The sequence below is a fragment of the Rhizobium sp. PvP014 genome (assembly GCF_017876855.1).
GTDB classification, from domain to species: Bacteria; Pseudomonadota; Alphaproteobacteria; order Rhizobiales; family Rhizobiaceae; genus Neorhizobium; species Neorhizobium soli.
In genome coordinates this window covers 2696517-2752611 of record NZ_JAGIOT010000002.1, presented here as the reverse complement: position 1 = coordinate 2752611, position 56095 = coordinate 2696517, and the positions used below count along the sequence as shown (strand labels likewise).

Below are 56095 nucleotides of genomic sequence, written 5' to 3'. Positions count from 1 at the left end.
CGCAGGTTGTCGGAGACGACCCAGATGTTGAGGCCGTTTTCGACGGTTGCGTCTTCGCGGATACGCGAAATGTAGGTCGCATCTTCACCGGCACATTCGAGAGGCGTGATGTAGCCACCGTCTTCGTGCTTGTCGATCACGAGGCAACCCGGCGCTTCGCGCAGGATATCGCGGGCCTGATCGGCCGTGATCTCGTTTTCGAACTCGATGTTGACGGATTCGGAGTGGCCGATGAAGACCGGAACGCGAACGGCCGTGCAGGTGACACGGATCTTCGGGTCGAGCATCTTCTTGGTCTCGGCCAGAACCTTCCACTCTTCCTTCGTGTAGCCGTCTTCCATGAAGCTATCGATATGCGGGATGACGTTGAAGGCAATACGCTTGGTGAACTTCTTCGATTCGACCGGATCGGCCACGAACACGGCGCGCGTCTGGGTGAAGAGTTCGTCCATGCCTTCCTTGCCGGCACCGGACACCGACTGGTAGGTGGAAACGACGACGCGCTTGATCTTGGCAAAGTCGTGAAGCGGCTTCAGCGCGACGACGAGCTGGGCCGTCGAGCAGTTCGGATTGGCAATGATGTTCTTCTTGGAGAAGCCGACGATGGCATCGGGGTTCACTTCCGGAACGATAAGCGGCACTTCGGAATCGTAGCGCCAGGCGGACGAGTTGTCGATAACGACGCAGCCCTGCGCACCGATCTTCGGCGACCACTTCTTGGAGGCATCGCCGCCGGCTGACATCAGGCAGATGTCGGTATCGGAGAAATCGTAGTTCTCGAGGTTGGACACCTTGAGCGTCTTGTCACCGAAGGAGACTTCCGTGCCCTGGCTGCGGGCGGAGGCGAGTGCGACGACTTCGTCAGCCGGAAAACCACGTTCGGCCAGAATGTTCAGCATTTCCCTGCCGACATTGCCGGTTGCTCCGGCGACTGCGATCTTGAAACCCATTTCTTTGCTCTCTTTCTGTCTCTCCTCGGTTTTCTGAGGGGGAAGCCCGTGTCGCGCGCGACGCGGTGTTCCTTGTCCCCGGCCGTACCGGGGAGAGAGCGGTGGCCAGAGACGTCAGACGATAATTTTCGTCGTCGTTTTGGCCGTGGTTTTGTCGGAAACCGAAAGGGCAACATCCAGCCGCCCGGCAGATACTGCCAGGTCATAGCACGCAGCAAAGCGAAAGTCGCGGCGAAGCATGGACACTCCTTTTCCAACGCTGCTCATAAAAGATTTTGCCACAGAGTCAAGGTTGATGCGATCGGACATCGGCGCCGTTATCACGTTTCTGTCATTGCACTGTCATCGCATGGGGCTATGCCCGAACCTCTATGCGACGCAACGACGGGGGTTTTCCATGCGTATGCTTCTTGCTGCCTTTGCAGCCACCACAATTCTTTCCGGCGGCGTGCAAGCTGCCCACGCCGCAAACGTTTTTCCGCTTGATCGGGCGACGATCCTGACCGGCTCTCCATTCGATTTCAAGGTCGAGTTCAGCTCGGTCGTGAAGCCTGAGGACGTCAAGATCACCGTCAACGGCCAGGACTACAAGTCTCTGTTCGGCAAGGATGTCGAGTTCGTTGCAGAAGAGAAGAACAAGGACAAGGTCCTCGGTTCCGCCGTCGTGCTGCGCGCACTGACGATCGCGAATGCCGGCGACTACAAGGTTGAGGTGTCTGCTGGTCCGGAAACCAAAAGCGTGACCTGGAACGTCTACGGCACCGCGGCGCAGCCAAAGGCCAAGAACGTGATCTTCCTGATCGGTGACGGTCTTTCCGTGGCGCATCGCACTGCTGCCCGCATCATGGCCAAGGGCATGACCGAGGGCAAGGCGAACGGTCGTCTCGCGATGGACGACATCCCGCCGGCAGCCTTTGTCGGTACGTCCGCGACGGACGCTGTCGCCACCGACAGCGCCAACACGATGTCGGCCTATATGACCGGCCACAAGACAGCCGTGAACGCAATCGGCGTCTATGCCGACCGCACGCCTGACTCGATGGACGATCCGAAGGTTGAAACATACGCGGAAGCGGTCCGCCGCCAGACGAAGAAGTCGATCGGCATCGTCACGACCGCAGAAGTTCAGGACGCAACACCCGCAGCCGTCGTCGCCCATACCCGCAAGCGTGGCGACAAGGCGGAGATCAACGGCATGCTGTTCGACGTCAAGCCGGACGTCCTGCTCGGCGGCGGTTCCGCCTACTTCCTGCCCCAGGCGACGCCTGGATCCAAGCGCAAGGACGACAAGGACTATATCGCCCTGTTCAAGGATGCAGGCTACATGCTTGCGACCAGCAAGGCTGAACTGGCGACGGCCGCCGGCACCAATACCAGCAAGATCCTCGGCCTGTTCCACACCGGCAACATGGACACGACGCTTGACCGCGAATTCCTGAAAAAGGGCACGACGGCGAAGTTCCCGGATCAGCCGGGCCTCGTCGACATGACCAAGGTCGCGCTCGACACGCTGTCGAAGAACCCGGACGGCTTCTTCCTGATGGTCGAAGCTGCAAACATCGACAAGATGTCCCATCCGCTGGACTGGGACCGTGCGGTCGTCGATACGATCGAATTCGACAAGGCGATCGCCGCAGCCCGCGAATTTGCCGACAAGAACCCCGACACGCTGATCATCGTCACCGGCGACCATACCCACGGTGTTTCGATCATCGGTACGGTCAACGATGAAAAGCCGGGCGACGACATGCGCGAAAAGGTCGGGACCTATGCCGAGGCAGGTTTCCCGAACTATATGGACGAGAACAAGGATGGTTATCCTGACAAGGTCGATGTTACCAAGCGCCTGTTCCTGAACGCCAATAACGGCCCTGATCATTACGAGACATTCCGTCCGAAGCTCGACAATCCCTTCGTTCCCGCCATCCAGAACGAAAAGAAGGAATATGTCGCCAACGAAGCCTACAAGGATATCCCGGGCGCTGTTCTCGTGACCGGCATCATTCCGAAAAGCGCCGACAGCGGCGTCCATGCGGTTGACGATGTCGTGCTTCAGGCTGCCGGCCCGGGTTCAGAAGGTTTTTGCGGCTACATGGAGCAGAGCGATGTCTACCGGGTTCTCGCAGAGACTTTCGCGCTTGGCGCAAAGCAGACCAACTGATCAGACCGACTGGGTCTGAACGACCAGGGTTAAAGAGGGGGCATGTCCTGTGGCGTGCCCCTATCTACTTTAGATATCGCGGGACTTGAAGATATGCCTCAGCTGCAGGATGATGACGGCGCTCGACAAGGGAGAGTGATCATGGGAGCGCTCGAGATGGTCGACCGTCGCCAGATGCTCAAGACCTCGCTTGGCATCATTGCCGGCCTGCCGCTGCTGATATCAGGCGCAACCGCCCGCGCAGAAAACGGCCTTTCCTTCGACGAACTCTATGGCAAGGTCAGCGTTCTCGGTCTGGAATTTTCCGACAAGGTCAGGCGGCTGAACGGCCAGGAGATCGCCATGCGCGGTTTCATGGCGCCACCGCTGAAGGCGGAAGCCTCGTTCTTTGTTCTGACCGAAGTGCCGATGTCGATCTGCCCGTTCTGCTCCACCGATGCGGACTGGCCAGACAATATCGTCGTTGTCTATCTCGATGAGAAGCAGACATTCACCCAGCCAAGCCAGACGATCGAGGTGCGCGGCACGCTCGAGATGGGCTCGTGGACCGATCCGGACACCGGCTTCGTGAGCCTGCTGCGGATCCGACAGGCGGAATACGGTACGGTCTGACGACATGATGCCTCTGAAGGTGCAATCCCTCGCCGTCTCGTTTCCCGGTCTGGCGACACCGGTTCTTTCCATCGCGAACCTTGAGATCGCCGCCGGTAGCCGCGTTGCGCTGACGGGCGGGTCGGGATCGGGCAAGAGCACGCTTCTCAATATCATTGCGGGGCTGGAGCGTGTCGGTAGGGGCCATGTGGTCTGGGGCGGGCAGGATATCGCCAGACTGTCGGAAGGCCGGCGAGACCGCTGGCGGGCCGAAAATGTGGGCCTCGTGATGCAGGATTTCCATCTGTTTGCGGGCCTCTCCGCGCTGGATAACGTGCTGCTGCCGGCAAGGCTTTCGCGGGTCTCGACCCCGGATTTGGTGAAAAGAGCACATGAGCTGATCGAGACCGTGGGGTTGAAGCGTACCGGCCAGCCCGTCGAGACCATGTCGCGCGGAGAGATGCAGCGGGTAGCGATCGCCCGGGCGTTGCTGCGCAAGCCGGGTATCATCATTGCCGACGAGCCGACGGCAAGCCTCGATGTCGAAAACGGCGAGGCGGTCGGGGATCTGCTTTTGTCGGTCGCGGCCGGTGCCGGCAGCACACTTGTTGTGGCGACGCACGACCAACGCATGATCGAACGCCTCGACCGGCGCATCGTGCTCAGGGGCGGGTGCATCGTCGGCGATGATGTTGTCGGGGAGGTGGCGGCATGATCCGTTTTATCATCGCCGACCTGCGGCGTCTCTGGCTGGGCTGCGCCGTCGTGGTGCTTCTGGTTGCCTTAGCTACGGCGCTCGGGGTTGCCGTGACCCTGCAGGAACGGTCGCTGCGTCTCGGCAGTGCCCGCGCCGCCGACAAGTTCGATCTGGTGATCGGCGCCTCCGGCAGCGAAACGCAGCTGATCCTCTCCTCGATCTTTCTCCAGCCCGCGCCGCTGCCGCTGGTCGATGGAGAGCTACTTTCGAAACTTGCCGCCGATCCGCGTGTCGCCTGGGCAGCTCCCGTCGGTTTCGGCGATTCCTTTGCCGGCTATCCGATCGTGGGAACGACGACGACGCTTGTGACCAGCACGACGCCGGGCTTTGGCGAGGGGCGTACGTTTGCCGCGGAAGGCGAAGCGGTTCTCGGCGCTTCCGTCATTCTTCCGGTCGGCGCCGTCGTCAAGCCGATACATGGAACAGCCGAAACCGGTGGTCCAACCCATACGGACATCGCATACAAGGTCGTGGGCAAGCTGAAACCGACCGGCACGCCATGGGACCGCGCCATTCTCGTGCCGATCCAGGCCGTATGGCACGTTCATGGTTTAGGCGCTGAGCATGAGCACGAGGACGCAAGCACGGAGCCTGCGGCAGCTGTCGCCTCTACCACCCATGACGAAGACCATCATCACGGCGGCATCGATCCGGATGCGCCGCTCGTCGAGGATTTCGGGGCTGATACCCCCGGCCTTCCAGCGATTCTGGTCAAACCGAAGTCGATTGCCGATGCCTATCGCCTGCGTCAGGCCTATCGCGGCAATGGCACGGTGGCGGTCTTTCCCGGCGAGGTGCTGACCGGCCTTTATGCGACGCTTGGCGATGCGAAAATGGTGTTGAGTGCGGTCGCTGCGGGATCGCAGGCTCTTGTCGCGGCGGCACTGGTGCTGGTGACGGTGATCCATGTGGGGCAACGGCGCCGGCAGATCGGCGCGCTGCGCGCGTTCGGGGCACCGCGCGGCGCCGTCTTCCTGATCGTGTGGCTGGAGCTTCTTCTCCTGGTTGCGCTCGGCATCGGGCTCGGCTTCGTCTTCGGGCTACTGGCAGCGCAGTTCGGCGCCCATCTGTTTACCGCGAAAAGCGGGGTCATCCTGCCGGTCAGGTTCACGAGAGACGACGTACGTCTGGCACTTTTTCTGCTGGGCTTTGCAGCGGTCCTTTCGGCCGTGCCGGCACTTCTTGCCTATCGGCAGTCGCCCGCCCAGGCGCTTCGCTCCTGACCACTCCGGGCTACGTCATTAGACGAAAGTCATAAGCCGAAAGCATGTCTCATCCGGCGTGCCAAATTCTGTCACTCTGCAACGATTGCGCTAACCTGTCTGGCCGAGGAGGAGAATGGCCGGACAGGAAGGCACGGAGTTCATCTTGTTGGGAGGACGACAATGGCACACGTCGCAACGGCAGCCCGGACGAAGGCTAGCCCCATGACGCGCGAGGAAAAGAAGGTCATCTTCGCCTCGTCGCTGGGTACCATTTTCGAATGGTATGATTTCTATCTCTACGGAACGCTTGCCGTCATCATCGGCCGGCAGTTCTTTTCGGCGTTTCCGCCCGCCACGCAGGCCATCTTTGCACTGCTGGCCTTTGCTGCAGGCTTTCTCGTCCGCCCCTTCGGCGCACTGGTCTTCGGACGGCTCGGCGATCTTGTCGGACGCAAATATACCTTCCTGGTCACGATCGTGATCATGGGCCTATCGACATTCTTTGTCGGTCTTCTGCCGAGCTACGAGCAGATTGGTGCAACGGCGCCCATCCTTCTCATCGCGCTGCGCATGTTGCAGGGCCTGGCGCTCGGTGGCGAATACGGTGGTGCTGCTGTCTATGTGGCGGAGCACGCCCCGCCCGGTCGCCGCGGATTTTACACGGCCTGGATTCAGACGACGGCGACGCTTGGCCTGTTGCTGTCGCTCGCCGTCATCGTGACGCTGCGCGTCAACATGGGTGAAGAAGCCTTCGCCACCAGCTATCCGGTCATATTCGGTCTGCTGGGCGGCTGGCGCATTCCGTTCCTCGGATCGGCACTGCTGCTTGCCGTCTCCATCTACATCCGCTTGCAGATGAACGAGTCTCCCGTCTTCCAGAAGATGAAGGAAGAAGGCACCCGTTCGAAGGCGCCTCTGACGGAAGCCTTCGGCACCTGGAAGAACGGCAAGATCGTGCTGATAGCACTGTTCGGCCTTGTCGTCGGCCAGGCCGTCGTCTGGTATACCGGCCAGTTCTACGCGCTGTTCTTCCTGCAGAGCATCCTGAAAGTCGACCTTCTGACGGCGAACGTACTGATTGCCTGGTCGCTTCTTCTCGGCACACCATTCTTCCTCGTCTTCGGTGCGCTGTCTGACCGCGTGGGCCGCAAATGGGTCATTCTGGCAGGCTGCGCGCTCGCAGCGGTCACGTACTTCCCGCTGTTCCACGCATTGACCAATACCGCCAATCCGACCTACGCGGCAGCGATCAAAAACGTCCAGATCCAGGTTTCGGCGGATCCGGCGACATGCGGATCCCTGTTCGACCCGGTTGGTATCAGAACCTTCACGCAGCCCTGCGACGTCGCGCGACGCACGCTGTCGCAGCAGGCGTTTACCTACACGCTGGTGCCAGCAGCCGCCGGTGCGCCAACCACGGTCAGCGTGGCGGGCACGGACGTTCCCGTTGCCAATGTGACGTTGCCGGACGGCAAGACCGAAACCTTCGCCCAGCGTCTCGGTCCGGCCAGCGTGGCAGCCGGCTACCCTGCCGCCAACGATGCTGCCAAGGTGCGTGTGGATGGCTTCTTCGCGGTGTTCGGCAATGCCCAGGCTTTGACGGTCATCGCCATTCTCTGGGTCATGGTCGTCTATGTGACGATCGTCTACGGCCCGATCGCCGCGGCGCTGGTGGAGTTTTTCCCGACACGCATCCGCTATACCGCCATGTCGCTGCCGTATCACATCGGCAACGGCTGGTTCGGCGGGCTGCTGCCGGCCACCTCCTTCGCGATCGTTGCCTCGACCGGGGATATCTATGCCGGCCTCTGGTACCCGGTCGGCTTTGCCGTTCTCACGATCATCATCGGCGCGGTCTTCGTGAAGGACCGGCGCAATATCGATCTTAACGACTGATCAGTCATCAAAAAGAAGGGCCCGGCGGAGACGTCGGGCCCTTCGTCGTTTCAGGGAAGTGGTCCCCTCGCGGGATGCCTCAGGCCGAAAGACCGGCAAATTCCTTGAGGATGGCGTCGCCCATGTCGCCGGTGCCGACCTGGCGGCAGCCGTCAGCCATGATGTCGCCGGTGCGGATGCCCTGGTCGAGTACCGTGGCGATCGCCTTTTCCAGGTTGTCGGCTTCGGTGATCATGTTGAACGAATAACGCAGGCACATGGCAAACGACGCGATCATGGCGATCGGGTTGGCAATGCCCTTGCCGGCAATATCCGGTGCCGAACCATGGACCGGCTCATAAAGCGCCTTGCGCTTGCCGGTCTTGCCATCGGGGGCGCCGAGGGACGCGGACGGCAGCATGCCGAGCGAACCCGTCAGCATGGCCGCAACGTCGGAGAGCATGTCGCCGAACAGGTTGTCGGTGACGATGACGTCAAACTGTTTAGGGGCGCGAACCAGCTGCATGCCGCCGGCATCGGCCAGCATGTGGTCCAGCTTCACATCGGAATACTTGGCCTTGTGGATCTCGGTGACGACCTGGTTCCACAGCACGCCGGATTTCATCACGTTGCGCTTTTCCATCGAGCACACGGCATTCTTGCGGGTGCGCGCCAGTTCGAAAGCAACGCCTGCGATGCGTTCGATCTCGTAGGTGTCGTAGATCTGGGTATCGATGCCGCGCTTCTGGCCGTTGCCGAGATCGATGATTTCCTTCGGCTCACCGAAATAGACGCCGCCGGTCAGTTCGCGGATGATCAGGATGTCGAGCCCGTCCACCAGTTCGGGTTTCAGCGAAGAGGCGGCGGCAAGCGCCGGATAGCAGATGGCCGGGCGCAGATTTGCGAAAAGCTCCATATCCTTGCGCAGACGCAGCAGGCCGGCTTCCGGGCGCACCTCATAGGGCACACTATCCCATTTCGGACCGCCGACGGCGCCGAACAGGACGGCATCGGCCGCCATCGCTTTTTCCATATCCGCGTCGGAAATGGCGGCGCCATGCGCATCATAGGCGCAGCCGCCGACCAGACCTTCGTCGGTGACGAAATCGGCACTCATGGCGTCGTTCATATGGGCGATGATCTTGCGCACTTCGCCCATGGCCTCTGGACCGATGCCATCACCGGGAAGCAGGAAAAGGTGTTTTGCCATTGTGCAGATGTCCTTGATTGTTCAGGCGGCGGTTGGGCAGCTGTTTCAGGAAGCGCCGGCACCGATGCGTGCGGTCACTTCGATCTCGATTTTCATTTCAGGGGTGGTGAGGCCGCAGACGATCATGGTCGCTGCCGGCCGAATCTGGGCAAATACCGATCCGACGACCTCGACCACGGCATCGTAGTCGGCCATGTCGACGAGATAATAGCGCACGCGGACCACGTCCTTCAGGCTGCTGCCGGCTTCGCCAAGCGCTTTTGCGATAGTGGCGAGCGCGTTGCGGGTCTGGTCAGCGACATCGTCAGGCATCACCATCAGGGCATAGTCATAGCCCGTCGTGCCCGAGACATAGACCATGTCACGGTCAACAACTGCGCGGGAATAGCCGATCCGCGCTTCGAAGGGTGATCCCGAGGAGATATGCGTGACCATCTGATGACCCTCAGAGCCAGGGGCGTTTCGTGCTGTTCTTGTCCTCGAAACTCGAGATCACGGCGTCGCTCTTTAATGTCGAAGCAATATCGTCGAGACCTTCCAAGAGGATCTGGCGTCGGCCGGGATCGATGTCAAAATGCAGCGAGCCGCCATCCGGACCTGTGATCTTCTGCGCTTCGAGATCGATCGAAATGACGGCATTGGAGCCGCGATCCGCATCGTCGAGCAGCTTTTCGAGATCTTCTGGAGACACGATGATCGGCAGGATGCCGTTCTTGAAACAGTTATTGTAGAAAATATCGGCAAAGCTGGTCGAGATCACGCAACGGATGCCGAAATCGAGAAGTGCCCAAGGCGCGTGCTCACGCGACGAGCCGCAGCCGAAATTGTCGCCAGCCACCAGGATCTTGGAATTGCGATAGGCCGGCTTGTTCAAGATGAAATCCGGGTTTTCTGACCCATCCTGATTGTAGCGGGATTCTGCAAACAGTCCCTTGCCGAGACCGGTTCGCTTGATCGTCTTCAGGTAGTCCTTGGGAATGATCATGTCGGTGTCGATGTTGACGACCGGAAGCGGCGCTGCGACGCCTGTGAGTTGCGTGAACTTGTCCATGATCTGCCTCCAAGGGAGTTGTCGTGAAGGCCAAATAAAGCAATTTGCCACCGATTTGAAGGGCATTATGCCTTCAACCGGTACTCCGCTGCGCCAGAGCGCGCAGGCGGAGCGAACATGATGACGCTAGAGGTCGATGATGGTACCGCGGCCGTCGTTCCACACACGGATATCACGGCTGGCCGGCTTTGGTCCGAACGATTTCGCTCGCACAGGTACAGGGTTCAACCTGGTCGAGATCGCCCTACCAATTGAAAGAAGGACGAGAATGCCGGCAAATGCGACGGTCAGAGACGCTGTAAAGAGCGCCGCCATGGCAAGCACCGCAATAGCTGAGGCGACGACGAAAAATGCACGAATGTTTTGCATGGATCATACCTTTCAACGTCTGAAATGTGGGACCGGCGGGCCTCGCTTACAAGTGGTTTCGCGACCTCCTGTCTTGCCGAGGGCCAAAAAGCTTGTCACAACCACGTTATGACTTTTCCCAATGATTACATGGTCCCGAAGCGATGGCCGCTTTGATCCGGCGCTCGCTCCTGAGCGTTCCCGCGAGCAACACCCGTGCGCTTTCGAAAATCCCGCAGCTCGACTGCGACGGCGTGATTTTCGATCTGGAGGATTCCGTGGCCTCCGGGCAGAAGGCGGAAGCGCGGGATAACCTCCGCAGAAGCTTTGCCAAGCTGAATTCCGATGGTCTCGAGACGGCTATCCGGATCAATCCGCTCACAAGCGAATTCGGTCCTGCGGATCTCGAGCTCATCGTCGAACTTCTGCCGGATGCGGTGGTCATTCCCAAGGTTGAGCATGCGGACGACGTCCGGGTGATCGCCGAGCGCCTTTCTCAGGCGGGCGTGCCGGAGAGGGTCTCTATCTGGGCGATGATCGAAACGCCGCTCGGCGTCCTCAACGCCGCCGAAATCTCGAGCGTGGGCGGACGGATCAAATGCCTCGTCGTGGGGCTCAACGATCTTCGCAAGGCAACGGGTGTTTTGCCGCAACCGGGGCGGGCCAATCTCATACCCTGGTTGATGCAGGTCGTGCTGGCGGGCAGGGCCTATGGTGTCGATGTGATCGACAGCGTGTTTAACGATTTCAAGGACGAAGCCGCGTTCGAAGCCGAGTGCGCCCAGGGCCGCGCCATGGGATTTTCAGGCAAGATGCTGATCCATCCGGCGCAGATCGACGCGGCCAACCGTCATTTCGGTCCTGATGATGATGCGCTTGAAGAGGCGCGCGCCATCATCGAGGCCTTCCGCCAGCCGGGAGCCGAAACGCTCAACGTCATCAACCTCGACGGCCGCATGGTCGAGCGTCTGCATCTCGAAGATGCGGAAAAGCTCGTCGCCAGCGCGGCGGTCATCGCCAACAGAAAGAGAAAGCCATGAAAGTATATCGTTTCATCACCGGTCCTGACGATGCCGCCTTTTGTCACCGGGTGACGGCGGCGCTGAACAAGGGCTGGGAACTCTCCGGTTCGCCAAGCTACGCCTTCAACGGCAAGACGGGCGAGATGCATTGCGGCCAGGCCGTGATGAAGACCGTAGAAGGCAAGGAATACAGCCCCGAGATGAAGCTCGGCGAGCAGTAAAAAGCTAGGCCGAGGTGTGTCTGCCAGCGTTGGATCAGCGCTGGCTTGCTTCCTCGGCGCTCGCCTCGATGCGCTCCATGTCGTCGTCACTCAGGCCGAAGTGATGGCCGATCTCGTGAATGAGGACGTGGGTGATGATATCGCCCAGCGTTTCCTCGTTCTCTGCCCAGTAATCGAGGATTGGCCGGCGATAAAGCCGGATGCGATTCGGCAGTTCGCCGGTTTCCACCGTAAACCGCTCGGAAATGCCACGTCCTTCGAACAGGCCCAAGAGGTCGAACGGCGTTTCGAGCGCCATGTCTTCAAAAACGTCGTCGTCCGGAAACTCCTCGACCTCAATGGTGAGGTTCGTCGTGAGTTTGCGGAATTCGTCCGGAAGGTGGCTGTAGGCTTCTAATGCCAGCGACTCGAACGTGCTGATCGTCGGCGCATGGCGATCCTGCCAATCATCGGTCTGGTCAATGCGGGCCATGGGATCTCCTTCCAACTCAGGCACATATAATACCTGAAGCAGCTATTTCGAGAAAAGAATCATTGCGATAGCTTTTAGAGGAAAAGATTCCTGATCGGGAGCTGTTGACTCTTTGCCACGTGTCTGGAATCCATAAGAACATAAAGCGAACATTATCGATGGAGTTAACGCCATGGCCAAAGGTGCCTGGGCGCGGGAGAGACTTTTGCCCTGCGCAAGCCGATCTCGGAGACGGAAAGCGGTTGGCGAGCTTGCTCGTGATGCTCGCGTCTGGTCTGGATTGGAACCCGCATGACCGCCTGTTTTCGATTCCCTCTGGCGCATGGACAGAGGCGTATTCTGACACTCGTGTTCCCGCGTCTGTCAACCGACAGAATCGCGCGCCGCCGCTGGGGTATGGACTGGCGGTCTTCCCGCCATCACGATCATCCACCGATCATCCACCGATCGTCTTTGCCGGGCGCCACGCCGACAGGATGTGCCTGACAGCGCTCGACGCCGCCGCCGAACGCCTTAACCTGAAGCTGGGACAGGGCGTTTCAGAAGCGCGAGCGATCTTTCCGGAGCTCGACGTGATGGACGAAGACGATGATGCCGACGCGGCGCTTCTGATGGCGCTCTCCGACTGGTGCGACCGATATACGCCACTGGTGACGCTAGAAGGGCGAAACGGGCTCTCTCTGGATATCACGGGCTGTGCGGATTACGGTGGCGGAGAGCAGGTCTTGCTCGGCAATGCCTCCCGCAGACTCCGTCAGATGGGTTTCGACGTCAAAGGGACACTCGCATCTTTGCCGGGCGTGTGGAGCGATTCTGCTTCTGCCGCGGACGGAAACTGTGGCGGCGCGTTGTTTCGATCGAGTGACGTCCGAGCCTTTTCAGAGATATCGCAGCGACACAGCAGCCGGTTAGGCATCACTGCCTCCGATCACGGATCGTTGATAAGGGGGTTATGATATGTCAATTACCGGGCTGGATTCTTTCTTGACATCGCTTGTCCTCTTTTGCAAAAAGTCTGTATCGAGGTCAATGTTCTCCAGGTCGATCCAAAATGCTGGTTTGCAGTTGCAATTACATCACCGAAAGGGAGATCAAGGATACGATCATCCAACTCCTCACTGAGGACTGTTGGCAGCTGATCGTTCCCGTCAAGGTCTACCATGCGATGGAAAAACGCGGCCGTTGCTGCGGTTGCTTTCCCAATGTCGTTGATCTGATCATCAAGACCACTGAGGAATATCACGCCCAGCGGCACTCGACGGAAGCTGACGTGATCGTCTATATGTCGCGCTTGAAACAACTCCACGAAGAAAACAGGAGAGCGGACATTGAAAGGCGACTTACAGGTCATCGAGCGGCTTAACGAGGCACTTTTCCTCGAACTTGGCGCTGTGAACCAATACTGGCTGCACTATCGTCTCCTGCATGATTGGGGTTTTACCAAGCTTGCCAAGAAGGAGCGGGCCGAATCCATCGAAGAGATGCAGCATGCCGATCGTCTGATCGACCGCATCATCTTTCTCGAGGGTCATCCGAACCTTCAGACGCTGGCACCGCTTCGCATCGGTCAGAACGTCAAGGAAGTTCTAGAGGCCGATCTGGCTGGTGAATACGATGCCCGCACCGCCTACAAGGCGTCGCGTGATATCTGTCACGCCGCCGGAGACTATGTCTCCATGAAGCTTTTCGAACAGCTGCTGATGGATGAAGAGGGTCATATCGACTTCCTGGAAACGCAGCTCGAACTTCTCTCGAAGATCGGCGAAGAGAGATACGGCCAGCTCAACGCGGAATCAGCCGACTCCGCTGAGTAAAGCTCAAATCATCGACACTCTATCGCTCGAGCCCGGTGGAAGTTGCTTTCACCGGGCTATGCTTTATCCGACCAGCGCTAATCGGACGTGCAATCAGCCCGCCGGCGAGAGGTGGGCAAATTCCGCGACGACCCGGTCATAGACCGAGCGCTTGAACGGCACGATCAGGCCGGGCAGATCCTGCATCGGCTTCCATTCCCAGGCATCGAATTCAGCCGTATGGCCGCCCGGCGGCGGGTTGATGGCGATCTCGCTTTCATCGCCGTCAAAGCGGAAGGCAAACCAGCGCTGCGTCTGGCCGCGATACTTTCCCTTCAGTCCGATACCGATCAGGTGTTCCGGAAGATCGTAATTGATCCACTCGCCGGCTTCGGCAAGCAGCGTGACGGAACGCATGCCCGTTTCTTCGTAGAGTTCACGATAGGCGGCGGGCAGGGGATCTTCGCCCTTGTCGATCCCGCCCTGCGGCATCTGCCACAGTTGCGGAGACCCGTCGAATTCGCTGTTGCCGGCAGCAATGCGGCGTCCGGCCCAAACGAGGCCCTCGCTGTTGAGCACCATGACCCCGACGCAGGGACGATAGGGAAGATCGTCCGCTTTCACCGGTTTCTTGTGATCCTTGGCCATATCATTCCCCTTGCTTCAAGGTGCCACGCTCTCGCGGGCAAGCGTCGATACACCGACGATTTCTACACCGCGTTGCGAGGCTTCGTCGGCCCATTTGCGGATCGCCGCGATGCTCTCGTCGAAGGCGGAGGCGATGCCGATTGCCGTTCCCTTGCGTTGGGCTATCCGCTCCAGTTCGTCAAGTTTCTTGAGGATCGCGTCGGATTGAAGCTGACCGTCCAGGGTCAGGTCACCGAAGGCGTGCGGCAGTTGCATCGCCTTTGCCAGCACCTCCGTCTTCGACTGGGCCGAGGTGCCGTCATCGAGGAACAGCAGGCCGCGGGAGGCCATGTCGCGCAGGACAGGCTCAAGCGCCTTGACGTCGGAGAGATAGCGGCCGCCCTGGTAGTTCATGATCCCCGTATAGTTGGTGATCTCGCCCATCGCCACATGCAGTCGCTCAAGGTTCTTTGCGGCAGGATCCTTGACGAGAAGCGTGCCTGGTCCGGGGTCGTTGGCCGGATAGTCGTAAGGCTCGAACGGGACCTGGATGAGGATTTCGTGGCCCGCGCGGCGCGCTTCCTGCATCCAGCGCTGCAGGCTGTTGCCGCTTGCAGCAAGGCCCAGCGTTACGCTTGGCGGCAGTTGCTGGATTGCGCGCTGGGTGCCCGTCTGGCTGAGGCCGAGGCCACCGACCACGATCGCGATCCTCGTGCCGCGGGCGCCGGACCAGGGTCGTGCATACTGGTCCATGGGTCGCATGCCATCCTCGCCGAGGATCGGCAGTTTGCCGTATTCCGTGTCTTCCAGAAGAGACGTATTCGGCTCTGCCGCAAATCGCGGGTCCTGGCCAATTCTCTGGGCATTGATAAGGACGGGACCGTTTCCATCCCTTGCGCGCGGCGTGTATTTTGTCACGACCGAGCCGTCCGCCATCCGGTTCTGCTCAATGGTCGCGCCGGAATTCGGATTGGACCGGGGCATGCCGTTGGGGTTGGCATTTTCGGGAGAAACTGCATCATCGGCAGGTGTCTTGGGGGCGATCGCCGTGGAGGAGGGGGGCTCGCTCGAGGCGATGCGCTCAAGCTGAGGGTCGTTTCGCATCGCATAGATCGACAAGCCGACGACGGCAATCACGCCGATGCTTCCTAAAACGGCAACGGCCGACAGGCGACGCGCCGTTCGTCGCTTCGGCGGCCGGTTTTGACCGAGCGGTGCATGGAGATCGCTGCCCAAGGGATATGCCCGCGTCTGCGCTGCCGAAATGAATGCGGTCAGGCGGCTGTGATGAAACAGCCGCCTGACCGGTTTGCCTGATTAGTTCTTGACGGCGGCCGCAGCCTTGTCCGGGCTAGCCGGGAAGGACGGGTCTGTCTTTGTCCCATGCAGCAGGTCCATGGCATAGTTCAGCTGCAGGTCGTCCTTGGTTTCCGGCGGCACATAGGCAGCCGAACCGGAACCTTCGTCTGTTTCGGCCGCACCCTGGATATGGCCCTTGAGGCTGGATTCGCCCTCGGCGCGGACCTTGCCCTGCAGTTCCGGCGGCAGCGGCTGTTCGACCTTGATGTCAGGCGTGATGCCCGTTCCCTGGATCGACTTGCCGGATGGCGTGTAATAGAGCGCCGTTGTCAGACGCAGCGCACCGGATTCGCCGAGCGGAATGATCGTCTGGACGGAGCCCTTACCGAACGAGCGGGTCCCGACAACAGTCGCGCGCTTAAGGTCCTGAAGGGCACCGGCGACGATTTCAGACGCCGAAGCCGAGCCGCCGTTGACGAGCACAACCACCGGCTTGCCGTCAGTCAGGTCGCCAGGGCCGGCATTGAAGCGGCGTGTCTCATCTGCATTGCGGCCGCGGGTGGAAACCACTTCGCCGCGTTCCAGGAAGGCGTCGGAGACGTTGATCGCCTGATCCAGCAGACCGCCCGGGTTGAGGCGCAGGTCAAGCACGAAGCCCTTCAGCTTGTCCGCAGGCACGTCGGCCTTGATCTTCTTGATCGCCTTTTCGAGATCGTCATAGGTCTTCTCGGTAAAGGAGATGACGCGCACATATCCGATGTCGCCGCCTTCGACGCGGGATTTCACGGCGCGCACGGCAATGATGTCGCGCATGACGGTGATGTCGAGTGGCTTGTCGGCACCCTGTCGGATGACCGTCAGCTTGATCGGCGTATTGACGGCGCCGCGCATCTTTTCGACGGCGTCCTCAAGTTTCAGGCCGCGAACAGCCTGGCCATCGATTTCAGTAATGAAGTCGCCGGCAAGAATGCCAGCCTTGGATGCCGGCGTGTCGTCGATCGGAGTGATGACCTTGACGAGCTCGTTCTCCATCGTCACTTCGATGCCAAGACCGCCGAATTCACCGCGCGTCTGGGTGCGCATGTCTTCGGCATCTTTGGAATTCATGAAGCTCGAATGCGGATCCAGCGAGCTCAGCATGCCATTGATGGCATTTTCGACCAGCTTGTTTTCATCCGGTGGCGTCACATACTGGGCGCGAACCCGCTCGAACACGTCGCCGAAGATCGACAGTTCCTTATAGGTGGAAGCCCCGGCGGCCTGAGCCGGGACACCGGCCGAATAAATGACGCTCATCGCGGTCGCACCCAACAGTGCTCCGACGATGACAAGAGAAGCCCTACGAATCATTTCGCGCCCTTCCAGTTTCTTTGCTGGCCCACCACGGTTTAGAATCAACCGGAGTGCCGTCTTTTCGGAATTCAATGTAAAGCGTCGGGCGATCCGTTTCCAGCGCCAACGCAGTCGCACTTGCTACTCTTTTCTCACCCATGGCAGCGATCGGTTCGCCAGCAAAGACAAACTTGCCCTGCCGCGCGTTGACCATGTCCATTCCTGCCAGAACAACATGATAGCCGTCGCCGGCGTTCAGGATGATCATCTGGCCATAGCTCCGGAATGCACCGGCAAACACGACCAGCCCATCGGCCGGTGCCGTCACCACTGCGCCGGGGTTGGAGGCCACGGTCATACCGCGTGCCGGGTGTCCCGTTCCGTCTGCATCGCCGAACGCACGCAATATTTCGCCGGCAACCGGAAGCTCCAGTTTTTGCCTGAGGCTTGAAAACGCGTATGCGGGCGCAATGCGGTTTTTGTCGGGCACACCGCTTTCGGCCAATTGCCGGGCTTTCTCCCGTTCCTCTTCGGACATCTGCCGACGGCGCTCTTCCTCGGCACGGGCCAGATCCATGCCTTCGCGCACGGATGCGATCTGTCCTTCAAGCCCCTGAATAAGATCCTGAAGCGAGGTGGCGCGGCCGACAAGTTCCTGAGAACGCGCGCGTTCTGCGGCCAGCTGTCTTTCGTTCTCGGCATTCAGCTTGGCGTTTTCGGCGAGCAGCAGGTTCATGCGCCGCTCTTCCTCGACGCCTGCCGTGATGGTTTGCGAGACGGTTTCCTTTTCCTTGGCCGCCTCTGCCTGAAAGCTCGCGAGATTTTGAAGATCTGTGACCAGCCTTTCGGCCTCCGCCCGCATGCCGGGCACGACGGCGCCGAGCAGGATCGCGCTTCTGACGGAGCCGAGCGCGTCATCGGGGGAGACGAGCAGCGCCGGCGGCGGGCTGCGGCCCATGCGCTCCAAAGCACCCAGCACTTCGGCGAGAATGGAGCGACGCCCCCTCAAGGCCACGCGGATCTTGTCTTCCTGCACTTTCAGCGAAGCGAGCTTGTCTTCGCTCACCTGGATCTTCGACTGCAGATCCTTGCGGCGTGCGGCTGAATCGATCAGGGCCTGGCGCATATCCGCAGACGTCTTCTTGATGCCGGAAATGCTGTGCTCGATCTGAGCGACCTTTTCCGACGAAAGGCTCATGCTTTTAGCCAGCACTTCCAGCTCGCCGCGGGTCTCATTGCGTCTCTTCTGAAGATCGGCGGTCGGATCCGCCAAGGCTTCGGTCGCGGGCGGGGAGGGCTGGGCCGCAGGCGGTGCCGCTTCCTGTGCTAAGGCAATCCAGTGAAAGGGCGGCAGACGGAGAGGCGCGAAGGCAAGCGCCGATGCCATCGCTGGCAGCGCAAGGCCCAGGGCTATGGCTCTCCTGATCGTCATTGCGTTCTCGAATCTGCAGCGGACCTGCGAAGGCTAGGCTGATTCGCCGGGGCCAGCCATAAACAACATCGTGTTTCGCAACATCGGCCCGGAAGGTAAACGAAGTCTAAACGCGGTGGTAGGGATGGCCTGAAAGGATGGTCACGGCGCGATAAAGCTGTTCGGCTATGAGAATGCGGACCAGCTGGTGCGGCCAGGTCATCGAGCCGAGATTGAGGACGACATCGGCGCGTGCGCGAAGATCGGGGTCGAGCCCATCGGCGCCGCCGATCGCAAGCATCATGTCGCGCTTGCCGCCGTCCTTGTATTTGTCGATCAGGCCGGCAAATGCCTCGCTGTCCAGCGCCTTGCCGCGTTCATCAAGCAGAACGAGGATGGCGCCATCGGGAAGGGCCTTTTCGAGAGCGGCCGCTTCCTCGCGCTTGCGCGTTTCAGCATTGGAGGCGCGGCTTTCCGGCACTTCGATCATCCTGGCAAGTTCGAGCCCGATCGCGGGCCCGGCCTTGGAGAAACGGTCGAGGTAACGGGACGCAAGATCCTTCTCCGGTCCGGCTTTGAGCCGTCCCACGGCGAAAAGGCTGATGCGCATGTCCTGATCCGTTGTTCTCAGAGCTCTCGGCTGCCACTGCGCCGGCACGTCGTCAACGCGCCGCCGTTAGCATGCAACCGTCGCCCCTTGTCGGCTCAGGAACGTCCCGGCCTGTTAGTGAAGCACTGTGCCTTCCTCGACATCCGGAGCGGCCCACATCTTTTCGATGTTGTAGAACTCGCGGATTTCGGGGCGGAACACATGGATGATGATATCACCAGTGTCAATCAGCACCCAATCACCCGTCTCCATGCCTTCGACACGGGCCCCGCCGAGGCCCTCTGCTTTCAGGTCGGTGATGAGGTGATCGCAGATCGCCATGACATGCCGGCTCGATCGTCCTGAGACGACGACCATGTAGTCTCCGAGAGCGGATTTTCCGGCAATATTGATGGTGACGATATCTTCTGCTTTGGAGTCCTCGAGGCTCGTGAGGACCTGATCGAGGGCATGGGCGGCGGCATCGTCGCCACGTTCCAGGCTCTGCGGAATGACGGAGGCCGTCCTTCCCTTGGCGTGTACTGTTGTCAGGGTCGTTCCTTTCGTCCGGTAACAGCAACATCCTCTTCGCGCGAATCCCGTCTGATGACCGGCCGCATAAGGAAGGTGGCATTGAATGCTTTATCTTTCAAGTGATCGGAATGTTCCAGTTTTAGGAATCGGAAGTCTTTCCCGATGCCCGGATTGCCGTTGAACTGAGGGCCGAACGCGGACCGTGGATGAAGGTCCAAGCGGGCGGACGGCGCTTCCACAGCGTACCGGCATCTGTCTCGTCGACACGGGCATGCTGGAATGTGCGGGCCATCTTTGATGACAGGAAGGAAAGGGTGGCACCCGGCCGGTCTATCACGGCGATCGGGAAGGTAGAGACGATCTCCTGCCACTTCTGCCAATGGTGAAAGGTCCTGAGGCTGTCTGCACCCATGATCCAGATGAAATGGATATGCGGATTGCGCGCCTTGACGAAGGAGAGCGTATCGGCGGTATAGGCGCCGCCGAGTGCTTTCTCGAATGCGGTGACCTTGATGCGTGGATCCTGAATCAGCCGCTCGCTCATGGCGATGCGGTCGGGGAGGGACGCGAGTTCCGACCGGCTTTTCAGCGGATTGCCAGGTGTCACCATCCACCACAGCTGATCGAGTCCGAGCCGGCGAAGGGCGATCTCGGCGACCAGAAGGTGGCCTTCATGCGGAGGGTTGAACGAACCGCCGAAAAGGCCGACGGCCATGCCCCGTTCCACATGCGGCATGGCGAGATGGCGTCTTTCGATCCGCTCTACCGTCACGTCAGGGCCGGATCTGGCCGGTGCCATGCACCCTGTATTTGAACGAGGTCAGCTGTTCGACGCCAACAGGGCCGCGCGCATGCATCTTGCCCGTGGAAATGCCGATCTCGCCGCCCATGCCGAATTCACCGCCATCGGCAAACTGGGTAGACGCGTTGTGGAGCAGGATCGCCGAATCGATCTCGTTGAAGAAGCGCGCGACCACGGCCGGATCTTGCGCAATCACCGCTTCGGTGTGGTTGGACGAATAGGTGTTGATGTGGCGGATCGCACCGGAAATGCCATCGACGATCGCCACCGAAATCACGGCATCGAGATATTCCGTATGCCAGTCATCCTCGTTCGCCGGCTTGAAGCCCGGGTGGACCTTCAGCACCGCCGCCGAAGCGCGGATTTCGCAGCCGGCTTGCGTCAGCGCCTCCAGCACCGGCATCAGGTGGGTCCCGATGGCTGCGCTGTCGACCAGCAGTGTTTCGGCCGCACCGCAGACGCCGGTGCGGCGCATCTTGGCGTTGACGACGATCGCCTTTGCCATTTCCAGATCCGCGGAGGCATCGACATAGATGTGGCAAAGGCCTTCCAGATGCGCAAAGACCGGCACGCGGGCTTCGGACTGGACGCGGGCGACCAGGCTTTTTCCGCCGCGGGGAACGATGACGTCGATGGCGCCTGACAGGCCTGACAGCATGGCGCCAACGGCCGCACGATCCGTCGTCGGCACGAGCTGGATCGCATGTTCGGGAAGACCCGCCTTCTTCAGTCCCGCCACCAGGCAGTGATGGATCGCCTGCGATGAATGGATTGAATCCGAGCCGCCGCGCAAAATCACCGCATTGCCGGCCTTGAGGCAAAGCGCGCCGGCGTCGGCCGTCACGTTCGGGCGGCTCTCGTAGATCACGCCGATCACGCCGAGCGGCGTGCGGACACGTTCGATATGCAGGCCGTTCGGACGATCCCAGGCCGCGATCACTTCGCCGACCGGATCCTTGATCGCGGCGATTTCGCGAAGAGCCTCCGCCATGCCGACGATCGACTTTTCGGTGAGCGTCAGGCGATCGATGAAGGAGGGAAGGAGCCCCTTGCCCTCGATGTTGCGGAGATCCTCGGCATTGGCGCTCAGGATCTCGGCGCTGTTGGCGAGAACCAGGTCCGCCATGGCATTGAGCGCGTCGTTCTTTTGCTCGGTCGATGCCGTTGCCAATGCGCCGGCCGCTGCCTTTGCGTTGACGCCGATCGCATCCATGATTGCAGCAACGTCGGTCATCTGGACCTTATCCAACATGGACGGCATCCTCCTTGCGGGTGGTCGTGCGCCTGATCGCGCCTGTCATAACAAGGTCGTCGCGATGGACCATGGCGGCACGGCCGGCATAGCCCAGAATGGCTTCAATTTCCGTCGATTTGCGGCCGGTGATCTGGCGTGCCTCGTCGGCATCGTAGCTGACAAGACCGCGGGCAATCTCGCGGCCTTCCGCGCCGATGATCGCGACCGTATCACCCCGGTGGAAATTGCCCTCGATGCGGCGCACGCCGGCTGGTAGCAGACTTTTGCCAGATCCCAGCGCGCGTTCGGCCCCTTCGTCGACGACGAGTTCGCCGGCCGGCTGCAACTGTCCGGCAATCCAGGTCTTGCGCGCCGTCACCGGTGTGCCAGACGGGGCAAACCAGGAGGATCGCGCGCCCTGTTCGATGGCGCGCAGCGGATGATCCGGCTTGCCGGATGCGATGATCATGGCGCAGCCCGCAGTCGTCGCGATCTTGCCGGCGTCGATCTTGGTGCGCATGCCGCCGCGCGACAGTTCGGAAGCCGCACCACCGGCCATCGCCTCGATCTCAGGCGTGATGACATTGATGATATCGAGAAACTGCGCGTCCGGATCGAGATGCGGCGGTGCCGTGTAGAGCCCGTCGATATCGGAGAGAAGAACCAGAAGATCGGCACCGGCCATGGTGGCGACGCGCGCGGCAAGCCGGTCGTTGTCGCCGTAGCGGATTTCGGATGTGGCGACGGTGTCGTTTTCGTTGATGATCGGGACCGCGCCGATCTTCAGAAGCTGATTGATCGTGGCGCGGGCGTTGAGATAGCGGCGACGCTCTTCCGTATCGCCCAGCGTTAGCAGGATCTGTCCCGCGACGATCCCGTCACGGGACAGGCTTTCCGACCAGGCGCGGGCAAGCGCGATCTGGCCGACGGCCGCCGCTGCCTGGCTTTCCTCAAGTTTGAGGGCGCCGTGGGCCAAGTCGAGAACGGTGCGGCCGAGCGCGATTGCGCCCGACGAGACTACCAGAACCTCGATACCCTTTGCCCGAAGCTCCGCGATATCGGCGCAGATCGCATCGAGCCACTGAGATTTCAGGCCGGTCTTGCGATCGACCAAGAGGGCCGAGCCGATCTTGATGACGATCCGGCGATGGCCGGCAAGCGGCTTGAGGCCGCCATCACCTTGCCCGGATAAGGACTGCTTTTGACCGATCTCGTGGCCTGGCGTCATTCGTCGACGTCCTCGTCGAACTCCTGAACGGGAACGGAGCGGTTCGGCAGGGCCGTGTCTTCGCCGACGCTTGCCGCGACGATGACATCGCGCAACGCGCGCAGAACATCGGTCATGCCCGTGCCGGTGATGGCGGAGATGAGGAAAGGCTTCTGGCCGCAGGCTTTCTCAAGCTCCTTGGCCTTCTTCTTCAATTCCTTCTCGTCGAGAACGTCGATCTGCGACAAGGCAACGATTTCGCGCTTGTCGGTCAGACCGCCGCCATAGGCCTGAAGCTCGGTCTTGACCGTCTTATAGGCCTTGCCGACTTCTTCCTCGATGGAGGAAACGAGGTGGAGCAGAACGCGGGTGCGTTCCACATGGCCGAGAAAGCGATCGCCGATGCCGACGCCTTCATGGGCGCCTTCGATCAGGCCCGGAATATCGGCGAGAACAAACTCGCGGCCGTCGATCGTGGCGACACCAAGGTTCGGGTGCAGCGTCGTGAAGGGATAGTTTGCAATCTTCGGGCGGGCGCGGGTAACCGAGGCCAGGAAGGTGGATTTTCCGGCATTCGGAAGACCGACAAGTCCTGCATCGGCAATCAGTTTCAGCCGCAGCCAGATGGTGCTTTCCTCGCCTTCAAGGCCTGGGTTTGCCCAGTTCGGCGCCTGGTTCGTGGCGTTCTTGAAATGCGTGTTGCCGAAGCCGCCATTGCCGCCCTTGGCAAGCCTGAAACGCTGACCTTCCTTGGTCATGTCGATGATCAGCGTTTCGTTGTCTTCCTCGAAGATCTGCGTGCCGACCGGAACCTTGAGCGTGACACTGTCGCCATTGGCGCCGGTGCGGTTGCGGCCCATGCCGTGGATGCCGACCTTTGCCTTGTAATGCTGCTGGAAACGGAAATCGATCAGCGTGTTGAGGCCGTTGACGGCTTCAACCCACACATCGCCGCCGCGGCCGCCATCGCCACCGTCAGGTCCACCGAATTCGACGAACTTTTCCCGTCGGAACGAAACTGCGCCCGCGCCGCCGTCACCGGAGCGGATATAGACTTTTGCTTCGTCGAGAAATTTCATCGGTCTGGTAGTCCTGTTCTTGGTCGCTCCCGCTCTCCGGCGGGACGTACTTAAGGTTTTCGATACCGTCCGACAGGCTTTAGGTCAAAGCCTATCGACAGAATGCGCTGAAAACGGCCGCGGCGGACAAGCCATCCTCCGGGGCCGATCGTGATCAAGGCATGATCAGGCGCGATCATGCCGGGGAGCGGGTGCCAGAAGCCGGAAATCCTCCGGCACAAGCTCCGTCTCGATATGCGGTACCATGACATTGCGGGCGCGGTTGAACACATCGCTTGCGCCGGTGATGCGGAAGCCGAGCTTTGTCTGCACATTGAGCGAACCGAGATTGTCGGCAAACGCGCCCGAATGGACGACAGTGTCCGGCATGCGGCGGAAAAAGCGGTCCAAAACCCCGGACGCCGCCTCGCTCATATAGCCGCGATCCCAATAGAGCCGGTTCAGCCAGTAACCGAGGTGCCAGCGGCCGTGCCTGAGTTCCAGGCCGACAACGCCGAGATGCACATCGTCGCCGGTGGTGATCGCCAGCTGCCAGTTCGGCAGGATGCCTGATGTCTGCGGCACCAGCCAGTCGAGCGCATCCTGACGGTCATAGGGCTGCGGCACGCGCGACAGCATGCGGCTGACCTTGAAATCGCTGAGCGTTTCGGCAATCGCTGCCGCATCCGACAGGCGGTGCGGGCGAAGCGTCAGGCGTTGCGTGACGATTTCAGGGCAGGGGCCAGGCTCAGTGCGAACCGCTTTTGCCTTTTCGAGAACGACGGCACTCATCTCAGCTCTCCCCAGCTTCTCAGCGACATCCATGTCTTGCGGTCCAGCCGGAACCATTCGACGGGGACCATTCCGCCCACCGCCAGGCATTCGATCATGCCGGTGGCCTGGAACTGGAAGCCGCATTTCTGGATCACCCGCTTCGACGCGATGTTGGTGACCCGGCAACGGGCATCGATGTGATCGATATGGCTGCGGGTGCGGAAGGCCATGTCGATCAGCGCATGCGCCGCTTCCGTGGCATAGCCCTTGTTCCAGTGGGGTTCGCCCAGCCAGTAGCCGATTTCGAGGGTTCGTTCGTCGATCTGGGGTTCGAGAGCGCAGCAGCCGAGAAACTGGCCATTGTCAGCTCGGGTCACGGCATAAACGCATTTGCCAATCTCGCCCGCATTCGTGCGTCGCACGAAATCGGCCGCGTCTTTAGACGTGTAGGGATGCGGCATGCGCGACACCATGGTCGCGATGTTCGCATTGTTGGCGAGATGGGCAAGTGCGTCAATATCGTCTTCGTGCGGTGCGCGCAGAACAAGGCTCTGCGACAGTAAGACGGGGCAATCGCTTCTCAACCGGTCCGGCCTGAGCCGTTCCTCTGGTCTTGTTTCCGGCGGCCGTAATTGGCCAGCCCTTACTAATTCGCCTTGCATGGTTCAGTCTCCTTTGAGGGATAAAAGAAAAAGGGAAGATGGGTAGCGCCCCATCTCCCCTTTTCTTTGACTGAACCTTCAAACGTTCAACCGGGTCGATGAGACGCCGGTTGCTTAACGCTTGCCGGCTTTATTCTGCGGCTTCGGCTTTCGGCATAACGGACACGTATACGCGGCCATTAGCGCGCGTACGGTAATTCACGTTGCCTGCCGTCAGTGCGAAGATCGTGTGGTCTGTGCCGATGCCGACATTGGCGCCCGGATGCCACTGCGTGCCGCGCTGACGCACGATAATGTTGCCCGGAATGACGACTTCGCCACCGAACTTCTTCACGCCAAGGCGCTTGGACTGAGAATCGCGACCGTTACGCGACGAGCCGCCAGCTTTTTTATGTGCCATTGGTGTTCTCCTTTAACTTTCGAAAACCTGGATTAGCCGAGGATGTCCGTGATGCGGACGACCGTGTGATGCTGGCGATGACCGCGAATACGCTTGGAATTCTGGCGGCGACGCTTCTTGAAGGACAGAACCTTCTTGCCACGGTTATGCTCTACAACTTCAGCCTTGACCGTCGCACCCGAAACGAAGGGAGCGCCGAACTTGGCATCGGCGCCGACGCCGATGACCAGGATTTCGTTGAATTCTACGATTGCGCCAGCTTCTGCTTCCAGCTTTTCGATGGTGAGCACGTCGTTGGCGGCCACGCGGTACTGTTTACCGCCGGTCTTGATGACTGCGAACATTGGTTATCCTTTCATGTTCGTTCCGGCTCTATCCCCGAAAGGACGGCCGTCTTTTTCTCAGTCGGGCTATAGCAGGGCTGCGAAAGAACGATCTTCCAGAACGGACCTGCCGGTGATTTTCTGCACGCCTCGGCGCGCAAGGTCTGATCTGGACATTTTTCCAGACTTCGACGCGTCCGGCCTTACGCGAGGCCCTAAAAACTGTCAAGGCGAAAGGATATGAAGACTTGCATTTCACCCCTTGCCAGCCCGATTTTTCGCCGCTATGAGACAGCCGCGCATCAAATGCGCCGACCAGCAAAGCGGAGAGGTGGCTGAGTGGTCGAAAGCACCGCACTCGAAATGCGGCATACGGGCAACCGTATCGTGGGTTCGAATCCCACCCTCTCCGCCATAATGGTTCTTTGGCCGTAAGGGTTTCCAGAGATTTGCTGATACCTCTTGGTCATGTATGGCGGGGCCAGAATTGGCTAGGGCCACACTCGAGGCGCTTCCGCGGTTCAATTGAAAGCTTAGCTCGCTGGGCAAGCGCATTTTGGCTGCTTCAGTAGTTCGTGGGTTTCGCTCAATTATCCATCTCGCAACCCGAACTATGGCACATTACCTATGCTGAGATTGATCGTGGTGGATAACGCATGCCAAGCTTTACTCTATATCTCGATGAGACTGGTGCGCGGCACCCTGATAAAAGCTCAGGCCTGCCGGCTCGAAGCGATTGGTTTGCGATGGGAGGAATCCTGATCCGGAGGGAAGAGATAGATTCCGCTCAGGCGATGCATTCTGAAATCGCAACCAGGTGGGGAATCACAACCCCATTTCACATCACGGACATGATCAATGAGCGTGGGCGGTTTTCGTGGCTTGGACGGCGGACCCAGAAAGAGCGCGATGCTTTTTGGTCCGACTATCGCGAATTTCTTGCGGCTGTTCCGGCTGTGGGTGTGGGGTGCGTGATCGATCGCGCTGGCTATGCTGCCAGAGGATACGTTAAGAAGCACGATGATAAGTGGCTTCTATGTCGAAGCGCTTTCGACATAGTCGTTGAGCGTGCCGCGAAATTCGCCCAAGCGAACGATCGCAAATTAAACATCATATTTGAATCTGACGCTGCGATGAACGGTGTCATTGAGGGGTATTTCAAAAATCTTCGTGAGAATGGTCTAGGCTTCGACAAAGCTAATTCCGGAAAGTATAAACCGCTAACTCAAATTGAGTTGGCAGAAACTCTGACAAGCATCGAAAACAGGCCTAAGCAAAACAGGATGCTACAAATTGCCGATAGCTATGTCTATGCTATCGCACGACGTGGATATGACAAGAAGTTCGACCTTTATAGACGGCTTATCGATGACAGCCGAATAATCGATTGTGTTCTTGGTGGGGAATGCGTTCCAGCGATGGGCGTGAAGTATTACTGCTTTGACCGATAAACAAAAAAACCGAGGTTTCCCTCGGTTATTGCGGCCCCCATACGGTGAACCTGATAGGCTATGCCTGCCGTGAGATATATGCCATCAGGTATTAAAGGCAAGTGAATTTCTACGGCTAGGATGCTGAAATTTTAGGAGTCATTTTGAGGGAATACAAAGGCCTTGACGTAGTGATTCGTTTGAATCATGCTGTGTCCAGGTGACGCCCGTCGCCTATTTGTCACCTTCGCAGGGCTACCAAACCATTAACGCGAAGGATATGACCGGCAGTGTTCGCAAACGAACTCAGGCCGGCCGAAGCGAACACGGACGTATGAACCAACGTGAACGCCTTTAGGCAACATACAAACTACCATCGTTTTTTACCTCTGGAGTTGCTAGGTTTAGGCCTAGCGGCTCTGGAGTGCTCTATTGCGCTCCGTTTCGCATTAGCGACTCGGGCTGGCAACAAAAGTGCGACGACGGGCGTCAGAGGTAATATCGTGAGAATCGCTAGTAGAGTCAACGCTCAGCGTCTATGGGCGGCACCTAAGTTCACTCTTTGTTAATTACATTTCCATCAGCTACTTATTCCGAGCTTGCAGTTCGAGCAAATTAGCCGGACGAGGTTCGATGGCAGTCACTCAGGGACACGGGAATCAAAGCCGGGATCAAAATCACTGGGACAGAACAATTGCCGGACGTCGAGCAAGAGCTACCTGAAGGTCGGCTCCTCACTGCACTCCACATTCGTCGAGAGCGAAATCTCAATGTTCGCAAGACGCTGCTCGACGATCGCCGCGCCGCAGGATTTCGTTGCGAGATCTGTGCCCTGTCGCGGCAAAATTTGGAGATGTCGATGCAAGAGGCAATGTTTGAAGCACATCACTTGGTGCCGCTTGCTGAAGCAGGTGAGCGCAAAACTAAATTAGCCGATTTGGCCCTGCTATGCGGTTGTTGCCATCGTCTTATTCATCGAGGCATGGTGGCGAAAGCAGATTGGATAGGGCTTGTCGAAGCTCGGGCCATGATAGTTTCCGCCTCGCTGCAACACGAAAAGAATACAGAGGTCACGGTTGGCGAAACCAAATAGAATATACCTCCCAAGCTCTGGGCCATCTGACTGGCAGAGATTCCTTGCTGAACCCGAAAAACAATGGCGGACCGGTTACTCGGCGAAGACGCTTGCTCACAGCTGGGAGGATAGCTCAGGTCTTCCGCCTGAGGTCGCGCGCAGGTTCCCGGGTGAAGCTGAGCTTCTGATCGCAATACCCGAACACAAGGTGCCGTTGCCTGGCGGGAGAAGAGAAAGCCAGAACGACGTTTTTGCCCTGATAAGGCACAGCGGCAAGACCTGCGCCGCGATGATTGAAGGGAAGGTGCGAGAGCCTTTCGGTCCTACGGTGGGGGAGTGGATGGCAGAAGCGTCACCTGGCAAGATCCTGCGGATGGCTCATCTGTGCGAGATTCTCGGCTTGGAAGATGTGCCGGCCGGGTCAATCCGCTACCAGCTTCTGCACCGGACTGCCTCTGCGGTCATAGAATCCCGACGGTTCAAAACGGACGAAGCTGCTATGATCGTCCATTCTTTCGCCCAGGGCAAAGCCTGGTTCTCGGACTTCGCGAGCTTCGCGGCCATACTCGGCGCGAACGTTGTGCCTGATGAAGTGGTCGAGCTGGATCTTAAAAGCGGAATGCGGCTTCGTCTTGGGTGGGCAACCGGTGATGCGTCCTTCCTTGAGATCTAATCGGCCGAATGAGAGATAGATGTTCAAAATCGATAAGCATCAGAATCGTATAGAAAAGCTGCAGCAAAGCTCGTTCGCAGAACTTGGATTTCGAGAACGTGCGCATCTCCAAGAATGGCTAGCAAACAAGCCGGATGCCTTGGGTGAAGAGCTGCTAATCATCCAGAAAGAGTTCGCGGGATTCTCGGACACATCGGAGCGTCTCGATCTTCTCGCAATCGACAAACAGGGATCGTTGGTGATCATAGAGAACAAGCTCGATGACACCGGCAGAGACGTGACCTGGCAGGCGATGAAATATGCTTCCTACTGCTCGCGTTTGACCAAGGATGACATCCGGCAGATTTTTCAGTCCTACCTTGATCGATACTCCTTTGGCTCCAAGGCAGAAGACGAGCTGTGTGCCTTCCTTGATGCAGATGAATATCAGGAAGTCGTTCTGAACAAGGGCGTCACTCAACGGATCATGCTCGTCGCCGCAAACTTCCGTAAGGAAGTGACGTCGACTGTTCTTTGGTTGGCGAGCTTCAAGCTCCGGATCCAGTGCTTTCGGGTGACCCCTTTCTCGCGAGGTGACGATCTATTTCTAACGATAGATCAGATCATTCCGACAAAGGACGCGGAGGAATTCATGATCGGCCTGGCCACCAAGGCTCAGGACGAGATCGAAGGCGTCGAAGCGGAGAAAGCCAGATACACGCTACGCCGTGAGTTTTGGTCTGTCCTGCTAGCGGCAATTAATCCTCGGACAGACCTATTTCGGACGGTCGCGCCGGGAATCCGAAACTGGCTTAGCGTTGATACGGGTCACCGCGGAATCAGCCTCGCGCTGGTCGTGAGACGAGAGAGCGCTCGGGTAGAAGTCTATATTGATGTCGGTAGTAAGGAAGCAAATGAACAGCTCTTCGACACGTGGTTCCGCGACCGAGCCGAGATTGAGCAAAGCTTTGGCGAAACTCTGACATGGGAGAGGTTGGACGATAAGCGCGCCTGTAGGATCAAGGCTGAGCGACCTGGAAATGTCTTCGATCGGGAGCAATGGCCAGAAATGATTGACTACATGGCGGACGCCGTCATACGGCTTGAGAGAGCTTTTCGGGACAGGCTCGCGGCCTTGCCTGCCAAGTAGATCAGTCCAAACTTAAGATCTTCGCAGGCGCGAAGGTCTCAAACTTCTTCAGCCCCGACACCATATCCTTGCCGAACATCGGAGTGCCGACCGCTCCTTTGAGCCAGCACTCCTTCTTCGGCTTGATATAGGTAAAGGCCACGCACTGTTTCTCGTCGATGCAGGCGAGTCTGCAATCTAGCGGCGTCTTGGCTGAACGTTCTGGCCGACGCGAGAGATCGCTTCCCGGCAAGTCGATGTCGTCGTGGAGAGCAGTCTGTGGGTCGATAGTCCCGAGCGTTACGGAAGATGGGTCAGCCTCAGCGCCGCTCAGGAAGCGGCCGGAGAATGCCACGCTGTTTCCGTCCGCTCTACCAGCGCTCGACTTCAAAAAGCAGTTCGACCCACGCTTGATCTTCGGATTCGAATTGAACGTGAAGGCTTTGCATTGGCCTTTCATCGCCAGGCAGCTTTTCGCGCATTCGCTTGCCTCCTCTACTCTGATCGACGAAATGTCGTCGCCGAACAGATCCAGGCCTGTGTAGATTGCAATTCGGTTGGGCCTGCGGGTGAATTCCTGGAGAGGCGAAAGTCTAGCCTGCGGTGTCGCTGACGCAACCTCAGTCCCGACTGGCGCTATCTGTGCAGGCGGCGTGGTATCTGCACCAGATCCCGGCACGGGCACGTCAACGACAGTTGGGGACGATGATGGCTCTCCGCCTTCACGGTTGAGTTTGTATCGCACAACCTCGTCCTGGCTGAAGACGTGCATGTCGTTCGGAGGCGTCTTGAACATGACCTGCATCACGTCCATCGGCGTCCCAAATCTGTTGAGCACCTCAATGATGTCGGAGATTGCCAGCTGTGCGCCGACCAGATCCGGCGAGTCCGACGAGATCTGATGAACGCCGAGGGCGCCATCGACCTTACGCTCATCGCCGGCCAGAAACACGAAGGAACATGCTGAGAAGCACTTGCTGTCCTTCGGAATGTAGGTTGCCAGTTTTCGTTGGTGGATATCATCGGCAATAAGCAAGCCCATCTGCACATTGCCACCAGGGCTATTGAGGGTGACGAGCTTGGTATTCGGTGCCGCCTGAAGCGCACGGCGAAAAGCTAGGCCTGAGTTGACGTCGATCTCGCCATTGAGCGTGATGACATCCAGCTTAGCGTCGTCAACGGTAAAGGGGCCGAACACCTTCTCAGTTGCGCTCGCGCCACAGATCCAAGCGGACGATAGCAAAACGCTTGCGAACACAGTTCTAAGCCGACGACGCATGACAGGATACCTCTTACCCGCGGCCATCAAACTACATCAGCTTCGACGGAACAAGGGTCTCATGATGGTCTGACCCGTCAACTTTGGATTGCGGTTAATCGCCAACCCAGCGCGTGCCGGAATTCTCCTTGGCGCCCCTGCCGGGGCATCCTACGCATCGTCTCGATCACAAACGGAGATTGAGATGGCGACGATCAGAAAACTTAGAGGACGCTGGCAAGCGCAGGTCCGTCGTCGTGGAATGAAGCCACGGGCAAAGAGCTTTGATAGCAAGATCGAAGCCGAGAAGTGGGCACGAGATCTGGAAACCCAGGTAGATCGCTTTGGCGCTGCGCCGGATACAAAGATCCTCGAAAGCACTACGCTCGGCGCCCTCTTGGAGCGCTACCAGCGCGAGATTACACCCGCAAAGCGCGGCGCGGTCCAGGAGGACCAGCGGATCGACGTGCTTCGTCGCCACGATCTCTCTCACCGAACCTTAATTGGCCTAAGCCAGCAAGACATCGCGACCTTCCGTGATGAGCGTCTCGCAAGTGTAGCTCCATCTACGGCAGTTCGCGAGTTGGCGATCCTCAGCCATGTCCTCGAGGTGGCTACGCGCGATTGGGGACTGCCTCTTGCCAGGAACGTCGTAAAGCTCGTGCGCCGCCCGGTGATCCGCAACGAGCGCTGCCGGCGCTTAAGTGGTGATGAGGAGCAGCGTCTGCTTAATGGCTGTGATGCGGGTCAGATCCCTTATCTGCGGACGCTTGTTATCGTTGCCATTGAGACAGGGATGCGCCGTGGGGAGATCCTAGGTCTGCAATGGAGCGACATCTCCCATAATCGCAGGGTGATCACGTTGACGATGACCAAGAACGGATCTGGACGTGAGGTTCCGCTGAGCCCTCGTGCATTCGAAGCTCTGATGGAGTGGAAGTCGCGCTCCGAAGTGGATCAACCCTCAGTATTTCCGATGTCGCCAGGAGCACTTGAGCAAGCTTGGCGCCGTCTGCTGATCCGGGTCAAGATCGCGGGGCTTCGTTTCCACGATCTCCGACACGAAGGTGTCAGCCGTCTGTTTGAGCGCGGCTTGAACGTGATCGAGGTCAGCAGCATCTCGGGTCACAAAGAGTTACGGATGTTGAGAAGATATACCCATCTTTCCGCTGACGATCTCGTCGCTCGCCTCGCCTGATGCCCTGGCGACCTTGACATACCTTTACCTAGATCGCTCAAAAACAACTGCTAGGTAAAGGTAAGGGCACCCGTAACTTGACAAATACATACTTAAAGTTGCATCCCAACGTTGTCATGAGCGCCGGAATCGCCCGAAAAACGGTCCTGACCTTGACGCTATGTTTGCATAATCTTGATAGATCCAGCCCAATTCGACGATTTTCTCACCTGCGTAAAGGTGCGCTAGCTCGCTTTGGTTGTGACTGACCATTTTGCCTTTGGACTGCGCGATTTCTATGCGGACATCCGGTGATAGAGAAGCTGCGACCTACTGCGCTTAAGTCTTGCTTGCTCGGACCGCCTTGGTTCCCAGCACCGAAAACATATCCGCGCAGCTCCGCAAATTGCTCGAGTAGCTTGATCTACGATTCAGAGCGTAGTTCGCAAGCACGAGAAAATTGCACCTCATATCACGCTGGCGGTATCCATACTTCCATCGTGTCTCGTCTTGCTGGACGTCAAACGAAAGCGCGCCTTCTTTCTGTCCGCATCGACCTGGTGCCGTGTAGCCTCCTGTGTCTGATCGGACAGGATGACGGCGTCCGCTCCTCAAGCTCGCCACCGCACATCGAAGTCCTAGAAATAAGCAAGCTGCTTGATGGGGAAGCTTTCCGCACTGGCAACGATCCGGAGGTCCGAACCTCCTCAGCCACGAGCTTCTCGTCGAAACCTTTTTCTCGACCGCACAACTCTATAAAAAGCGTAGGCCAAACGCACGAGGTTGAGCCGAGGCAGCTTCCGTTAGACCGAATGCAAGCTGATTACTAAAATGACCGGAACCAGCCAGTGAACATCTGCGTGAGAAATCGCCCGGAAGCAAATTTCCGTTCCCGTCCATCTACTGTCAATTATTATATACTTACTTAGTAAGAAGAAAATAAGAGACAACGGAATCTCCTCTTCCCGGGCGGGAAGTCCTCTCTATCGCTGATTTATGTCGTCATAATATGAGTGAAAACTCTTCCGGTGTTTAGAGTTTTCACTTCTCGGCGATTTGCAATCGACGCAGTAGGTTCTTGCAGCTGTTGAGCGACCAAGCTTTTCCACGTTCCGGCATTACGCCTCTATCATTCAAGTGTCGCATCAACATAGACGGCGTTAGGACTTGCTCGGGAGGAAGCGCGGCTCTGAATTCATCCACGACCGGACGTAGTTGTTCTGCACGCCGTTCCGCCTTTTTTCTATTGGCGGATGCTCCTTTCAACGCATTTTGAATGTCGGGAGCCTGCCCTTTCCGATCAGTTTCGGAAGGTAACGATATCGACGAAACCATTTTACGCGAAAACGCTTCCCGAAGCAGCACGGCGCGTTCCGCTGCCGCGAACTCCCTCCACATTTTTTCGCTAAGGCAGTCAAGAACATCAATGTCCAGGCGGTCTAAGTCCTCCAGAACTCTCGTCAAATTCCCTGAGCTGGTCATACGTAGGAGCTGCCAAAGGTCGGCAACCCATAATGCAGTCTTACAGCTTCGTGCCTGGGCGGATGCTCTTTCGAAGACCGCACTCCGGGTGAATATTGCGTCTCGATAGGTTGTTACTGCTGGCATCCTATCCGGCGACTCGAAGCCCATCTTACGAGCGAATCCAAATAAGATCGCAGACTGCGTTCTTAACGCGCTGATCCGGCTTAACTCCTCAACTGAGGTCGGCATCTTTGGCACATAGGCGAACAGAAACGCGACTGATTTTGGATAGTTCATATTAGCCTCCTCGGGTCGGCGTCTAACCGGCGTTTAGCGCCCGGGCAAGCTTCGGATCAACAGATTTCAGAACATTCTGGGGACGCTCACGACTTGCGGCATCCCAGCGCCAGTGCCGCTATACGGATGCATGTTCACCGAGCACAAGGAGATACCTAAATGAACCTGCATGAAATTCCGGTTCCCGACGAACTGATGGCCGACTACCGGGCGTTTTTTTTGAAGCAGCTCAGCCGCTACCTGGAAACCGGTGATCTCAATTGGCGTGAGCTTGGCCATCATTACGTTTCCCTTCACCAGATTTGCTGGCAGCTATGGAATGATGAAAGCTTCCTCCCGAACCAGTTCCACTATTTGATGAAGCGGGTATGCGGTCACGAATATCAGATCTGGGCGCGGAAGAGCGGCAGCTACGGCGGTGCGGCTCGGGCAGTTGCAGCGCATATCGACAACTATCTGACGAAGGCGAACGGAGATCCCCGCGCACCGACCGGATGCTGGGTTAGCAATGCGCTCAGCGCCAACAGGCCGAGCACTGATTGGTTATTGTTAGAGGAGGAGCTAAAGACTCTGCCGGTCACGGTGGCATAGGTTCGCCCGGCTTCGTCTCTGCGGGACAAGACGTCTCGCAGAGATAGCTGCTGCTTCGCAACACATCAGTCGTAGCACGCTGCCAATCGAGCGAGGTTGACTCAGGGCTTGCGCCGCGAACTGCGAATGAAGCGTCGCTGCAAACTAGCGAGAAACCAACCGGTGAGCTTCCTTGAGAGGAATCGCCCGGAAGCGAATATCCGTTCCCGTCCATTCACTGTCTATTATTATATACTTACTTAGTAAGAAGAAAATAATAGACAACGGAACCTCCTCTTGCCGGGCGGGAAATTCTTGGAGAGGTGAAAACCCTGCAATCTTTTAGAGTGTTCACATCGTTATCCCGGCGTGTCACGATCACTACGGCCAATTTGCGGCTGGAACGTCGACCCCTTGTTAATCCGCGTTTGATGAGTGCTTTCGTAGGAGTCGTCCAAGGGTTCGTGGGTGGATCCGATATTCATCCGCAATCTCTGCGACCGATCGCTGATTTAGCTCAATTGCCTCTTTTGCGGCGACGACCTGCGCCTCTGTCATCGCTGGACGTCTGCCAATACGGCTGCCACGTGCACGAGCAGCAGCCATACCGGCGCGGGTCCGTTCGCTGATGAGCGAGCGCTCAAACTCCGCCATGCTGGCAAGGACATGAAGCAATAAACGTCCCGCCGGAGTGCTAGTGTCGAGACTTTCGCTGAGCGATCGGAATTCCACACCGCGTTCGTTGAGGTCACGAACCAGCTTGAGCAGCTCAAACAACGACCTTCCAAGGCGATCCAGCCACCAGACAGTGAGGGTATCGCCGCGACAGAGGATCCGCTGTATCTCCGTTAAACCGGGACGAGTAAAGTCCGCACCTGAAAAGCCGTCGTCGGCCAAAACCGTTTCACAGCCTGCGGCTTTTAGCGCCTTGAGCTGCATATCCATGTTCTGCTCAACTGTGCTCACGCGAGCATATCCCACATTGCGCATATCTGTTCCGTTCAGCTCCAAAGCGATGGAAATATGACCGCTACATCATTCGCCAAGCCATTGATTTAAAGGAACCTTTTTGTGCGCACGGGGATTTCTGTGCACCGCGGTGACTAGGGGCTGGGAAATCAACACCTTAGCGCGGGGCGTCGGAACGCAGGTTCGTTATGACGGAACCCTTCCCTATTGTGCGGACTAATCAGGAAGTGCCACCTGCCTATGAAAACGACTTCGACCGTCTTCGCCACCGCGATGAGCTTACTAATTGTTAAGCATGCGATCGCAGCCGACGAGCTCAGCTCGATCGTCAGTGTCTTGGCGACAACTGCTGCACGCATTCGATCGATATCAAACAGTTGTAAGATCGCGGTTGATCCAATGCTGGAAGCGCAGGTTTTTGAGACGATGATGTTAGTGCCTGGAATCAAGATGAGCGACGTTACATCGCAATTTACTCAGCGTCGGCAAACGGAGACTGCCATCCGGGGGACGAAGTGCTACCCAGAGGATGCTGATTCCCTCACGACGCTGAATAGCATCTATGAAAGTGAAGCCGCGAACCTTGAGAAGCTCATCGAGAATAAGTTCGGCGATTGACGTCTGAGATCTAAAAGAGCCCGTCTGCTTGCAGAGAGACACACTGGCGCGTTCAGTGCGTCGAAAGCTGCGAAGCAACGTTCAAGACCGCCGAACCAGCCTGTAAGCGGCTATGAGTCAAGGATTGCTATGCCAGGGCCAGCCTGTTCTTATCGAGCGCTTCCCGGGCCCACGGAGCCCATAAATCGATCGGCGGCAGCCAGAACCACCCGCCTATATCGTCACCAACGACCTGGGATGTGCCAGTCGCCGCGCAGGCCGCGGTGAGCAGGCAGATCCATGCTGCTCGTTTCTCGTGGTCCGTCTCGGCAAGCATTGCATCAAGCAGCGCCTGATTCTGCCAGTCGAGGGCCTCGAAAACCTCACTGAGAACGCCACTGTCGATGGCATGCTCATACAGCCAGTCGAACTTCTTTCGCTTAGCAGCAGCTGGCATAGCAAAGCGTGCCTCTGGCAGGAGGACGCCGAGAAATGCGTTGGGGAAGGCTTCGATGACTGAGGTGCCGGGCCGGATAGCCTTCTCGATGGCTTCGTTAGACGATGCAAGGTGGAGAATCTGCTCCGCAGTTTGAGACGCTGCTCGGCGCAGATCCTTGCCATAGCCATGATTGCTCAAGCCCGGCTTGCAACGCGTCTGGAAGGCGCCGCGAATGAACAGGCGTTCGCACAAGCGGTCCAGGCTGTCATCTGCACCAACAGGAACAAGCGGTCCGTCGATCGCAATCACCGAGAAAGTTGTCGCCGGAGGGATGTGGAGGTTCCGACGCTCCCAGTCCGAGTGTGTCCTTGCTGCTTTGAATTGTCCGCCCTTGCTCCAGGCGATGCCCGTCGTCGGCCGTGACTTCGAAAAGCCGACGTCGATGCCAAGGAGGGCGACTTCATTGAGATCAACGGTTGGCTTGTTCATCGAAAGGACTTTCATACAGCTTCCTTGGCAATGCGAGTCAATCGGTCTGGGCCTTGGCAAAAGACCCATCGACGCGTTTGCACATTGAGAGGTGCTATGCAACGACCAGTGGCGTCCCGCTAGCCAGTGAGTGTCTGTGAGCCAGCCAACACCATCTCGTATATGATCTTGCACTGCTTGCCCCAGTCAGCGATGTTCTGCTTCCAATTGAGGGTGGGGTATGGGCAAAGCATGGATGGTGCGCGCGGAGCGCGACGGGCGGCTCTTCGAGGCGTTCAAGGAGAAGTCAGCTGTCGCTATTGGCTGGAACGACGTCGGCGATCTCTCCGGCGTCAAAACGCGGAAGGCAATTGCGGATCTTGTCACCGCGGCCTGGCCGGAGACGAAGCTGCAGTCGATCGCCATGGCTGCCGGGCAGCTGCACCGCTTCGCCAACGAGATCGAGGTCGGCGACATGGTCATCACCTACAATCCCTCGCGGCGCGTCTATCTGCTCGGAGAGATCGTTGGACCTTACCGCTACGATACATCGGTTGATCCAGAGAATGCCCAATATCGGCCCGTGCGCTGGCAAGGTGAAGTCAGTCGCGATCTCCTGTCTGTCGAGAGCCGCAATAGCCTGGGAGCAATTTCAACGCTATTCCGGATCTCAAGCGAGGTTGCTGCAGAGCTCCGGAAGGTGATGGTCTCGGGACAGCCGGCCAAGCCTGAAGCTATCGCTGCGGCGACTGAGGCTACGGAAGAAGACCTCTTCAAGTCCATGGAAAGCCGGGCTCGTGAGTTCATCAAGGACAAAGTCAGCGCGTTGCCCTGGGATGACATGCAGGAGCTTGTTGCCGGCCTCTTGCGCTCGCTCGGTTACAAGACACGGGTATCGGAGGCGGGTCCAGATCGTGGCAAGGACATTGTCGCCTCGCCGGATGGCTTTGGCTTCGAGTCGCCGCGCATCGTGGTCGAGGTGAAGCATCGCAAGGGAGCTATGGGCGCGCCGGATGTCCGCATTTTCCTTGGCGGACGGCACCCGCAGGACAAAGGGCTCTATGTCAGCACAGGCGGCTTTACACGAGAAGCGCGCTATGAAGCGGAGCGAGCAAATATCCCACTTGCGCTGATGGATCTTGATGATCTCGTGAAGAGCCTACTTGAGCAATACGAAAAACTGGACATCGAGACCCAACAGCTCGTGCCACTGAAGCGGATTTTCGTGCCGGCCTGGAGTTAGAGCGCCTTTTCCGCTCTATTTTCAAGTCGCTGAACGACCAGGTTTATCCGCGCTTAGCCAACCTCATTGCTTCGACGACCTCCACTGTTTCCACGGACACGGTCGTCACCCGGGCGATCAGGTCGATAACTTGGTCCTTATGGTCGGCAAAGCGATAGGTGTTGAACTTCTCGCGGATGGTCGGGTCCTTCGGGGTCTTTTCCTTGTATTGGTCGAGGATCCACTCCAGGCCCGAACGGTTGCCGAGCCGATAGTCGAAGGCCTCTTTTGGGATGTCGGACAGCGTGGTCTCGCTGTCGATGCGAATCTGGCCGTTGTCGCGATCGGCTTTGAGGATCGGCTTTGGCGTCACACCAGCGGCGCGGGCGCCTTCGTCTGGCGCGTCGGTGCGGGTAATGGCATAGGGCGGAACCGTCTCATAGCCGATATGTAGCGCGATCAGCGTTTCGCCCCAGCCGGCCCAGGTCCAGAATTCGGGATAGAAGGAAATGCGGGGGAAATCGCGTTTCAGGTTCAGCGCATAAGTCTCACGATAAATAGGGTCATGCAGCACGGCATAGACATAGTGGAAAATGTCTTGCTTGGAGATGTTGCGCTTGGCTGATGCTCTCCCCCCTTGTGGGGGAGATGTCCCTGTTGGGACGGAGGGGGGCATCGCTGCGAACCCTGAGGTTGGCGTTTCAGCCCCCTCTCCCAGCTCCGCCGTCGTCTCGCCGCCGATGGGCGAACTCAGCCCGTCCTTACCATAGGCCTTGTGAAACTGCTTCAGCCCCCAGTCGGTGATATTGTCGACGCGTTCGCCGGTCGAGGTGTAGCGGTAGAGTGGGAGAGTTTGGGTGCCCCCCGAAGCAGGCGAAACGAAGTTCAAGTCAGGGATCCTGTCGATAGCAAGAGAAAAATAGGGCTTCCCCGAAGAATCACCCATCAGTGTAATCGAAGGATTCCGCTTATTCCCATCGCAGAACAACTGTGGAGTTTGGTAAACCGTCTCCGACAAAGCTCGAGAAAAGCAAAAATTCTTTTTGGTGAAAGGGCGATAGTTGGCATCCACGAAACTCAGTTCACTGGGTGTAATTGGCTTCTTGGTCTGCCACCTCTCTCGAAGAGAACGCGTCCACTTGATCGTCTGACTACCACTGCCGCTATCGAATGTAGGACTGGCCTGAATAAGGGATTGATTGAACTGTCCCACATAATAGGTCACTTGATCGTGAAGCTGCTTACTTGAAAAAGTGTAAAGCCACTCATCTCTTGATGTCACAACGCCAAGCGAATACAGGCGAAATATCGACCTCTCCTGCCCGTTTGATTTCGCTGCCTTGGTCTTCTTGTCGGCCAGGGGTATCAGCCTATCCCAGTTGTTTTCGGTCAGATTGATCCAGTTTCCCTTTTGGTCCGGCTCCACCCGCTGATGTTTCAGCGTCGAGAGCTTGGAGTTTCCGAGGAAACTCAGCTTTTCCGCCGCCGTCTCGAATTCCGGCCGGCGGGAGTAGAAGATCTTGCAGCCCTTCTGCTTACGGCGCTTGACGAGGAAGGAGATGGCGACGCCGGTCTGGATGCCGAAGACATTGTGCTTGGTGCCCGACAATTTGGGATTGGCCCTGATGTCACCGCCGAGATCGACGACATAGACCTCGTGAAACTCGTCCGCTACCGCCTTGCGGAAGCCGTCAAATGTGCGGCTGTCGATGAAGGAGCGGTTGGTGACGAAGGCGAGCACGCCATCGTCATGCATACGATCGGACGCCCAGCGAAAGAAGCGGGCATACATGTCATAGACTTTGGTTTTCTGCGCCGTCGATAGCCGGATGTAGCTGTCCTTGATCAGCTTGTCGATGTGCTCGTAGGTCCGGTTCTTGTTGTTATCGTTTTCGTTTTGCTGGTTGGCGTTATAAGGCGGATTGCCAATAATAACCGAGATCTTGCGCGCATTCTGGCGCTTGACCCGCTCAATGTTTTCGTCCGATAGAGCACCAAATAGGTCGCCGACATGCTGTCCCATCTTGATGCCCAGCCCGTTCACATTGTCCAGCGTGTCGACAAAGCAGAGATTGGGGAATTCGGCGAACTGGCCCGATATCGCTGCATAGGTCGCTTCGATGTTTAGGTTGGCGACGTAGTAGGGCAGGATTGCCACCTCATTGGCATGCAGTTCGTTCTTGTATTTGTGCGCAAGCTTCTTCGGGTCGCCACGGAAATAATCAAGCAACTCGCAAATGAAGGTGCCGGTGCCTGTGGCCGGATCGAGGATCTCGACATGCGGGTCTATCAGGTTCTTCCCGAAATGCTTCTCGCAGAGCCAGTCGGCCCCTTCGATCATGAACTTCACGATCTCGTTCGGCGTGTAGACGACTCCCAACCGGTCGGCCTTCTTGGTGTCATAGACCTTGTAGAAATTCTCGTAGATGACCTTGAGGAAAGTCTGCTTCTCGGTATGGCTGGTAATCTGCGCGGCGTTCGCGCGGATCGCTGCATAATAGGGCTCCAGTCCCTTCAGCGTCTCCTTCTTCACCGCCCCAGTGAAGAACTTTCCTTCCAACGCATAGAGTTCCTTGGCAATGTTATTCTCGTGATGAAAATCACCCTCGTTAAAGACATTGGCAAAAATCTCCTCGGTAAGGATGTGCTGGATAAGCATTTCCCTGACATCAGCTTCCGAGAGCGTCGGATTGATCGTCTCCTTGCAAGTTTCGAGGAATTTCTGTGCTTCAGCGCGAAAGGCCGGGCTCTCGCCATAGGCCGTGTCGATGCGGGCTCGCAGCGCCGCTAGCACGCGCGGCAGATAGGTCTTAAACTCCTCGACCGCCTTGCGGAACTCTCGGATCTCGGCGCGTTCATAGGCGAAGAACAGTGTGAGCAGTCTCAGAAGCGCACCGTTGTCGGTCATCGAGCAGCGGAGCACCTCCTGCCGGTCTTGAATCAGCACGGCCGTGTGGGAGTTCTCGAAGATGATATTGTCCTGCGGATAGCCCTTGGCGAGCTTCTTGCGGATCTCGACATCTAGATCGTCGGCCGTATCCTTGGCCTCCCAATACCCGAAAGGAAGTCCGATCGAGTGGAAGATTGTGCCGTCTGGCCGGATACGCGACTTCTGCACCGAGGCGAATTCATATTGCGCGGCGAACTGCCAGTTGAGCTGCCGGGCCCAGGTCTTCAGGAGATCCTTGAAGGCTTCGGATATGACCCCTTCGGTCACCGAGCCGGAAAACTTCCGCAAGCGGTCGATTTCGTTGAGATATTGATTGATCAGCTGCTGGCTCATGAGGTCCCCCTGGCCGCAACCTAACGGCACAACGCAGCTTTTGGTAGTGCATCAATCACGCCGCTGCGAGGTTTTGAAGCTCTCCTTGGAATCGAGCGAAAGGAGTTCGCACAGGCTGGGGCGCAATGCCGGCACTACTGCACCCCACAATTACCGGCGAACGAATTCCAAAATCGCTGAACTCTCGCTATGAGACAGCCGCGCATCAAATGCGCCGACCAGCAAAGCGGAGAGGTGGCTGAGTGGTCGAAAGCACCGCACTCGAAATGCGGCATACGGGCAACCGTATCGTGGGTTCGAATCCCACCCTCTCCGCCAGGTTGTATTCACTCTCCGCCAGTTACCTGCAAGACTTTGGATTTCCTCGCAAAACCTCTGCTCGCCAGCGGCCCTTGAGGAGTGAAAATCATGCAGGTATCGCGCCCGGTACACCTTCCGGTACACGTTGGGGTATCGCCCGATCCAACGAATCAGGCAGCGGCCACCAAGCCGGTTGCCAGAGGGCCGGGTCCCTATCTCGCGAAATCAGGGTCCGTTTACATCTTCCAGATTAAGCTGCCGAAGACGAGCGGTGGCACGAAAGCCATCCCGCCCTTGCGGCTCAGCCTCGGTGCCTGCTCTCACAGGCGAGCCCGGCTGCTGGCCGACCTTCTGGCGGCCAGGGCCAGACTGATGTTTGATTCGATGAGGCACGGTAGCGGTATGCAGGATGACGAAGACAGCGAGATGCGGGCGCGTGAGTTCGTCATCGAAATGAAGGGCGAGCTGAAGGCTTACCTCGGAATGATCGATCGCTCGAACGCAGCGGTCCCCGTCGAGGAGTTGCAGAAGGCCGCAGGCATCCGAGACCTCGTCAACCTCAACCGCGAACTGGAGAAGAAGGCTCAGGGCGAGCCGTTCAATGAGCTCATCACCGGCAACGAGGAGATCCTGAAGCAGTCGGCGGTGGCGAAGCTCTCTGCGTCGTCGGCGCTCTCGGATCCTGCTTCCACACCTGTCGTAGCCGCAAAGTCAGTGGCGACGCCACCTCAGACAGCAGACAACAGCGACGTCCAACCGATGAACGTCGCCGGGCACGAGTCATTGACTGCCGAGGAACGGCCCCGCGACGCCGAAGGGCGATTGATCCCCGCCTTCGCGTTGGACCGGCGGACGGTGAAGCGGCCAAGGTCCTCCCAGTCCAGGCTCAGCGACGCGATTCCGACTTATGTGGCTAAGCGGCGTCTTTCCGGTGGGGCCAACATCGCACGCGACCTATCTACGGCAGAGAGCCGCCTTGCTCTTTTCATCGAACTGATCGGCGATCATCCCGTCGATACCTATGTCCCCGCTGACCTCCAAGCCTTCGTCAATCACATGCAGTATTGGCCGGGAGACAACAATGAACGCGATCCGGATCTCACACCTTGGCAGGTCATTGAGGACAACAAGGATCTTCACCTGAAGCCGCTGGCCGAGAAGACGCTTCAGGAAGGCTATCTTGCCGTTATCAAGGCCGCGATCCGCTCGGAGATCACCGCTGGCGGCTTCACCGACCCGTTTGCCGGAGCGAAGATCAAGATCCCGAAGACTGCCGCCAGCCCGCGTAAGGCGACACCCATCGGCACGTCAAAGATGAATACCCTGTTTAGGACCGGAATCGAGTCCGGGCTGATGGAGGACATCATGCTGCCGCTCCTCGGCCATCTCACGTCACGACGCCTCGGTCTGCTACTCCATCTACGCGGCAATGATTTCCGCGAGCAATTCCCCGAGATCTGGGTCGGGCAGGTAACCCGCCTGTCGCAGATCAACGGCACATGGACTACCGTCCCTGTGAAGACGCAGGACAGCGAACGCTACTTCGTGCTCCATGACTTCCTGCGGGAAATCGGCTTCATCGATTGGGCGACACGTCAGGGCTCGAACTTCCTCTTCCCCAACATTATGAAGCTGAAACACCCGAGCAAGAGCGGTTCTTCCTATATGCAGCGACTGTTCAAGAAGGCGGGCATCAAACCCAAGGAAGGTGAGGAGAACGTCGGCCGGCGCGAAGTCTTCCACTCACTCCGAAGCGGTAACATCCAGGATATGCGCGAATCGGGCATTGACCCGCGCGAACGCCGTGTTCAGGCGGGACATAGTGCCGGCTCCGACGAGCATGATCTCTATGGCTTCGACGTCGCCACGGAGAAGGAGGCGCGCAAGCTCAAGGCACTGCCTCTCGATCCTGAGATCGACTACTCGATCTTCCGTGGCTTGGACTTCGATGCTATCGCCAGACGCGAGCGGGCAGCAGGACCGCCGAAGCCTTCGATGGTCAGAGGACGGGCGGACCGGCGCAAGCCGTTTTCGAGTGAATCGAAATCATAATTTTCTGAATCGGAAATCCGTCATTCTGAATCGAATGAGCGCAATTTGTTTCGACGTGCGGACACGTTGAGATGCGTTCTCGGGGATTTCTTCGACGGCCCTGCTGCCGCGTTCGGGAACTCGAAAGACGCCCCTCCCAGAAGAAGAATCGATAATATGAGGAAGTGAATCGCCTGCCGTTAGGATCGAATCGTCCGCAGAGACTTTTGAATCGGACGCCGATGGTTCGGAATCGGATTGAATAGCCCCGAGATTTGTAGACACCTTCTTTCCTAATTTTGAGGCAAGAAGATCACCATGAGCAAATCGAATTTCAGCGAAGAGTTTAAGCGCGACGCGGTGCGTCAGATCACGGAACGGGGCTATCCGGTTGCGGAGGTTTCGCAGCGGCTCGGTGTAAGCCCGCACTCGCTTTATGAGTGGAAGAAGAAGTTCTCCTTGGCGTCTGGGAACCAGGGTAACGACCAGTCCGAAGAGATCAGGCAGCTTAAAAAGGAACTGGCGCGGGTCACGGAGGAGCGCGACATATTAAAAAAAGCGACCGCGTATTTCGCCAGGGATGCACCCCTCTCGACGATGTAAACATCGTCTGCCGGGCAATGAGTGAAGTACGCGTTCGTTGCCCAGCATCAACAGCGGTTCTCGGTGCGAATGATGTGTCGCCTGTTCCGCATCCATCCCAGCGGGTTTTATGCCTGGCTTCGGATGCCCTTGAGCAAGCGTGCCTTTGAGGACAAGCGGCAGATCAATCTGCTCCAGACGGCTTGGGAAGAGAGCGGCAAGGTCTACGGGTATCGCAAGCTTCATGACGACCTGCTCGATCACGGCGAGACATGCTGCCCTAACCGGGTTGCGCGTCTGACGCGGATTGCCGGGATAAAGGCTCAGATCGGCTACAAGCGCCGTCCCGGAGTTTATGGCGGCAGGCCTTCCATTGTCATCGACAACACTCTGGACCGTCACTTCGACGTTGCTGCTCCGGACAAGGCGTGGGTCACGGACATCACCTACATCCGGACCAACGAAGGCTTCGCCTATCTCGCGGTGGTGATCGATCTCTATTCCCGCCGTGTTATCGGCTGGTCGATGCAGAGCCGTCAGACAACGGATGTCGTGCTGCAGGCGTTGCTGATGGCTGTCTGGAGGCGAAAGCCAAAGGAAAAGGTTCGGGTGCATTCGGATCAGGGATCGCAATTCACCAGTATGGACTGGGCAGCGTTCCTGAAGAACCGCAATCTGGTTCATTCGATGAGCCGACGGGGCAACTGCCATGACAATGCCGTCGCTGAGAGCTTCTTCAATCTGTTGAAGCGGGAGCGGATACGCCGAAAGGTATATCGCTCAAGAGACGAAGCCAGGCAGGACCTGTTCGACTACATTGAGATGTTCTACAACCCGAAGCGCAAACATGTCAGAAACGGGATGCTGTCGCCCGTAGAGTTCGAAAAGCGGCAGAAAACTTAACCCGAGGGTGTCTAGGAAACTCGGGGCTATTCAACGCGAGGGGAGCACCGCATGCACGGCCGTTACGCCAATGACGACGATGGCGCCAAGGATGATGCCCAGCAAAGACTGAAGCGAGGATGTCGTAAGCCACCCGACCACAGCCGGAGCAACCCCGATGGTAGTCGTCATGAAATGGGATGCCCCTTCTATGACATGCTCGGGTGTTGACAGCCCGAGCCCATCCAGCCCGTGGACGACGATACTGCCGCCGACCCAGAGCATGGCCGCAGTGCCCACGGCCGCCAGGATCTGTAGAAACACCGGCACACCCTTGACCAGGCTGCGGCCGATCACCCGTGCCGTGCCAGATCCCGCCTTTGCCATGTGCAATCCGATGTCATCGGCCTTTACGATGAAAGCCACGACGCCATAGACGGCAACCGTTATCAGCACTCCTACGGCAGCGAGCACCATAGCCTGGGTATAGATGCTGGAATCCGCAACATCGGCAAGCGTCAGGGCCATGATCTCTGCGGATAGGATGAAGTCCGTGCGGATAGCCCCGGCGACCTTCTGTTCTTCGAGCGCGACCGGGTCAACCGGTGTCGACGAGTCACCCACATCGTGCGCGTGGGGGGCCAGCAGACCGTATATTTTCTCAGCGCCTTCGAAGCACAGGTACAGGCCGCCGATCATCAACAGCGGGGTGATCAGCCAGTTGGCGAAGTAGCCGAGCAGGAGGCAGATGGGCAGGAGGAAGACCAGCTTGTTGCGCAGCGAGCCCAGAGCGATGCGCAAAATTATCGGCAGCTCCCGGGCCGGCGATAGCCCAACGACATAGGTCGGGGTTACAGCCGTGTCGTCGATAACAACGCCTGCAGCCTTGACGCTTGCTTTTGCAGTCTGGGCCGCAACATCGTCCAGCGACGTAGCAGCCAGCTTCGCTATTGCAGCGATATCGTCGAGTAGTGCTATCAGGCCTGTCGCCAACGAAATGCTCCGTTAATTTCCGATTGGACACTCACAACAGATCAATAGCACGTCAAGTTCCGTCATCTCTTTCCCTAGCTTTTTGAAGGTAGGGCACGCCTTTACCCCGCATTTTCGAAGCTAGGAACTAAGCTTAAACCCCCGTACTTCAATCACTCCAACCAGGGCAGGGTGCCCTTCGGCATGCTTGAGCCAATCAATGTCGCTCCCCCGGCAAGGCTCAACACGAGGAGGGTTGAGAGAACTGCGACTGCCGCTGCGCCAGTCGAGTTTCCTTCATACTGAAGAGCAAAAATCATCACACCTATGGTTTCATTTCCCGACGACCAGAGCAGTGTCGAAAGCGTCAGCTCGTTGAGCGCCGTCATCACGACCAGAATCGCCCCGGCAGCCGCGGCCGGTAGCACGCCGGGCAAGAAGATGGACAGGATGCGGCGATTAAGACCGGCGCCGGTAATGCGAGCCGCCTCGTCCAGTGCGGGGTCGGCTGATTGCGCGGCGGCGGCCACGGGCCGGAGCACCAGCGGCAGGAAGCGCGAGAGATAGGCGATGACGAGGATCGCCATGGTCCCGTAGAGCGACAGCCCGATCAGCGGCAGCGGCTTGAGGAACGCGAGGATCATGCCGAGCGCGACAACAGTGCCGGGAACGACCCAGGGCCCCTCGATGACGAAATCAAGCAGCCGGAGCACAGGATTTGTACGGCGTTGAGAAAGAAAGGCCAGCGGTACGGCCACCAGCATCGAAATTGCGGCCGTGATCACGGCGAGCAGCAGCGAATTGGCAAAAGCCCTTCGCACGGTCGGATTGTCGAGCACGGCGCGGAACTGGTCGAGGCTTATCGTGTCGGGTCCGAAGGCCACCCCGATGGCCGGCAAGAGCGCAGTCATGGTCAGCGCCGCGAGCGGCACGAGCGACAGGATGAGCACCACGATCCACAGCAGGAACTCGATTACAGGCGCGCGGCGGGTAGGCACGAAGGGTGTCCCGGCCGGAAGCGGCACGGCGATGCAGGTCGTGACGATGTTGCGCAGGACGATGGCAAGCGCCGCCATGGCAGCGAGCATCAGCGCCAGTGTCGCCACTTGGCCGGCGGCGGCCGGGCCGAAGCCGTTCAGCCGTTGGTAGATCAACGTTGTCAGGACCGAGATGCGGCCCGGAATGCCAAGAAGTGCCGGCACGCCGAAATTGCCAATCGCCGCGGTGAACGCGATCAAGCTTCCAGCCAGCACCGAAGGCATGACGATGGGTAAGACGATTCCGAGGCCGATCCTGCCTGGCGAAATACCGAGGATGCGCGCGGCCTCGACAAGGTCGGCCGGCAGTGCCCGCAGCGCCGCCCGGACAGCAATGAAAACCAGCGGCATGTGTTCGATGCCCATCACAAGCGCGATCCCGCCAGTTGAATAAAGCGGGTTGGTGGAGCCCGGCGGTGGCGCAAGGCCGAGCGGTTTCAGGATCGGCGACTGCGCGCCAAAGAGTTCAATCCAGGCAAGCGCCATGGTTTGCGACGGCACGATCAGCGGGATCAGGATGAGAAAGGTCAGTGCGGCGCGGGTGCGGAGTTTCAAAAGGCTGACGGCAAAGGCGAGCGCCACGCCGATGACAGTCGACACGGCAACGGACAGAAGCGCGGTCTGCAGCGTTCCCGAGAGCGCCCTGAGTGCCGAGCGACTGGCGAGCGTGGTCAGCATCAGCCCGAGCGGCGTGCCGTCCTCGCCGGGTTGGAAGGCGGCGGAAAAGAGCCGCGCGAGCGGCCATAGCGTCGTGAAGGACACGTATAAAACGAGAAGGGAGACGAGCAGATGCTCGCCTCCCAAACGATGCGGCCGGCCCATAACGGGTCTGCGGATCATAGGGTCAACCGCCAAACAGTTCCGCGAACTTTTCCTTGGTTTCCTTGTCGGCTTTGAGCATGGCATCGCTGTCGGCGGGCAGGATCTTCAGTGTGGTAAGCGCCGGGTACCCTTCCGGTTGCGCGACACCGGGCAGGATTGGGAAATAGCCTTGGGCGGCGGCCTGTACCTGGGCTGCCTTGGAGAGCTGCCAGGCGACGAAGGTCTTGGCTGCCTCGACCTGATCGGACCCCTTGAGCACGGCGACTGGCTGGGTGATCGAGCTGACACCTTCTGCGGGAAAGACGAAGTCGACGGGTGAACCCTTCTTCTTGGCGTTGAGGGCCATGTACTCGATGATGATGCCATAGGCCTTTTCGCCGCGCGCAACGGCTTCGACAACCGTGCCATTGCCCTGGCCGGCAACGGCGCCGGCCTCGGCCAGCTTTTCGTAATACGCCCAGCCGAATTCAGGCTGCTGCGTTACCGTGCCGACATGGATGACGGCCGCACCGGAATAGAGCGGGCTTGGCATGATAAGGCTCTTGGCCGCATCGGCGGCAAGCAGGTCGTTCCAGCTCTTCGGGGCGGTCTTCACGAGGTTCGTGTTGTAGATGATCCCTGTGGTGATCACCTTGGTGCCGAAAAAGGTCTTGTCGGCATCGATGAAGGCCGGGTTTATGCCCGCAACCGGAGCGTCGGTAAAGGCCAGAAGGCGGTCGTCGTTCTTCAACTGCGTCATGGCGACGGTATCAGCAATCAGGATGACGTCGGCCGGGCTGTTGCCGGCGGCATATTCAGCCTGCAGCTTGGCCATGACCTCGGTCGTGCCGGAACGGAAGAGTTCAACCTTGATCTCTGGATGGTCGGCGTTGAACGCCTCGATGACCTTGGTCATCTGATCTTGCGGCTGCGAGGTGTAAACGGTGATCGTGTCTGCGGCCGCGGCCTGGAAGGCGAGGCCGGCAAGAATGGTTGTGGCGACGAGCGTGCGGAAGAACATGAGAACCTCGTTGATAGGCAGATTGTTTTGAACGCGGCCCCGCCCGGGCGATGGGGAGACGGCCACCGGTTCGGCAGATGCTGTTTCGCCTAGCTCACAGAGATGACGGCAGAACGACAGGTTGACGATCGACCAGTGACACGGCCGGCCCAGGTTTGGCCTGTTCCGCCGTCGCCGATCACCCAGCCGCCCGTAAGGACGAGTTCGATCGACGTGCCGGGCGCTAACCGCTCCTCGAGCGGCAGGCTGACGACGTCGCCGTCAATCTCAGTCGGCAGACAGTGGCTGAGAAAGACGCCGTTCTGAAAGACCTGCCCCAGGAGCTCGACCTTCAGGTGGCCGCCCTCAGGCACGCGCTTGAAATCGGAGGCATGACAGCACAGCCAGCCATAGCCTGTCGGGGCCTCGCCCGGCATGTCGAGGAGCTGCTGGCCTAGCATGACCTTCGTTCGACCCGCTCCGGACTCAACCACTTGCACCGGCAGCGTCCGTCCCCGACCGATAAAACGGGCAACCATGCTCGAAGACGGCTGGCGGTAAAGCTCTTCCGGCGTACCGAGCTGCTGTAGCCGGCCCCGGTCCAGGACGGCGACATGCGTCGCAACCGCCATCGCCTCGTCCTGATCATGGGTGACGAATACGAATGTGGCGCCGGTCAGACTATGGATACGGCGGAATTCCGCGAGCATGGCCTCACGCAAGTGAGAATCGAGATTGGCAAGCGGTTCATCGAGCAGGATGAGTTGCGGTCTGGTTGCGAGCGAGCGAGCAAGCGCTACCCTTTGCCGCTGTCCACCCGACAGTTCGTGCGGCCGGCGGCCATCCAGCCCCCGAAGCCCGACGACGTCCAGAACCTCATCGATGCGTTGGTTTCGCTCCTGAACCGTGAGCCCGGCGACTTTCAAGCCGAACTCGATATTTTTTCGTACGGTCATCGTCGGCCATAGCGCATACGACTGAAAGACCATTCCAACGCGACGCTTTTCCGGTGGGACAAAGACGGCATCACCGGCGACTAACTGATCGTCGAAATGGATCTCTCCTTGATCGGGATGCTCAAGCCCGGCGATCAGGCGCAGAAGAGTGGTCTTGCCGCAGCCTGAAGGTCCAAGCAAGGCGAGAAACGCTCCGTCGGGAATCGCGAGCGAGACGCTATCCAGCGCTGTGAACTGGTCGAAGTGCTTCGATATCGCGTTGAGGCATAGATGCGGCACGTAATCGCCCTCCGATCGTCAAGATCAGATTCCACGAATATGTGACGTGTGGATGACAGTCAGGTTCGAGGCATAGCCAGTTCCGACTGGGTAGGACAGTAGAACGAAGTCGATATTCTCGCTATCGAATTCGTACTGGAGGCCATCAGGCCCTTGGAAATTGCTGTGACGGACGTGCCCGATGGACGCTGAGTGCGTCGGATTGAGCGGTGCCTATCTCCACTCAATGTATGCCTTTAGACGGTTCCGGTAATGTCGCGTCCTCTCGAATGGCCGGAATAATCGAGACCGTGCTTTCGAGCCGGTTTCTCAGCTCCTGTGAAACAAGTGGAGCCGGACTGTTTTCCTCATCTGCGTCCTGAGTTTCTTCATCGACCCCCAGCGAGGACAGGCGATAGTCGATAGCAAGCGCGTAGATTGCTTCCAGCAGACCCCTCTCCTTGATGTCCGGGTCGGACAACGCAAACAGGGAGGCTTTGACAATGCGTTTGCTCGATGTCTTCGGGCATTCGTCTACGACATGAGCATAGAGTTCTTTGCCGGTTAGACCGTCGGCTGCGCCACTGACGAGCGCCTCGTAGACCTTGTTCAGTTTCTTGCCCATGAGGATGATTCCTTTTTCGGATGAAAGTTCGGTTCCGATGACGACGGTGTGCGAATGTCGTTCAGGGCAAATTGATCCTGACGACTGCCCGGCCTGGTGTCAAACTGGATCGGACAGACCTCGTGTCAGGATCGCACACAGGGCAGCCATCATGGCTCTCAAGTCCATCAGGGGACGCCCGCCCAGGATTACGCAGACGACTGCTTGGCCAAGGCCATCTTATTCCTCAAGCCGCGTCACAAAACTGAAATAGACCAGGGATAGCTGGAGACAGCATTGTCGCTTCGGCGCGTGTTGCGTTGATCGAGAGTGTTACCTGGAGACCCGGTCGTTGAGAACCCATCTCGAAGTTGTGCATGCTTTATTGGATCTATTGCGACGATTGCGGCTGAGGCCGCCGTCGCAGATTCGGTTTCGCACGATCGCAAACACGCCGACGACAGTGAAGTTTTCCAGGCACGAGCTACTCAACGCTCTCTATGCCCTTGAATACGAGGGTGTTATCGCACTCCACAATGATTACAGCTTCAGTGTGCTGAAGCCCTCTTCCGCAATCTAGCCGAGGGGGCAAGTGAGCTGCGCCGCACCGGCACGCACGCGGTTATGTCACAGTAAATTCACACTCCGTAGACATTTGCTTAAGAGCCGAAGGGCATTGATGCCGCTGTTTTCTTGCCTTTGAGGTCTAAGCCTTTGCTCTTCTCCAATCTTCGAATCTCGCAGCGCGTCATGCTCCTGGCGGCGATGGCGCTCGTCGGTATCATCACGATCTGCGCCATCTTTATCGGTCAGCGCCACGTCGAGCACGGATATCGTGCCGCTGCAGATGCGCTTGCCGAGAGCAAAGCCGACGTTGCAAGCCTGTCGGCCAGCGTGAGCGCCAGCTACATGTTCCAGCAGGCATTCCTGCTCGAAAAAGAGATGGCCAGCACGGAAAAGTTCAAGGCAGCCGTTTCCGAAGGTCGTAGCGTGCTGGCGAGCCTTCGTCGTTCCGCCACTCCTGAACTCGCAGCCCAACTCGACCAACTGAGCATTGGCCTGACTGCCTACGAAGCAGCGTTTGATACGCTTGTGAAGAACAATCAGGACCTTGGTCTCGATCAGGACGATGGCTTGCAGGGCGCCATGCGCTCGGCGGTGCATTCGATCGAGGGACGTCTGGACTCCGTCGACGATACCGCTATTCGCGCCAGCATGTTGATGCTGCGGCGTCATGAGAAAGACTTCATACTGCGTGGCGATGCCTCATATCTGCAAAAACACACAGAGGAGGCTGAGACATTCGCGACGCTTGTGAAAAACGCCTTCCGCCCAGGCGCGCAGCGCAGCCGGGTGCTCGATGGCCTGGAAATTTACCGATCGGCATTTCGCTTTTACGCCGAAGCCAGCATTGGGGAAGCAGAGACCCGCAAGGATGTTGCAGCTGCCTACCTTGCGTTAGAGCCGCAGGTGCAGGCTGTCAGCACAGCTTACGAAACGGAGCGCGAGACTATCCTCGTGGAAAATGAAAGAGTCGCGTCTCGCAACCTTACCGTCGTCGCCGGCCTGGTTCTGCTGGCGATCGTCGGGCTTGGTGGCGGCGTCTGGATTATCGGCCGGTCCATTACGCGGCCAGTCGCGGCGATGACCGGTGCCATGGGTAAACTCGCCGAGGGACAGACGGATCTTGCGATCCCGTCGTTTGGATCTCGCAGCGAATTCGGTGCCATGGCCGGCGCGCTGCACACGTTTCGGGAGGCGGCGATCGCCAACCGTCGTTTGGAAGAAGAAGCAGCGACCGTACGGGCCAACGCGGAAGGTGAACGCGTCCGCCTGCAACGGGAAGCAGAGACCGAGGCAAGGGCACGATTGAACCATGCAACCGGAGGTCTCGCCGAAGGGCTGCGGCGTTTGGCAAGCGGCGATCTCGCTTTCGAACTGACCGAGCCATTTGCGCCGGACTTCGAAAATCTACGCCGCGATCTCAATGCAACAGTCGCCCAGTTGGCCGATGTCATGAGCTCGATCGCCCATGCAAGCATTTCCATCGAGGGGGGAAGCCGCGAGATCGCCTCGAGCGCTGACGATCTGTCCCGCCGTACCGAGCAGCAGGCCGCATCGCTCGAAGAGACCGCGGCAGCGCTCGAACAGATCACTGCCAATGTCGGCAACGCGTCGCGCCGATCGCAAGACGCCCATCGTATTGCCAGCGAAACCAATGCCGCGAGTGAAAGCACAGCTGTGCTCGTTTCAAATGCGTTGAAAGCCATGGCACGCATCGAGATCTCGTCGACCAAAATCGGCGGAATCATCGGCGTGATCGACGAGATCGCCTTCCAGACCAATCTTCTGGCTCTCAACGCCGGGGTCGAGGCGGCAAGAGCGGGGGAGGCAGGACGAGGATTTGCGGTGGTTGCCCAGGAGGTCCGCGCTCTGGCAGGACGGTCGGCGGAAGCCGCACGAGAAATCAAGCAACTGATCCAGACGTCTGACCGAGAAGTTCTAGACGGCGTTCGCTGCGTCCGTGAGACCGGCGAAGGACTGACCGAAATCACCGGCCGCGTGAAAGCGATCACCACGCAAGTCGAAGCGATTGCCCTTTCGGCTCGCGAACAATCCGTCGGCCTCAACGAGATCAACACGGCCGTCAACATGCTCGATCACGGAACACAGCAAAATGCCGCGATGGTCGAGGAAAACAATGCGGCAAGCGCACTGCTCATGAACGAGGCGCAACGCCTACGCGGTCTCGTCGGCATGTTCCAGCTCGCGCAGGGACCATCAACATGCGACACTCACGCGAGTGGAGTGGACCACGCTGCTTAATTTCAGCGAGATTTCTGGAGCCGGCGCCTCGATCACCGGAGAGCAGCATCTTCACATTGAGATGACTACGTGTCGGTGACGGGCGACGATCAGCGACCGCTCTCGTGGGAGACCCGCACCTCGCGACCGCGAGGAAGGTTGCGCGTCGTTGCGAAACCGTAATTAGTCCCGAACAACGCGTCTGAATGCACCGGACGAATCGAAGCGGCACTCGAACGTGGTGACCCGGGATCCCTCGGGTGGGAACTGGCCGTACACAGTAAACCCGCCCCCCGTACGCTCCACCGGGAGAGTAAGGATTTCCTGAGGCCTGCGGCCGAACGTGGCTGATGCCTCTCCCTGGCAGAATTTACCCATGCTTCCGACGGAGACCCTCTGCCGCGACTTCGTTTCGATGTCGCGTTGCGGCGGCGGTGAATACGTGTTGCCGCGGAACGGGAAGTCCGGCTTGTCGCCACGGGAGTTCGGACATTCGTAGCTCATGGAGTACCAGGTCACCGGTCCTGGAACGCTGTCGCCGAGGAGCCCTCCGGCGTGGCTTTCACTAAAGAGAACGTGGTATTCGCCACCGCAGACGCGCTGGGCTTCCTGGATACATGCTCCGCTGTTGCCCTTGCACTTTGTCTGATGAACGTCGTTTGCGGACGCGGGGAGGGCCGACAGCAGGACTATTCCCATGAGAGATTTCGCTACGAGACGCATTCTAAGTCCTTTCGTTCGAACGTTGCGGCGCGAAGGCCATGAGTTGGATTTTTCGATGGCGACCGGTCTTCGGGGTTCACTCCACTGCATTGATGGGCACATGGCCGAACTCCAAAACGAAGACAAACCCAGTCCAGTCGTTGATGATATGGGCGCCCGCGGAGACCCAGAGATTTCTCGTGACGATATAGGCGAGCGTGAGTATCAGGCGGGCAAAACCGATGCCGATGAGAGACTGTGCAAAGTGCCAGTCATAGGTCGGCAGATGCGCCGCGCCGAAGAGCAGAGACGAAACGACAACGGCGATCAGGATCCCCAACCTTCGTGACAGGTGCAAACGCTGTACGCACAGCCACAAAACGGCGAGGAAAGGCAGTATTCCGAAAAGCTCTTCCCCTACCAACTGGATGCCGGTCACGAGAAGCGTGGCACTCACCTGGGTTGCCGACATCGCGGCGATCGCATCCGCGACGGGATTGGAGTAAAGTTCGAAAAACTGTTGCAGGACCAAGCCCATCGCCATGGATCCCAGCAGCGTAGCAACCCCGAACAGCACCATCAGCCCCACGGATCGAAATCCGACAGGACGGAACAGGCAGTTCCAGTGTGGCCCGGCTACCTTGCGAAGCGCCAACACGGGGACTGCGACGAACAGCAGCGCCGGAATGAGATTGTAGGGGAAGGTGCGAAGGGGAACGAGGGAGAGCACAAGCAGAGCGCTCGCCAACGATACAATGACAAGGAGCCAGCCCGGTCCATCAATTTCGACGGGCTTGCCGTTGTAGAACGGGAAATCGCGATCGGTTGAAATCACCCTTCGAACCTCGACATTTCCGGACGACCGTGTCGCACGCGGTTCGGATGACTACTCGACGTAGAGCGTGAGATCGTAACTCGCGGTCTCATTGCGCCTTGCGGCATTGCGCATCAGATAGACGTCGATGAGGTACTTGCCGCTCGACGGGATCGTGATGCTGGTGCCGTTTCCATCGATCGAGCTGTTGTACATCGCCGCATCGGCGCCCGGAGCGGTCACATTGAAGTAGAGGCTTGTATTGCGGGAATCGAGCTGGACGCTCATCTTCTGGCCGGCCGTAACCGACAGCGCGTACTGAACCGTCTGGTAGCCTTTGACCGACGATTTGATGGTCGAGCTCGAGGATCCCGTAGCAAAACGAACCGTCTCGCGCCGCATCTCGTCGGCGA

At 58.5% G+C, this 56095-nt stretch carries 54 protein-coding genes, 2 tRNA genes and 1 pseudogene (2 of these 57 only partly in view); 23 read left to right on the top strand and 34 right to left on the bottom strand.

Going from position 1 to position 56095, the window contains the following annotated elements; all coding sequences use genetic code 11:
- Positions 1-950, bottom strand: partial view of an aspartate-semialdehyde dehydrogenase gene (locus J3A65_RS17860; RefSeq protein WP_209902600.1) — the 5' portion only. It extends 85 nt beyond the left edge of the window; the window shows 950 of its 1035 coding nt (coding positions 1-950); the start codon lies at positions 948-950; the stop codon falls past the left edge of the window.
- A gap of 114 nt (positions 951-1064) precedes the next feature.
- Positions 1065-1259, bottom strand: a complete 195-nt coding sequence (locus tag J3A65_RS17855; protein ID WP_156461724.1) for a hypothetical protein — start codon at positions 1257-1259, stop codon at positions 1065-1067.
- A gap of 88 nt (positions 1260-1347) precedes the next feature.
- On the opposite strand from J3A65_RS17855, the gene J3A65_RS17850 reads away from it, so the two are divergent.
- The 5 genes from J3A65_RS17850 to J3A65_RS17830 all read left to right on the top strand — a co-directional run bounded on the left by J3A65_RS17850 (position 1348) and on the right by J3A65_RS17830 (position 7560).
- Positions 1348-3111 (top strand): alkaline phosphatase, encoded by a 1764-nt coding sequence (locus tag J3A65_RS17850; RefSeq protein WP_209902598.1) that lies wholly within the window; start codon positions 1348-1350, stop codon positions 3109-3111.
- A 141-nt stretch (positions 3112-3252) separates the two neighbouring features.
- On the top strand, positions 3253-3723 hold the full coding sequence (locus J3A65_RS17845; protein ID WP_245341581.1) for a hypothetical protein: 471 nt from the start codon (positions 3253-3255) through the stop codon (positions 3721-3723).
- Positions 3724-3727: 4 nt separating this feature from the next.
- Positions 3728-4417, top strand: a complete 690-nt coding sequence (locus J3A65_RS17840; RefSeq protein ID WP_209902596.1) for an ABC transporter ATP-binding protein — start codon at positions 3728-3730, stop codon at positions 4415-4417.
- Positions 4414-5682 carry an ABC transporter permease gene (locus J3A65_RS17835; protein ID WP_209902594.1) on the top strand — a complete coding sequence of 423 codons (1269 nt, stop codon included), beginning with the start codon at positions 4414-4416 and terminating at the stop codon, positions 5680-5682. Before J3A65_RS17840 ends, J3A65_RS17835 begins: the two co-directional genes overlap by 4 nt.
- Positions 5683-5844: 162 nt before the next feature.
- Positions 5845-7560, top strand: a complete 1716-nt coding sequence (locus J3A65_RS17830; protein WP_062462807.1) for an MFS transporter — start codon at positions 5845-5847, stop codon at positions 7558-7560.
- A 79-nt stretch (positions 7561-7639) separates the two neighbouring features.
- On the opposite strand, the gene leuB is transcribed toward J3A65_RS17830, so the two are convergent.
- From leuB to J3A65_RS17810, 4 genes are all read right to left on the bottom strand, one after another.
- Positions 7640-8749, bottom strand: coding sequence for a 3-isopropylmalate dehydrogenase (gene leuB, locus J3A65_RS17825; RefSeq protein ID WP_092665118.1), 1110 nt, complete (start codon positions 8747-8749; stop codon positions 7640-7642).
- Positions 8750-8794: 45 nt separating this feature from the next.
- Positions 8795-9184 (bottom strand): RidA family protein, encoded by a 390-nt coding sequence (locus J3A65_RS17820; RefSeq protein WP_184655582.1) that lies wholly within the window; start codon positions 9182-9184, stop codon positions 8795-8797.
- A 10-nt stretch (positions 9185-9194) separates the two neighbouring features.
- A complete protein-coding gene (gene leuD / locus J3A65_RS17815) occupies positions 9195-9800 on the bottom strand; it encodes a 3-isopropylmalate dehydratase small subunit (protein WP_209902592.1) in 606 nt (201 codons plus the stop codon).
- 126 nt (positions 9801-9926) lie between these two features.
- Entirely contained in the window at positions 9927-10169 is a 243-nt protein-coding gene (locus J3A65_RS17810) for a hypothetical protein (RefSeq protein WP_062462792.1), read from the bottom strand.
- A 143-nt stretch (positions 10170-10312) separates the two neighbouring features.
- Here J3A65_RS17810 and J3A65_RS17805 point away from each other — a divergent pair, with 143 nt between their 5' ends.
- Both J3A65_RS17805 and J3A65_RS17800 read left to right on the top strand, forming a co-directional pair.
- Complete coding sequence (locus tag J3A65_RS17805; protein ID WP_209902590.1) at positions 10313-11188, top strand: CoA ester lyase; 876 nt, start codon at positions 10313-10315, stop codon at positions 11186-11188.
- Positions 11185-11391: a DUF1737 domain-containing protein gene (locus J3A65_RS17800; protein WP_184655584.1), complete on the top strand. Its 207-nt coding sequence runs from the start codon at positions 11185-11187 to the stop codon at positions 11389-11391. The genes J3A65_RS17805 and J3A65_RS17800 overlap by 4 nt, the downstream gene beginning before the upstream one ends.
- Positions 11392-11425: 34 nt before the next feature.
- Here the strand turns inward: J3A65_RS17800 and J3A65_RS17795 are convergent, their stop codons facing one another.
- The gene (locus J3A65_RS17795; RefSeq protein ID WP_062462782.1) at positions 11426-11863 is read right to left on the bottom strand and encodes a metallopeptidase family protein; all 438 of its coding nucleotides are present in this window, start codon (positions 11861-11863) and stop codon (positions 11426-11428) included.
- A gap of 242 nt (positions 11864-12105) precedes the next feature.
- Between J3A65_RS17795 and J3A65_RS17790 the strand changes: the two genes are divergently transcribed.
- The 3 genes from J3A65_RS17790 (at position 12106) to bfr (ending at position 13677) form a co-directional block, all read left to right on the top strand.
- Positions 12106-12819, top strand: a complete 714-nt coding sequence (locus J3A65_RS17790; protein WP_209902587.1) for a hypothetical protein — start codon at positions 12106-12108, stop codon at positions 12817-12819.
- A 95-nt stretch (positions 12820-12914) separates the two neighbouring features.
- The gene (locus tag J3A65_RS23380; RefSeq protein WP_062462776.1) at positions 12915-13226 is read left to right on the top strand and encodes a (2Fe-2S)-binding protein; all 312 of its coding nucleotides are present in this window, start codon (positions 12915-12917) and stop codon (positions 13224-13226) included.
- A complete protein-coding gene (gene bfr / locus J3A65_RS17785) occupies positions 13192-13677 on the top strand; it encodes a bacterioferritin (RefSeq protein WP_062462773.1) in 486 nt (161 codons plus the stop codon). The genes J3A65_RS23380 and bfr overlap by 35 nt, the downstream gene beginning before the upstream one ends.
- 93 nt (positions 13678-13770) lie before the next feature.
- Here bfr and J3A65_RS17780 read toward each other — a convergent pair whose 3' ends face one another.
- From J3A65_RS17780 to rplU, 14 genes are all read right to left on the bottom strand, one after another.
- A complete protein-coding gene (locus tag J3A65_RS17780; RefSeq protein WP_092665103.1) occupies positions 13771-14304 on the bottom strand; it encodes an RNA pyrophosphohydrolase in 534 nt (177 codons plus the stop codon).
- A gap of 15 nt (positions 14305-14319) precedes the next feature.
- Positions 14320-15519: a divergent polysaccharide deacetylase family protein gene (locus J3A65_RS17775; RefSeq protein WP_245341580.1), complete on the bottom strand. Its 1200-nt coding sequence runs from the start codon at positions 15517-15519 to the stop codon at positions 14320-14322.
- 81 nt (positions 15520-15600) lie between these two features.
- Positions 15601-16932 carry a S41 family peptidase gene (locus J3A65_RS17770; protein ID WP_062462763.1) on the bottom strand — a complete coding sequence of 444 codons (1332 nt, stop codon included), beginning with the start codon at positions 16930-16932 and terminating at the stop codon, positions 15601-15603.
- On the bottom strand, positions 16922-18301 hold the full coding sequence (locus tag J3A65_RS17765) for a murein hydrolase activator EnvC (protein ID WP_209903598.1): 1380 nt from the start codon (positions 18299-18301) through the stop codon (positions 16922-16924). Before J3A65_RS17765 ends, J3A65_RS17770 begins: the two co-directional genes overlap by 11 nt.
- Positions 18302-18452: 151 nt before the next feature.
- Positions 18453-18935, bottom strand: a complete 483-nt coding sequence (gene rlmH / locus J3A65_RS17760; protein WP_062463039.1) for a 23S rRNA (pseudouridine(1915)-N(3))-methyltransferase RlmH — start codon at positions 18933-18935, stop codon at positions 18453-18455.
- A 114-nt stretch (positions 18936-19049) separates the two neighbouring features.
- Entirely contained in the window at positions 19050-19466 is a 417-nt protein-coding gene (gene rsfS, locus J3A65_RS17755) for a ribosome silencing factor (RefSeq protein ID WP_062577032.1), read from the bottom strand.
- Positions 19467-19587: 121 nt separating this feature from the next.
- A complete protein-coding gene (locus J3A65_RS17750; RefSeq protein WP_209902585.1) occupies positions 19588-20247 on the bottom strand; it encodes a nicotinate-nucleotide adenylyltransferase in 660 nt (219 codons plus the stop codon).
- Positions 20222-21502, bottom strand: a complete 1281-nt coding sequence (locus tag J3A65_RS17745; RefSeq protein ID WP_209902582.1) for a glutamate-5-semialdehyde dehydrogenase — start codon at positions 21500-21502, stop codon at positions 20222-20224. Before J3A65_RS17745 ends, J3A65_RS17750 begins: the two co-directional genes overlap by 26 nt.
- Positions 21492-22712 carry a glutamate 5-kinase gene (proB, locus tag J3A65_RS17740; protein ID WP_209902580.1) on the bottom strand — a complete coding sequence of 407 codons (1221 nt, stop codon included), beginning with the start codon at positions 22710-22712 and terminating at the stop codon, positions 21492-21494. Before proB ends, J3A65_RS17745 begins: the two co-directional genes overlap by 11 nt.
- Entirely contained in the window at positions 22709-23770 is a 1062-nt protein-coding gene (gene obgE / locus J3A65_RS17735) for a GTPase ObgE (RefSeq protein WP_062462745.1), read from the bottom strand. Before obgE ends, proB begins: the two co-directional genes overlap by 4 nt.
- Before the next feature lie 165 nt (positions 23771-23935).
- Complete coding sequence (locus J3A65_RS17730) at positions 23936-24541, bottom strand: GNAT family N-acetyltransferase (RefSeq protein ID WP_209902578.1); 606 nt, start codon at positions 24539-24541, stop codon at positions 23936-23938.
- Entirely contained in the window at positions 24538-25185 is a 648-nt protein-coding gene (locus J3A65_RS17725) for a GNAT family protein (RefSeq protein WP_209902576.1), read from the bottom strand. The genes J3A65_RS17730 and J3A65_RS17725 overlap by 4 nt, the downstream gene beginning before the upstream one ends.
- 130 nt (positions 25186-25315) lie before the next feature.
- Positions 25316-25585 (bottom strand): 50S ribosomal protein L27, encoded by a 270-nt coding sequence (gene rpmA / locus J3A65_RS17720; RefSeq protein WP_062462735.1) that lies wholly within the window; start codon positions 25583-25585, stop codon positions 25316-25318.
- A 32-nt stretch (positions 25586-25617) separates the two neighbouring features.
- Positions 25618-25929, bottom strand: coding sequence for a 50S ribosomal protein L21 (rplU, locus tag J3A65_RS17715; protein WP_062462732.1), 312 nt, complete (start codon positions 25927-25929; stop codon positions 25618-25620).
- A 304-nt stretch (positions 25930-26233) separates the two neighbouring features.
- On the opposite strand from rplU, the gene J3A65_RS17710 reads away from it, so the two are divergent.
- From J3A65_RS17710 to J3A65_RS17690, 5 genes are all read left to right on the top strand, one after another.
- Positions 26234-26323 (top strand) — tRNA-Ser (locus tag J3A65_RS17710).
- Positions 26324-26564: 241 nt separating this feature from the next.
- Positions 26565-27359, top strand: coding sequence for a DUF3800 domain-containing protein (locus tag J3A65_RS17705; protein WP_209902574.1), 795 nt, complete (start codon positions 26565-26567; stop codon positions 27357-27359).
- 673 nt (positions 27360-28032) lie between these two features.
- A complete protein-coding gene (locus tag J3A65_RS17700; protein WP_245341579.1) occupies positions 28033-28431 on the top strand; it encodes an HNH endonuclease in 399 nt (132 codons plus the stop codon).
- Between the two features lie 322 nt (positions 28432-28753).
- On the top strand, positions 28754-29086 hold the full coding sequence (locus tag J3A65_RS23375; RefSeq protein WP_245341578.1) for a hypothetical protein: 333 nt from the start codon (positions 28754-28756) through the stop codon (positions 29084-29086).
- Positions 29087-29105: 19 nt separating this feature from the next.
- On the top strand, positions 29106-30215 hold the full coding sequence (locus J3A65_RS17690) for a DUF4268 domain-containing protein (protein WP_209902570.1): 1110 nt from the start codon (positions 29106-29108) through the stop codon (positions 30213-30215).
- 1 nt (position 30216) lies between these two features.
- Here J3A65_RS17690 and J3A65_RS17685 read toward each other — a convergent pair whose 3' ends face one another.
- On the bottom strand, positions 30217-31473 hold the full coding sequence (locus J3A65_RS17685) for a PAN domain-containing protein (RefSeq protein ID WP_245341577.1): 1257 nt from the start codon (positions 31471-31473) through the stop codon (positions 30217-30219).
- 184 nt (positions 31474-31657) lie between these two features.
- On the opposite strand from J3A65_RS17685, the gene J3A65_RS17680 reads away from it, so the two are divergent.
- On the top strand, positions 31658-32650 hold the full coding sequence (locus J3A65_RS17680) for a site-specific integrase (RefSeq protein ID WP_209902567.1): 993 nt from the start codon (positions 31658-31660) through the stop codon (positions 32648-32650).
- 1020 nt (positions 32651-33670) lie between these two features.
- Here J3A65_RS17680 and J3A65_RS17675 read toward each other — a convergent pair.
- Positions 33671-34390, bottom strand: coding sequence for a hypothetical protein (locus J3A65_RS17675; protein WP_209902565.1), 720 nt, complete (start codon positions 34388-34390; stop codon positions 33671-33673).
- Between the two features lie 159 nt (positions 34391-34549).
- On the opposite strand from J3A65_RS17675, the gene J3A65_RS17670 reads away from it, so the two are divergent.
- Positions 34550-34981: a hypothetical protein gene (locus J3A65_RS17670; RefSeq protein WP_209902563.1), complete on the top strand. Its 432-nt coding sequence runs from the start codon at positions 34550-34552 to the stop codon at positions 34979-34981.
- Positions 34982-35377: 396 nt separating this feature from the next.
- Here J3A65_RS17670 and J3A65_RS17665 read toward each other — a convergent pair whose 3' ends face one another.
- Positions 35378-35950, bottom strand: a complete 573-nt coding sequence (locus tag J3A65_RS17665) for a recombinase family protein (RefSeq protein ID WP_209902560.1) — start codon at positions 35948-35950, stop codon at positions 35378-35380.
- Positions 35951-36169: 219 nt separating this feature from the next.
- Here J3A65_RS17665 and J3A65_RS17660 point away from each other — a divergent pair, with 219 nt between their 5' ends.
- The gene (locus J3A65_RS17660; RefSeq protein WP_209902558.1) at positions 36170-36547 is read left to right on the top strand and encodes a hypothetical protein; all 378 of its coding nucleotides are present in this window, start codon (positions 36170-36172) and stop codon (positions 36545-36547) included.
- Between the two features lie 127 nt (positions 36548-36674).
- Here J3A65_RS17660 and J3A65_RS17655 read toward each other — a convergent pair whose 3' ends face one another.
- On the bottom strand, positions 36675-37469 hold the full coding sequence (locus J3A65_RS17655; protein WP_245341576.1) for a DUF429 domain-containing protein: 795 nt from the start codon (positions 37467-37469) through the stop codon (positions 36675-36677).
- Positions 37470-37674: 205 nt separating this feature from the next.
- On the opposite strand from J3A65_RS17655, the gene J3A65_RS17650 reads away from it, so the two are divergent.
- Positions 37675-38676, top strand: coding sequence for a restriction endonuclease (locus tag J3A65_RS17650; protein ID WP_245341575.1), 1002 nt, complete (start codon positions 37675-37677; stop codon positions 38674-38676).
- A gap of 43 nt (positions 38677-38719) precedes the next feature.
- On the opposite strand, the gene J3A65_RS17645 is transcribed toward J3A65_RS17650, so the two are convergent.
- Positions 38720-41938 (bottom strand): type ISP restriction/modification enzyme, encoded by a 3219-nt coding sequence (locus J3A65_RS17645; protein ID WP_209902556.1) that lies wholly within the window; start codon positions 41936-41938, stop codon positions 38720-38722.
- A gap of 228 nt (positions 41939-42166) precedes the next feature.
- On the opposite strand from J3A65_RS17645, the gene J3A65_RS17640 reads away from it, so the two are divergent.
- From J3A65_RS17640 to J3A65_RS17630, 3 genes and pseudogenes are all read left to right on the top strand, one after another.
- Positions 42167-42256, top strand: a tRNA-Ser gene (locus J3A65_RS17640).
- Between the two features lie 90 nt (positions 42257-42346).
- The gene (locus tag J3A65_RS17635) at positions 42347-44290 is read left to right on the top strand and encodes a hypothetical protein (RefSeq protein WP_209902553.1); all 1944 of its coding nucleotides are present in this window, start codon (positions 42347-42349) and stop codon (positions 44288-44290) included.
- Between the two features lie 297 nt (positions 44291-44587).
- Positions 44588-45754 (top strand): annotated as a pseudogene (locus tag J3A65_RS17630) (IS3 family transposase).
- 30 nt (positions 45755-45784) lie between these two features.
- Here J3A65_RS17630 and J3A65_RS17625 read toward each other — a convergent pair.
- The 5 genes from J3A65_RS17625 to J3A65_RS17605 form a co-directional block, all read right to left on the bottom strand.
- Positions 45785-46726 carry a DUF808 domain-containing protein gene (locus J3A65_RS17625; RefSeq protein WP_209902551.1) on the bottom strand — a complete coding sequence of 314 codons (942 nt, stop codon included), beginning with the start codon at positions 46724-46726 and terminating at the stop codon, positions 45785-45787.
- 152 nt (positions 46727-46878) lie between these two features.
- Positions 46879-48582: an iron ABC transporter permease gene (locus J3A65_RS17620; RefSeq protein ID WP_209902548.1), complete on the bottom strand. Its 1704-nt coding sequence runs from the start codon at positions 48580-48582 to the stop codon at positions 46879-46881.
- A gap of 4 nt (positions 48583-48586) precedes the next feature.
- Positions 48587-49564 carry an ABC transporter substrate-binding protein gene (locus J3A65_RS17615; RefSeq protein WP_062459092.1) on the bottom strand — a complete coding sequence of 326 codons (978 nt, stop codon included), beginning with the start codon at positions 49562-49564 and terminating at the stop codon, positions 48587-48589.
- Positions 49565-49653: 89 nt separating this feature from the next.
- The gene (locus J3A65_RS17610) at positions 49654-50778 is read right to left on the bottom strand and encodes an ABC transporter ATP-binding protein (protein WP_082471702.1); all 1125 of its coding nucleotides are present in this window, start codon (positions 50776-50778) and stop codon (positions 49654-49656) included.
- Between the two features lie 223 nt (positions 50779-51001).
- Positions 51002-51382 (bottom strand): hypothetical protein, encoded by a 381-nt coding sequence (locus J3A65_RS17605; RefSeq protein WP_184655869.1) that lies wholly within the window; start codon positions 51380-51382, stop codon positions 51002-51004.
- A gap of 729 nt (positions 51383-52111) precedes the next feature.
- Between J3A65_RS17605 and J3A65_RS17600 the strand changes: the two genes are divergently transcribed.
- Positions 52112-54187: a HAMP domain-containing methyl-accepting chemotaxis protein gene (locus J3A65_RS17600; RefSeq protein ID WP_209902546.1), complete on the top strand. Its 2076-nt coding sequence runs from the start codon at positions 52112-52114 to the stop codon at positions 54185-54187.
- 162 nt (positions 54188-54349) lie between these two features.
- Here the strand turns inward: J3A65_RS17600 and J3A65_RS17595 are convergent, their stop codons facing one another.
- The 3 genes from J3A65_RS17595 to J3A65_RS17585 form a co-directional block, all read right to left on the bottom strand.
- On the bottom strand, positions 54350-54889 hold the full coding sequence (locus tag J3A65_RS17595; protein ID WP_209902543.1) for a hypothetical protein: 540 nt from the start codon (positions 54887-54889) through the stop codon (positions 54350-54352).
- A 76-nt stretch (positions 54890-54965) separates the two neighbouring features.
- Complete coding sequence (locus tag J3A65_RS23560; RefSeq protein ID WP_209902541.1) at positions 54966-55703, bottom strand: type II CAAX endopeptidase family protein; 738 nt, start codon at positions 55701-55703, stop codon at positions 54966-54968.
- 51 nt (positions 55704-55754) lie between these two features.
- Positions 55755-56095 carry the 3' portion of a hypothetical protein gene (locus J3A65_RS17585; protein ID WP_209902539.1) on the bottom strand. Its footprint extends 58 nt past the window's final position, so the window shows 341 of its 399 coding nt (coding positions 59-399); its start codon lies off the right edge, out of view; its stop codon occupies positions 55755-55757.

What these genes read in the sequence shown, in the direction of transcription:
- J3A65_RS17855 (WP_156461724.1), bottom strand. Translation starts at nt 1,259, where the DNA reads ATGTCCGATCGCATCAACCTTGACTCTGTGGCAAAATCTTTTATGAGC.
- J3A65_RS17850 (WP_209902598.1), top strand. Translation starts at nt 1,348, where the DNA reads ATGCGTATGCTTCTTGCTGCCTTTGCAGCCACCACAATTCTTTCCGGC.
- J3A65_RS17845 (WP_245341581.1), top strand. Translation starts at nt 3,253, where the DNA reads ATGGGAGCGCTCGAGATGGTCGACCGTCGCCAGATGCTCAAGACCTCG.
- J3A65_RS17840 (WP_209902596.1), top strand. Translation starts at nt 3,728, where the DNA reads ATGATGCCTCTGAAGGTGCAATCCCTCGCCGTCTCGTTTCCCGGTCTG.
- J3A65_RS17835 (WP_209902594.1), top strand. Translation starts at nt 4,414, where the DNA reads ATGATCCGTTTTATCATCGCCGACCTGCGGCGTCTCTGGCTGGGCTGC.
- J3A65_RS17830 (WP_062462807.1), top strand. Translation starts at nt 5,845, where the DNA reads ATGGCACACGTCGCAACGGCAGCCCGGACGAAGGCTAGCCCCATGACG.
- leuB (WP_092665118.1), bottom strand. Translation starts at nt 8,749, where the DNA reads ATGGCAAAACACCTTTTCCTGCTTCCCGGTGATGGCATCGGTCCAGAG.
- J3A65_RS17820 (WP_184655582.1), bottom strand. Translation starts at nt 9,184, where the DNA reads ATGGTCACGCATATCTCCTCGGGATCACCCTTCGAAGCGCGGATCGGC.
- leuD (WP_209902592.1), bottom strand. Translation starts at nt 9,800, where the DNA reads ATGGACAAGTTCACGCAACTCACAGGCGTCGCAGCGCCGCTTCCGGTC.
- J3A65_RS17810 (WP_062462792.1), bottom strand. Translation starts at nt 10,169, where the DNA reads ATGCAAAACATTCGTGCATTTTTCGTCGTCGCCTCAGCTATTGCGGTG.
- J3A65_RS17805 (WP_209902590.1), top strand. Translation starts at nt 10,313, where the DNA reads ATGGCCGCTTTGATCCGGCGCTCGCTCCTGAGCGTTCCCGCGAGCAAC.
- J3A65_RS17800 (WP_184655584.1), top strand. Translation starts at nt 11,185, where the DNA reads ATGAAAGTATATCGTTTCATCACCGGTCCTGACGATGCCGCCTTTTGT.
- J3A65_RS17795 (WP_062462782.1), bottom strand. Translation starts at nt 11,863, where the DNA reads ATGGCCCGCATTGACCAGACCGATGATTGGCAGGATCGCCATGCGCCG.
- J3A65_RS23380 (WP_062462776.1), top strand. Translation starts at nt 12,915, where the DNA reads ATGCTGGTTTGCAGTTGCAATTACATCACCGAAAGGGAGATCAAGGAT.
- J3A65_RS17780 (WP_092665103.1), bottom strand. Translation starts at nt 14,304, where the DNA reads ATGGCCAAGGATCACAAGAAACCGGTGAAAGCGGACGATCTTCCCTAT.
- J3A65_RS17770 (WP_062462763.1), bottom strand. Translation starts at nt 16,932, where the DNA reads ATGATTCGTAGGGCTTCTCTTGTCATCGTCGGAGCACTGTTGGGTGCG.
- J3A65_RS17765 (WP_209903598.1), bottom strand. Translation starts at nt 18,301, where the DNA reads ATGGCATCGGCGCTTGCCTTCGCGCCTCTCCGTCTGCCGCCCTTTCAC.
- rlmH (WP_062463039.1), bottom strand. Translation starts at nt 18,935, where the DNA reads ATGCGCATCAGCCTTTTCGCCGTGGGACGGCTCAAAGCCGGACCGGAG.
- J3A65_RS17750 (WP_209902585.1), bottom strand. Translation starts at nt 20,247, where the DNA reads ATGGCACCGGCCAGATCCGGCCCTGACGTGACGGTAGAGCGGATCGAA.
- J3A65_RS17745 (WP_209902582.1), bottom strand. Translation starts at nt 21,502, where the DNA reads ATGTTGGATAAGGTCCAGATGACCGACGTTGCTGCAATCATGGATGCG.
- proB (WP_209902580.1), bottom strand. Translation starts at nt 22,712, where the DNA reads ATGACGCCAGGCCACGAGATCGGTCAAAAGCAGTCCTTATCCGGGCAA.
- obgE (WP_062462745.1), bottom strand. Translation starts at nt 23,770, where the DNA reads ATGAAATTTCTCGACGAAGCAAAAGTCTATATCCGCTCCGGTGACGGC.
- J3A65_RS17730 (WP_209902578.1), bottom strand. Translation starts at nt 24,541, where the DNA reads ATGAGTGCCGTCGTTCTCGAAAAGGCAAAAGCGGTTCGCACTGAGCCT.
- J3A65_RS17725 (WP_209902576.1), bottom strand. Translation starts at nt 25,185, where the DNA reads ATGCAAGGCGAATTAGTAAGGGCTGGCCAATTACGGCCGCCGGAAACA.
- rpmA (WP_062462735.1), bottom strand. Translation starts at nt 25,585, where the DNA reads ATGGCACATAAAAAAGCTGGCGGCTCGTCGCGTAACGGTCGCGATTCT.
- rplU (WP_062462732.1), bottom strand. Translation starts at nt 25,929, where the DNA reads ATGTTCGCAGTCATCAAGACCGGCGGTAAACAGTACCGCGTGGCCGCC.
- J3A65_RS17705 (WP_209902574.1), top strand. Translation starts at nt 26,565, where the DNA reads ATGCCAAGCTTTACTCTATATCTCGATGAGACTGGTGCGCGGCACCCT.
- J3A65_RS23375 (WP_245341578.1), top strand. Translation starts at nt 28,754, where the DNA reads ATGGCAGAAGCGTCACCTGGCAAGATCCTGCGGATGGCTCATCTGTGC.
- J3A65_RS17690 (WP_209902570.1), top strand. Translation starts at nt 29,106, where the DNA reads ATGTTCAAAATCGATAAGCATCAGAATCGTATAGAAAAGCTGCAGCAA.
- J3A65_RS17685 (WP_245341577.1), bottom strand. Translation starts at nt 31,473, where the DNA reads ATGCGTCGTCGGCTTAGAACTGTGTTCGCAAGCGTTTTGCTATCGTCC.
- J3A65_RS17680 (WP_209902567.1), top strand. Translation starts at nt 31,658, where the DNA reads ATGGCGACGATCAGAAAACTTAGAGGACGCTGGCAAGCGCAGGTCCGT.
- J3A65_RS17675 (WP_209902565.1), bottom strand. Translation starts at nt 34,390, where the DNA reads ATGAACTATCCAAAATCAGTCGCGTTTCTGTTCGCCTATGTGCCAAAG.
- J3A65_RS17670 (WP_209902563.1), top strand. Translation starts at nt 34,550, where the DNA reads ATGAACCTGCATGAAATTCCGGTTCCCGACGAACTGATGGCCGACTAC.
- J3A65_RS17665 (WP_209902560.1), bottom strand. Translation starts at nt 35,950, where the DNA reads ATGCGCAATGTGGGATATGCTCGCGTGAGCACAGTTGAGCAGAACATG.
- J3A65_RS17660 (WP_209902558.1), top strand. Translation starts at nt 36,170, where the DNA reads ATGAAAACGACTTCGACCGTCTTCGCCACCGCGATGAGCTTACTAATT.
- J3A65_RS17655 (WP_245341576.1), bottom strand. Translation starts at nt 37,469, where the DNA reads ATGAAAGTCCTTTCGATGAACAAGCCAACCGTTGATCTCAATGAAGTC.
- J3A65_RS17650 (WP_245341575.1), top strand. Translation starts at nt 37,675, where the DNA reads ATGGGCAAAGCATGGATGGTGCGCGCGGAGCGCGACGGGCGGCTCTTC.
- J3A65_RS17645 (WP_209902556.1), bottom strand. Translation starts at nt 41,938, where the DNA reads ATGAGCCAGCAGCTGATCAATCAATATCTCAACGAAATCGACCGCTTG.
- J3A65_RS17635 (WP_209902553.1), top strand. Translation starts at nt 42,347, where the DNA reads ATGCAGGTATCGCGCCCGGTACACCTTCCGGTACACGTTGGGGTATCG.
- J3A65_RS17620 (WP_209902548.1), bottom strand. Translation starts at nt 48,582, where the DNA reads ATGATCCGCAGACCCGTTATGGGCCGGCCGCATCGTTTGGGAGGCGAG.
- J3A65_RS17615 (WP_062459092.1), bottom strand. Translation starts at nt 49,564, where the DNA reads ATGTTCTTCCGCACGCTCGTCGCCACAACCATTCTTGCCGGCCTCGCC.
- J3A65_RS17605 (WP_184655869.1), bottom strand. Translation starts at nt 51,382, where the DNA reads ATGGGCAAGAAACTGAACAAGGTCTACGAGGCGCTCGTCAGTGGCGCA.
- J3A65_RS17600 (WP_209902546.1), top strand. Translation starts at nt 52,112, where the DNA reads ATGCTCCTGGCGGCGATGGCGCTCGTCGGTATCATCACGATCTGCGCC.
- J3A65_RS17595 (WP_209902543.1), bottom strand. Translation starts at nt 54,889, where the DNA reads ATGCGTCTCGTAGCGAAATCTCTCATGGGAATAGTCCTGCTGTCGGCC.